At 65.8% G+C, this 56,139-nt stretch carries 56 protein-coding genes (2 of these 56 running past the window's edge); 27 read left to right on the top strand and 29 right to left on the bottom strand.

What is annotated here, in order from left to right:
* On the top strand, positions 1–550 hold the end of the coding sequence (locus AB0J47_RS27220) for a carboxylesterase family protein (protein WP_364351791.1). Its footprint begins 1,034 nt before the window's first position; only the last 550 of its 1,584 coding nucleotides appear in the window; the start codon falls outside the window, past its left edge; it ends in the stop codon at positions 548–550.
* 26 nt (positions 551–576) lie between these two features.
* Here AB0J47_RS27220 and lexA read toward each other — a convergent pair whose 3' ends face one another.
* On the bottom strand, positions 577–1,230 hold the full coding sequence (gene lexA / locus AB0J47_RS27225; protein WP_364352059.1) for a transcriptional repressor LexA: 654 nt from the start codon (positions 1,228–1,230) through the stop codon (positions 577–579).
* 284 nt (positions 1,231–1,514) lie between these two features.
* Between lexA and AB0J47_RS27230 the strand changes: the two genes are divergently transcribed.
* The 3 genes from AB0J47_RS27230 (at position 1,515) to nrdR (ending at position 4,013) form a co-directional block, all read left to right on the top strand.
* Positions 1,515–1,955 (top strand): hypothetical protein, encoded by a 441-nt coding sequence (locus tag AB0J47_RS27230; protein WP_364351794.1) that lies wholly within the window; start codon positions 1,515–1,517, stop codon positions 1,953–1,955.
* Positions 1,956–2,107: 152 nt separating this feature from the next.
* A complete protein-coding gene (locus tag AB0J47_RS27235) occupies positions 2,108–3,361 on the top strand; it encodes a hypothetical protein (RefSeq protein ID WP_364351797.1) in 1,254 nt (417 codons plus the stop codon).
* A 175-nt stretch (positions 3,362–3,536) separates the two neighbouring features.
* Positions 3,537–4,013, top strand: a complete 477-nt coding sequence (nrdR, locus tag AB0J47_RS27240; protein WP_063038396.1) for a transcriptional regulator NrdR — start codon at positions 3,537–3,539, stop codon at positions 4,011–4,013.
* A gap of 8 nt (positions 4,014–4,021) precedes the next feature.
* Here nrdR and AB0J47_RS27245 read toward each other — a convergent pair whose 3' ends face one another.
* Positions 4,022–4,243, bottom strand: coding sequence for a hypothetical protein (locus tag AB0J47_RS27245; RefSeq protein WP_364351801.1), 222 nt, complete (start codon positions 4,241–4,243; stop codon positions 4,022–4,024).
* A 241-nt stretch (positions 4,244–4,484) separates the two neighbouring features.
* Positions 4,485–8,753: an ATP-dependent RNA helicase HrpA gene (hrpA, locus tag AB0J47_RS27250; RefSeq protein WP_364351804.1), complete on the bottom strand. Its 4,269-nt coding sequence runs from the start codon at positions 8,751–8,753 to the stop codon at positions 4,485–4,487.
* Between the two features lie 117 nt (positions 8,754–8,870).
* Between hrpA and AB0J47_RS27255 the strand changes: the two genes are divergently transcribed.
* Positions 8,871–9,221 carry a hypothetical protein gene (locus AB0J47_RS27255; protein WP_364351807.1) on the top strand — a complete coding sequence of 117 codons (351 nt, stop codon included), beginning with the start codon at positions 8,871–8,873 and terminating at the stop codon, positions 9,219–9,221.
* A 64-nt stretch (positions 9,222–9,285) separates the two neighbouring features.
* Here AB0J47_RS27255 and AB0J47_RS27260 read toward each other — a convergent pair whose 3' ends face one another.
* A complete protein-coding gene (locus tag AB0J47_RS27260; RefSeq protein WP_364351810.1) occupies positions 9,286–10,137 on the bottom strand; it encodes a patatin-like phospholipase family protein in 852 nt (283 codons plus the stop codon).
* A gap of 87 nt (positions 10,138–10,224) precedes the next feature.
* On the opposite strand from AB0J47_RS27260, the gene AB0J47_RS27265 reads away from it, so the two are divergent.
* Together AB0J47_RS27265 and AB0J47_RS27270 are read left to right on the top strand one after the other, a co-directional pair.
* Positions 10,225–10,881: a Pr6Pr family membrane protein gene (locus AB0J47_RS27265; protein ID WP_364351813.1), complete on the top strand. Its 657-nt coding sequence runs from the start codon at positions 10,225–10,227 to the stop codon at positions 10,879–10,881.
* Position 10,882: 1 nt separating this feature from the next.
* Positions 10,883–12,106: an aminotransferase class III-fold pyridoxal phosphate-dependent enzyme gene (locus tag AB0J47_RS27270; protein WP_364351816.1), complete on the top strand. Its 1,224-nt coding sequence runs from the start codon at positions 10,883–10,885 to the stop codon at positions 12,104–12,106.
* Between the two features lie 212 nt (positions 12,107–12,318).
* Here AB0J47_RS27270 and AB0J47_RS27275 read toward each other — a convergent pair whose 3' ends face one another.
* Together AB0J47_RS27275 and AB0J47_RS27280 are read right to left on the bottom strand one after the other, a co-directional pair.
* Entirely contained in the window at positions 12,319–12,930 is a 612-nt protein-coding gene (locus AB0J47_RS27275; protein ID WP_364351819.1) for a malonic semialdehyde reductase, read from the bottom strand.
* Between the two features lie 36 nt (positions 12,931–12,966).
* Positions 12,967–13,386, bottom strand: coding sequence for a nuclear transport factor 2 family protein (locus AB0J47_RS27280; protein WP_040692670.1), 420 nt, complete (start codon positions 13,384–13,386; stop codon positions 12,967–12,969).
* Between the two features lie 160 nt (positions 13,387–13,546).
* Between AB0J47_RS27280 and AB0J47_RS27285 the strand changes: the two genes are divergently transcribed.
* Positions 13,547–14,329, top strand: a complete 783-nt coding sequence (locus AB0J47_RS27285; protein WP_364351823.1) for an SDR family NAD(P)-dependent oxidoreductase — start codon at positions 13,547–13,549, stop codon at positions 14,327–14,329.
* A 12-nt stretch (positions 14,330–14,341) separates the two neighbouring features.
* Complete coding sequence (locus AB0J47_RS27290; protein ID WP_364351826.1) at positions 14,342–14,845, top strand: biotin/lipoyl-containing protein; 504 nt, start codon at positions 14,342–14,344, stop codon at positions 14,843–14,845.
* A 9-nt stretch (positions 14,846–14,854) separates the two neighbouring features.
* Here AB0J47_RS27290 and AB0J47_RS27295 read toward each other — a convergent pair whose 3' ends face one another.
* A complete protein-coding gene (locus AB0J47_RS27295; RefSeq protein ID WP_364351829.1) occupies positions 14,855–15,244 on the bottom strand; it encodes a lipocalin-like domain-containing protein in 390 nt (129 codons plus the stop codon).
* A gap of 29 nt (positions 15,245–15,273) precedes the next feature.
* Complete coding sequence (locus AB0J47_RS27300) at positions 15,274–15,768, bottom strand: luciferase family protein (protein ID WP_364351832.1); 495 nt, start codon at positions 15,766–15,768, stop codon at positions 15,274–15,276.
* A 192-nt stretch (positions 15,769–15,960) separates the two neighbouring features.
* Between AB0J47_RS27300 and AB0J47_RS27305 the strand changes: the two genes are divergently transcribed.
* Both AB0J47_RS27305 and AB0J47_RS27310 read left to right on the top strand, forming a co-directional pair.
* Positions 15,961–16,281, top strand: a complete 321-nt coding sequence (locus tag AB0J47_RS27305) for a helix-turn-helix domain-containing protein (RefSeq protein ID WP_327100202.1) — start codon at positions 15,961–15,963, stop codon at positions 16,279–16,281.
* A 111-nt stretch (positions 16,282–16,392) separates the two neighbouring features.
* Complete coding sequence (locus AB0J47_RS27310; RefSeq protein WP_364351836.1) at positions 16,393–16,869, top strand: hypothetical protein; 477 nt, start codon at positions 16,393–16,395, stop codon at positions 16,867–16,869.
* On the opposite strand, the gene AB0J47_RS27315 is transcribed toward AB0J47_RS27310, so the two are convergent.
* Genes AB0J47_RS27315 through AB0J47_RS27345 form a run of 7 tightly spaced genes read right to left on the bottom strand, consistent with a single transcriptional unit; the run spans position 16,866 to position 23,479 of the window.
* Positions 16,866–17,624 carry an alpha/beta fold hydrolase gene (locus AB0J47_RS27315; RefSeq protein WP_364351839.1) on the bottom strand — a complete coding sequence of 253 codons (759 nt, stop codon included), beginning with the start codon at positions 17,622–17,624 and terminating at the stop codon, positions 16,866–16,868. The genes AB0J47_RS27310 and AB0J47_RS27315 overlap by 4 nt on opposite strands.
* Positions 17,625–17,626: 2 nt before the next feature.
* The gene (locus AB0J47_RS27320; protein ID WP_364351842.1) at positions 17,627–18,886 is read right to left on the bottom strand and encodes an FAD-dependent oxidoreductase; all 1,260 of its coding nucleotides are present in this window, start codon (positions 18,884–18,886) and stop codon (positions 17,627–17,629) included.
* A complete protein-coding gene (locus AB0J47_RS27325; protein WP_364351845.1) occupies positions 18,874–19,809 on the bottom strand; it encodes an MBL fold metallo-hydrolase in 936 nt (311 codons plus the stop codon). The genes AB0J47_RS27320 and AB0J47_RS27325 overlap by 13 nt, the downstream gene beginning before the upstream one ends.
* Entirely contained in the window at positions 19,806–20,744 is a 939-nt protein-coding gene (locus AB0J47_RS27330) for an aromatase/cyclase (RefSeq protein WP_364351848.1), read from the bottom strand. Before AB0J47_RS27330 ends, AB0J47_RS27325 begins: the two co-directional genes overlap by 4 nt.
* The gene (locus tag AB0J47_RS27335; RefSeq protein WP_364351851.1) at positions 20,741–20,986 is read right to left on the bottom strand and encodes an acyl carrier protein; all 246 of its coding nucleotides are present in this window, start codon (positions 20,984–20,986) and stop codon (positions 20,741–20,743) included. Before AB0J47_RS27335 ends, AB0J47_RS27330 begins: the two co-directional genes overlap by 4 nt.
* Before the next feature lie 10 nt (positions 20,987–20,996).
* Positions 20,997–22,214, bottom strand: a complete 1,218-nt coding sequence (locus AB0J47_RS27340; RefSeq protein ID WP_364351854.1) for a ketosynthase chain-length factor — start codon at positions 22,212–22,214, stop codon at positions 20,997–20,999.
* Complete coding sequence (locus AB0J47_RS27345; protein WP_364351857.1) at positions 22,211–23,479, bottom strand: beta-ketoacyl-[acyl-carrier-protein] synthase family protein; 1,269 nt, start codon at positions 23,477–23,479, stop codon at positions 22,211–22,213. Before AB0J47_RS27345 ends, AB0J47_RS27340 begins: the two co-directional genes overlap by 4 nt.
* Positions 23,480–23,646: 167 nt before the next feature.
* On the opposite strand from AB0J47_RS27345, the gene accA reads away from it, so the two are divergent.
* A complete protein-coding gene (gene accA, locus AB0J47_RS27350; RefSeq protein WP_364351860.1) occupies positions 23,647–25,338 on the top strand; it encodes an acetyl-CoA carboxylase carboxyl transferase subunit alpha in 1,692 nt (563 codons plus the stop codon).
* 16 nt (positions 25,339–25,354) lie between these two features.
* Positions 25,355–26,704: an acetyl-CoA carboxylase biotin carboxylase subunit gene (gene accC, locus AB0J47_RS27355; protein WP_364351863.1), complete on the top strand. Its 1,350-nt coding sequence runs from the start codon at positions 25,355–25,357 to the stop codon at positions 26,702–26,704.
* On the opposite strand, the gene AB0J47_RS27360 is transcribed toward accC, so the two are convergent.
* Positions 26,701–27,570, bottom strand: a complete 870-nt coding sequence (locus AB0J47_RS27360; protein ID WP_364351866.1) for an AfsR/SARP family transcriptional regulator — start codon at positions 27,568–27,570, stop codon at positions 26,701–26,703. The genes accC and AB0J47_RS27360 overlap by 4 nt on opposite strands.
* A 359-nt stretch (positions 27,571–27,929) precedes the next feature.
* Between AB0J47_RS27360 and AB0J47_RS27365 the strand changes: the two genes are divergently transcribed.
* Positions 27,930–28,562 carry a helix-turn-helix domain-containing protein gene (locus AB0J47_RS27365; RefSeq protein ID WP_364351869.1) on the top strand — a complete coding sequence of 211 codons (633 nt, stop codon included), beginning with the start codon at positions 27,930–27,932 and terminating at the stop codon, positions 28,560–28,562.
* Positions 28,559–30,136, top strand: a complete 1,578-nt coding sequence (locus tag AB0J47_RS27370) for an MDR family MFS transporter (RefSeq protein ID WP_364351872.1) — start codon at positions 28,559–28,561, stop codon at positions 30,134–30,136. The genes AB0J47_RS27365 and AB0J47_RS27370 overlap by 4 nt, the downstream gene beginning before the upstream one ends.
* Before the next feature lie 87 nt (positions 30,137–30,223).
* Here the strand turns inward: AB0J47_RS27370 and AB0J47_RS27375 are convergent, their stop codons facing one another.
* Positions 30,224–30,715, bottom strand: coding sequence for a L,D-transpeptidase (locus tag AB0J47_RS27375; RefSeq protein WP_364351875.1), 492 nt, complete (start codon positions 30,713–30,715; stop codon positions 30,224–30,226).
* A 313-nt stretch (positions 30,716–31,028) separates the two neighbouring features.
* Between AB0J47_RS27375 and AB0J47_RS27380 the strand changes: the two genes are divergently transcribed.
* Genes AB0J47_RS27380 through AB0J47_RS27390 form a run of 3 tightly spaced genes read left to right on the top strand, consistent with a single transcriptional unit; the run spans position 31,029 to position 33,614 of the window.
* Entirely contained in the window at positions 31,029–31,352 is a 324-nt protein-coding gene (locus tag AB0J47_RS27380; RefSeq protein ID WP_364351878.1) for a hypothetical protein, read from the top strand.
* Positions 31,349–32,638 carry a hypothetical protein gene (locus AB0J47_RS27385; RefSeq protein WP_364351881.1) on the top strand — a complete coding sequence of 430 codons (1,290 nt, stop codon included), beginning with the start codon at positions 31,349–31,351 and terminating at the stop codon, positions 32,636–32,638. Before AB0J47_RS27380 ends, AB0J47_RS27385 begins: the two co-directional genes overlap by 4 nt.
* Positions 32,625–33,614 (top strand): hypothetical protein, encoded by a 990-nt coding sequence (locus AB0J47_RS27390; protein WP_364351884.1) that lies wholly within the window; start codon positions 32,625–32,627, stop codon positions 33,612–33,614. Before AB0J47_RS27385 ends, AB0J47_RS27390 begins: the two co-directional genes overlap by 14 nt.
* Before the next feature lie 141 nt (positions 33,615–33,755).
* Here AB0J47_RS27390 and AB0J47_RS27395 read toward each other — a convergent pair whose 3' ends face one another.
* Positions 33,756–34,265: a GNAT family N-acetyltransferase gene (locus tag AB0J47_RS27395; protein ID WP_364351887.1), complete on the bottom strand. Its 510-nt coding sequence runs from the start codon at positions 34,263–34,265 to the stop codon at positions 33,756–33,758.
* Between the two features lie 317 nt (positions 34,266–34,582).
* Between AB0J47_RS27395 and AB0J47_RS27400 the strand changes: the two genes are divergently transcribed.
* Positions 34,583–36,226: an acyl-CoA synthetase gene (locus tag AB0J47_RS27400; protein WP_364351890.1), complete on the top strand. Its 1,644-nt coding sequence runs from the start codon at positions 34,583–34,585 to the stop codon at positions 36,224–36,226.
* 334 nt (positions 36,227–36,560) lie between these two features.
* On the top strand, positions 36,561–37,250 hold the full coding sequence (locus AB0J47_RS27405; RefSeq protein ID WP_364351893.1) for a DUF5134 domain-containing protein: 690 nt from the start codon (positions 36,561–36,563) through the stop codon (positions 37,248–37,250).
* A 122-nt stretch (positions 37,251–37,372) separates the two neighbouring features.
* On the opposite strand, the gene AB0J47_RS27410 is transcribed toward AB0J47_RS27405, so the two are convergent.
* The 4 genes from AB0J47_RS27410 to AB0J47_RS27425 form a co-directional block, all read right to left on the bottom strand.
* Positions 37,373–38,047 carry a PhzF family phenazine biosynthesis protein gene (locus AB0J47_RS27410; RefSeq protein ID WP_364352062.1) on the bottom strand — a complete coding sequence of 225 codons (675 nt, stop codon included), beginning with the start codon at positions 38,045–38,047 and terminating at the stop codon, positions 37,373–37,375.
* 144 nt (positions 38,048–38,191) lie between these two features.
* Complete coding sequence (locus tag AB0J47_RS27415; RefSeq protein WP_364351896.1) at positions 38,192–41,473, bottom strand: DUF4132 domain-containing protein; 3,282 nt, start codon at positions 41,471–41,473, stop codon at positions 38,192–38,194.
* Positions 41,474–41,607: 134 nt separating this feature from the next.
* Entirely contained in the window at positions 41,608–42,147 is a 540-nt protein-coding gene (locus AB0J47_RS27420; RefSeq protein ID WP_364351898.1) for a carboxymuconolactone decarboxylase family protein, read from the bottom strand.
* A gap of 50 nt (positions 42,148–42,197) precedes the next feature.
* Complete coding sequence (locus AB0J47_RS27425; protein WP_364351900.1) at positions 42,198–42,785, bottom strand: peroxiredoxin; 588 nt, start codon at positions 42,783–42,785, stop codon at positions 42,198–42,200.
* Between the two features lie 113 nt (positions 42,786–42,898).
* On the opposite strand from AB0J47_RS27425, the gene AB0J47_RS27430 reads away from it, so the two are divergent.
* Entirely contained in the window at positions 42,899–43,813 is a 915-nt protein-coding gene (locus AB0J47_RS27430) for a hydrogen peroxide-inducible genes activator (RefSeq protein ID WP_364351902.1), read from the top strand.
* A gap of 10 nt (positions 43,814–43,823) precedes the next feature.
* On the opposite strand, the gene AB0J47_RS27435 is transcribed toward AB0J47_RS27430, so the two are convergent.
* Entirely contained in the window at positions 43,824–44,258 is a 435-nt protein-coding gene (locus tag AB0J47_RS27435; protein WP_364351905.1) for a MarR family transcriptional regulator, read from the bottom strand.
* Positions 44,259–44,344: 86 nt separating this feature from the next.
* Here AB0J47_RS27435 and AB0J47_RS27440 point away from each other — a divergent pair, with 86 nt between their 5' ends.
* A complete protein-coding gene (locus tag AB0J47_RS27440) occupies positions 44,345–45,190 on the top strand; it encodes an NAD(P)H-binding protein (RefSeq protein WP_364351908.1) in 846 nt (281 codons plus the stop codon).
* Positions 45,191–45,284: 94 nt separating this feature from the next.
* Here the strand turns inward: AB0J47_RS27440 and AB0J47_RS27445 are convergent, their stop codons facing one another.
* Positions 45,285–46,208: a hypothetical protein gene (locus AB0J47_RS27445; RefSeq protein ID WP_364351911.1), complete on the bottom strand. Its 924-nt coding sequence runs from the start codon at positions 46,206–46,208 to the stop codon at positions 45,285–45,287.
* Between the two features lie 149 nt (positions 46,209–46,357).
* Between AB0J47_RS27445 and AB0J47_RS27450 the strand changes: the two genes are divergently transcribed.
* From AB0J47_RS27450 to AB0J47_RS27465, 4 genes are all read left to right on the top strand, one after another.
* Positions 46,358–46,822 carry a gamma-glutamylcyclotransferase family protein gene (locus AB0J47_RS27450; protein ID WP_364351914.1) on the top strand — a complete coding sequence of 155 codons (465 nt, stop codon included), beginning with the start codon at positions 46,358–46,360 and terminating at the stop codon, positions 46,820–46,822.
* A 49-nt stretch (positions 46,823–46,871) separates the two neighbouring features.
* Positions 46,872–47,462 carry a TetR family transcriptional regulator C-terminal domain-containing protein gene (locus AB0J47_RS27455; RefSeq protein ID WP_364351917.1) on the top strand — a complete coding sequence of 197 codons (591 nt, stop codon included), beginning with the start codon at positions 46,872–46,874 and terminating at the stop codon, positions 47,460–47,462.
* A gap of 88 nt (positions 47,463–47,550) precedes the next feature.
* Positions 47,551–48,285, top strand: a complete 735-nt coding sequence (locus tag AB0J47_RS27460) for an SDR family NAD(P)-dependent oxidoreductase (RefSeq protein ID WP_364351920.1) — start codon at positions 47,551–47,553, stop codon at positions 48,283–48,285.
* A 271-nt stretch (positions 48,286–48,556) separates the two neighbouring features.
* Entirely contained in the window at positions 48,557–48,727 is a 171-nt protein-coding gene (locus AB0J47_RS27465) for a hypothetical protein (RefSeq protein WP_364351923.1), read from the top strand.
* A gap of 143 nt (positions 48,728–48,870) precedes the next feature.
* Here AB0J47_RS27465 and speD read toward each other — a convergent pair whose 3' ends face one another.
* The 4 genes from speD to AB0J47_RS27485 all read right to left on the bottom strand — a co-directional run bounded on the left by speD (position 48,871) and on the right by AB0J47_RS27485 (position 54,810).
* Positions 48,871–50,073, bottom strand: coding sequence for an adenosylmethionine decarboxylase (gene speD / locus AB0J47_RS27470; RefSeq protein WP_364351926.1), 1,203 nt, complete (start codon positions 50,071–50,073; stop codon positions 48,871–48,873).
* Between the two features lie 8 nt (positions 50,074–50,081).
* Complete coding sequence (locus tag AB0J47_RS27475; protein ID WP_364352065.1) at positions 50,082–51,182, bottom strand: type III PLP-dependent enzyme; 1,101 nt, start codon at positions 51,180–51,182, stop codon at positions 50,082–50,084.
* Positions 51,183–51,308: 126 nt separating this feature from the next.
* Complete coding sequence (locus AB0J47_RS27480; protein WP_364351929.1) at positions 51,309–53,807, bottom strand: DUF3516 domain-containing protein; 2,499 nt, start codon at positions 53,805–53,807, stop codon at positions 51,309–51,311.
* A 49-nt stretch (positions 53,808–53,856) separates the two neighbouring features.
* Positions 53,857–54,810 (bottom strand): PAC2 family protein, encoded by a 954-nt coding sequence (locus AB0J47_RS27485; protein WP_364351932.1) that lies wholly within the window; start codon positions 54,808–54,810, stop codon positions 53,857–53,859.
* A gap of 234 nt (positions 54,811–55,044) precedes the next feature.
* On the opposite strand from AB0J47_RS27485, the gene AB0J47_RS27490 reads away from it, so the two are divergent.
* Positions 55,045–55,767, top strand: a complete 723-nt coding sequence (locus AB0J47_RS27490; protein WP_364351935.1) for a DUF5642 family protein — start codon at positions 55,045–55,047, stop codon at positions 55,765–55,767.
* A 332-nt stretch (positions 55,768–56,099) separates the two neighbouring features.
* Here the strand turns inward: AB0J47_RS27490 and AB0J47_RS27495 are convergent, their stop codons facing one another.
* Positions 56,100–56,139 carry the final stretch of a hypothetical protein gene (locus tag AB0J47_RS27495; RefSeq protein ID WP_364351938.1) on the bottom strand. 131 nt of this gene lie beyond the right edge of the window, so only the last 40 of its 171 coding nucleotides appear in the window; the start codon falls outside the window, past its right edge; the stop codon is at positions 56,100–56,102.

The following is a 56,139-nucleotide window of genomic DNA, read 5'->3' on the forward strand; positions in this document are numbered from 1 at the left end:
GCCGCTGACCGCCGCCGGATACCGCGACGCACTGGCCGCCGCCATGCCCGACCTCACGCAGGAGCAACTCGACCGCGTCGAACAGACCTATCCGGCCGCCGACTACCCGGAGCCCGCACTCGCACTGTCACGTGCCTGGACTGATCGCATCCTCACCATGCTGGTTGTCGAATACGAAGGGCTCGGCCCGCGAACCCCCACCTATACCTATTCCTTCGACGACCCGGCGCCGCTCGGCCCACCGAATATCTTCCCGCTGGGCGCGTACCATGCCAGCGAACTGGCATCGCTGTGGAGCCTGCGCGACCTCGGCTGGCTATACGGCGCCGTCCAGACACCGGACCAGCAGCGCCTCGCCGCCGAAATGCGAAGGTACTGGACCCGATTCGCCATTGATGCCCGCCCGGATCCGGCCGGTCTCGAACCGATGCCGGCCTACGACCCGGCTGCGCCGCTCGTCATGTCCTTCCGGCCCAGCGGAAATCGGCTCATCGACTCCTACGCCGCCGACCATCGGGCCGATTTCTGGACGCCCATGCTGCCGCACTGAACTGGGTCGGATCGTGCTGAACCGGGTCAGATCTTGCGGATGACCGTGACGACCTTGCCGAGGATCTGCGCGTCATTACCCGGAATCGGTTCGAACAGCGGATTGTGGGGCATGAGCCAGACATCCTTACCGGTGCGCTTGAACGTCTTCACCGTCGCCTCGCCCTCGATCATCGCGGCCACGATATCGCCGTTGTCGGCGACATTCTGCTGGCGCACGACCACCCAGTCGCCATCGCAGATCGCGGCGTCGACCATCGATTCACCGACGACCTTGAGCAGGAACAGCGAGCCGTCACCGACCAGTTCCCGCGGCAGCGGGAAGACATCCTCCACCGCCTGCTCGGCCAGGATCGGGCCACCGGCGGCGATTCGACCCAGCACGGGCACGAAGGTCGGGACGGGCCGCCCGGTCTCGACATCCTCGTTGGTCGACAGGCTGGTCACCGCGCGCACCGCCTCGTCGAGACCGCGAACGTCAACGGCGCGTGGGCGATTCGGGTCGCGGCGCAGATAGCCCTTGCGTTCGAGGGTCCGCAGCTGATGGGCGACCGACGAGGTGGAGGTGAGTCCGACCGCATCGCCGATCTCGCGGATGCTCGGCGGGTAGCCGCGCTCGCTCACCGAGGTGCGGATGACCTCCAGGACTCTGCGCTGACGCACGGTGAGATCCGCCCCGATACCGGACGGGTCGTTGCCGACCCCGCTCTCGTCGCCCGTGTCGTCTGTGTGGCTCACCGCAACCGCCCTTCTGTGTCCATTGATTTCGTTTAACGAATCTAGTCCGGTCGCGCCGATGTATCAAACATCTGTTCGAGGCATGTCGGCGTTTTCTGCTGACTTTGTCGGCGCAGCGTGGTAGAAATCGAACACAAGTTCTTCGAACATTTGATCGAACAGCTACTCCCATCGTCTCGCGACATACCTGAGCACTCCACTAACACCCCTTCACGGAGGTTTGTCCGATGAGCACAGCGATCAGCGCCCTGAGCACCGACCTCGAGGACGAGGCCGACGTCGATCTCGGCTTCGAATCCGTTCCGCGCGTACAGCGCCCGCATCGCGGTGGCGTTCGCGCCCTCGAGGCCGCGCGCGCCGCGACGGATCGGCGGCCGCGCGACAGTCGGCCCGGCGGTGCTGTGGTGCGCTACGGCCGCGGTCCCATTCGAACGCCCGCGCTACGTCAGGCGCAGGCGCCGCATCCGATGGCGCTGGTCGAACAGGCGCAGGTCGGCTTCGCGGTGCTCGCTGTGGCCGCGCTGTTGAGCGCGTTGGTGGTGACGGCTTTGATCGGCATGGCGCATTGGCGCGCAGGAACTTTCGGCGGCGAGACCCCGACAACGGTGCCCGCCGTGGTCGAGCAGCAGTCGGTTCCGGATGGTGTAGGAGTGGGTTTGCCGCGGTAGCTCGTCAAAAGCCGGTGTGGCGGATCGCGACCGGCCGAGCCGCCGCGAAGCGTGGCCGAAATTGTCGATTACAAAGTAGAACATGTTGCTACTGTGCCTGAAAACGTGACCTAGGCAACTCTTGCCGACGAACGATTTCGGGACACCACGCAATGACGCATCGCTCCACCGCTGCCCACGCCGTCCGTCTACTCGCCCGGATCGCCGGGCTGCTGGCCTGTCTTATCTTCGGGCTCACCATGATTCCGGCCGCACAGGCGGCATCCGCATACGAGGCGTACCTGGACCTACCCGCGCTCAACGGGGACGGTGCCGGTGGAGGTGGACTGAATCCCGCACTGCCTCTGGACGAATCGACCTTGCGTGCGGCGCTCGACGAGGCCAGGACCGACGGGGTCGCTCCGAGCCGCTATGCCACACTGCTGCAGCAGTATTGGCTGGTGGTCTCTACCCACAATGCCGATATCGACCTCGCGGCCTGGGATCCGGCGCTCGGTGTGCGTGCCAACCAGCGCACCTTCAGCCAGGTGTACGTCAACTACTTCCGACTGGCGAGTCAGCATCAGGAGTACTGGTGGGCGGGTCTGGCCGGAATCGCGGGCGGCTCCTTCGCCTCGGGCTTCTTCGATCTCAGCGATGTCGGCCTGGTGCTCGACGTGCCCGGTGTCCATCAGCTCGGCAGTGCGGTCGCCGACCTGTTGCGGAACACCCCACCGGAATTGGTAGCCAAGGTGCCCGCCGATATCCGGCTGCTCGCCACCGAGGGTTCGCGGCTGAGCGCCGAGGATGTCGCCTGGTACCAGACCCGGCTGATGATCATGCAGAAGCACATCTTCACCGATCTGGTCCCGATGCACGAGGCCTACGCCGCGCAGGGGATGGCCGGAATCGACGAAATGTACGCGGCCGGGGTGATCGATGCCGATATCCGCACCGCCTGGCGATCGATCGATTCGCATACCCGCGACGGATATGTGGACGCACTCATCCGCATGACCGATCGTGAGCAGAACCGCGTCATCGCCGACCAGTGGGACCTCACCTCGGCGGGCCGCGGCTCGATGGGGCGGGTAATGACCTACGTGAGTACGGTGGCCGGTAAGCCCGCCGTCCCCGGCGTTCGCGCACCCGGTGTTTTCGCACCCGCCACAGTCAGTGCGGATATTGCGGGCCGCACCGTCTCGCTGCGCACCCCACTGCCGGACTTCAACTGGGCCGACCGCGATACCCGCTGGACCTACATCACCGGCGATCTGGTGCCGCGGCATATCGATATGGAGAGCAATCGGCCGTTCGCCGAGGTGGTGCTCGGTGAATCCTTCTGGAACAAGCTCGCGCACGGCCGGATGATCGCGCGCATTCCGGATCTGATCGCCGATCTGGCGACGCAATGGCAACTCGACTGAGCGTCGGTCGACGGGGTAGTTGGGACGTATGAGACGGTTGGTGACCCCTCCCGGGTATCCTGGACCCGATATGGACGTATCGGTCTAGACCCCTGTACACGTGCTCGCCGGATCGGGACTGGCGAACCGGAGCCGATTCGGACGCGGGCGCGCGCATCGACGAAGGATCTCTCGGATGCATTGCCCCTACTGCCGACACCCCGACTCACGGGTCGTCGACTCGCGTGAGGCCGAGGAAGGCGCGGCCATCCGCCGCCGGCGTTCCTGCCCGCAGTGTGGGAGACGATTCACCACCGTAGAGACCGCGATCCTATCCGTGGTCAAGCGCAGCGGCGTCACCGAACCATTCAGTCGGGAAAAGGTGATCCGCGGTGTGCGCCGCGCCTGCCAGGGCCGCGAGGTGGCCGAGGACGCGCTGAACCTGCTGGCTCAGCAGGTGGAGGACGCGGTGCGTGCCAAGGGTTCCCCCGAGGTGCCCAGCCATGAGGTCGGTCTGGCCATCCTCGGCCCGCTGCGCGATCTGGACGAGGTGGCCTACCTACGTTTCGCCTCGGTCTACCGCTCTTTCACCTCCGCCGACGATTTCGAACGCGAAATCGCCGACCTGCGCAAGCACCGCGAGGAAGCGACCGTCGCCGCCTCCGCCGACTGATCCGGCGGTCAGAGGCAAATCCCCGGCGGGCATGAGCAGCCGAAGCTGCCCATCGCCTGCCCGGGACAGATGCTGACCGAACCGGTATCGAGCAGCCGAACCAGCTGTCGCAACACATCGGTATCGGCGCGCACCGGCGCGGGCTGTATCGGTGTGTCTGCCGAAGCGGTCGCCATCGGGGCGAGTGCGACGGCACAAGCGGTGAGGATCGGCGCGAGGAATTTCCGCATGGGTGAACACCTCTTTCGAGAATTCGCGTCGGACTGCCGAACCGACGCGCGGTACGGGACTGCCAGCGGCCGCAATACGCTCGCGTGCCACCATGTCTGGCGACTGTATCGCCGCACCTGAGGCCGGTCGCGCCCCCAGAACTACCGTTGCGAGCTCGGCCAGCACCTCCAACTGCCCGCCCCTTACTCGGGCGCGAGGGGGCTCGGATCGGGCACGGTGGCAGCCGCCGCGGTGGCAGTGTCAGCGGCGGATGGCGGCGATGGCCTTTTCGATGCGCTTGGTGGAGACCGGGTAGGGGGTACCCAGTTTCTGGGCGAAGAGGCTGACACGGAATTCCTCGATCATCCACCAGATTTCGGTGACATCGTGGCCGTGCTTGCGGGCTTCGGGCAGGGCATTGACAAGGCGGTCGTAGGCGGCGAGGGCGCGGTCGATTTCGACCATGCCCTGTCGGTCGCGGACCGCGGAGCCGGGTAGCGACTCCAGGCGGATGCACGCGGCTTCCAGGTAGCGGGGGAGTTCGAGCAGGCGAGCGCTGCCCCACTCCGAGATGAAACCGGCGAAGATCAGGTCGTCGAGTTGGTGGCGGACATCATCGGCGATATCGCGTTCGGAAGTATCGGCGAGTGCGGACGAAACCTGGTGCGCCCCAGCCAATACCGGCACCACCAGGCGCACGATGCGGGCCACGGCGGAGACGAACTCGGGACGGATCTTCGCGACCAAGGCGTCGAACTGCTTCGGACTGCGCACCGGCCCACCGGCGGCGGCGATCAGTTCGTCCGCGGCGGCGGCACGGCAGTCCTCGATGAGCGCGTCGAGCGAACCGTACGGATTCTGGCTCAGCGCAAGCCGATCCCGCGGTGGCAGGCTCGCGGTGACGGTGCGGACCGAGGTGGGAATTGCGCTCAGCACCAGTGCGCGCGTGCCCGCCCGCATGGCGGCGGCCTGCTCGGCGGGGGAGCTCAGCACGCGCACCGCGACACCCTCGCCCTCGGGGACCAGCGCCGGGTAACCGGTGACCGTCTGTCCGGCCACCTCGCTGCGCACAGTCGGCTCGACCGTTCCCAGCGATTCCGAGGTCCACACGGTGGCGGGCGCACGTTCCGCACCTGCGGTCGCACGGGCCACCGAGGCCGAAACCTGCTCGGACAGTCGCGTTTTCAACTGCGCGAGGTTCTTCCCGCGCGCCAGCACCTGGCCGCGGGCATCGATTGCGGCGAAGGTCATGCGCAGATGGTCCGGTAGCGCGGCGGGGTCGAGGTCGCTCGGTGCGATGGCGACTGACCCGAGCCGCGACAGTTCCCTGGCCAGGCCGATGCGCAGGGGTTCGGCGCGCGCAGTGAGCGCGGTGAGTGCGGCGGCGGCGAAGTCCGGTGCGGGAACGACGGTGCGGCGCAGGGCCTTCGGCAGCGTCTTGATCAGCGTGGTGACCAACTCTACGCGCATACCGGGCACCAGCCAGTCGAAACCGACGGCGCGCACATGCGCCAACTGCTCGACCGGGATCCGCACGGTGACGCCGTCATCGTCATTGCCCGGCTCGAATTGGTAGGTGAGTGGGAAGCTCAACTCGCCCTGACGCCAGGCGTCCGGGAAATCGGTCGGGTCGAGCGTCGCCGCAGCTTCATTGACCACGGTATCGGTCGAGAAGTCCAGCAGCGCGGGATCTTTGCGCTTCGCGGTGCGCCACCAACTGTCGAAGTGGCGCACCGAAACGATATCGGCCGGGATGCGCTTGTCGTAGAACTCGAACAGCACCTCATCGTCGACGAGAATGTCGCGGCGACGGGCGCGATGCTCCAAATCGGCGACATCGTCGAGCAGTTCGCGATTGCGGTGGAAGAACTCGTGGCGGGTCTGCCACTCACCCTGTACGAGGGCATGCCGGATGAACAGCTCACGCGACAGTTCCGGATCGATTCGGCCGTAATCGACCGCGCGGCTGACCACCAGCGGTACGCCGTACAGCGTGACCCGCTCGTACGCGCGCGCCGCGCCGCGCTTGGAGGACCAATGCGGTTCGGAGTAGGTGCGTTTCACCAGATCTCCGGCCAGGCGCTCGGCCCATTCCGGCTCCACCCGGGCAGCCATCCGGCCCCAGAGTCGGGAGGTTTCGACCAGTTCGGCCGCCATCACCCAGCGGGGCGGCTTCTTCGCCAGCGATGATCCGGGGAAGATCATGAATTTGGCATTGCGCGCACCGAGGAATTCGCGGCTCTCGGCTTCGCGGACGCCGATGTGGGAGAGCATCCCCGCAAGAAGTGCCTGGTGGATGGCGGTCGAATCCCATGGGGTGCCATCGGTTTCGGGCGTGGTTGCCGGTGATGCGGCAGCATGTCCGCGTCGCGTCGCGCGCGCGTTATCGCCCGCGCGGCCGCCACCGCGACGCCTCCCTCCAGCTGATTCAGTGCCTGATGAGTCCATGTCGCGTGTCGCGCGCTGTCCACCGCTCGAATCTGCGCCGTTCGACCGAGCCGGGGCCGAACTATCTCGTCCGCCGGAAGGTCCACGGCGCGAGCTGGTTTCGTCCCGATCCGAGCCATCGCCGTGTGCTGACCAGCCGAGCCCGCGCGTGATTGTCCGCAACTGCCCGTGCAGATCCTGCCACTCCCGGATCCGCAGATAGTGCAGGAACTCGTCACGGCACATGCGCCGGAACTGATTGGACGACAGCGACTTGCGCTGTTCGGTCAGATACTCCCACAACCGCAGGTAGGCCAGGAAATCCGAGCCCTCGACCACGAATCGGGCATGTTTGGTGTCCGCGGCCTGCTGATGATCCGCGGGACGCTCGCGCACATCCTGGATGGACAGTGCCGCGACGATGATCAGCACATCCGCGAGCACGCCGTTGCGGTGCGCCTGCACCAGCATGCGCGCCATCCGCGGATCCACCGGTATCTGCGCCATTTCGCGCCCCGTGGGGGTGAGCGTCAGCGTCGCATCGGACACCGTTTCCGCTTGGATCGGTTCGGCCGCGGTGCCTTCGGTGGCCTGGTCCGAGGATGTAGTCGAATCAGCCGCCCGCCGAGCGGGTTTCGCGGTCACGCGCGGTGCGAGCGCCCCCAATTCCTCCAGCAGCGCGATACCGTCGCGAATGGCCCTGCGGTCGGGCGCCTCCACGAAGGGGAACTTCTCGATTTCGCCGAGTCCGAGCGCGGTCATCTGCAGGATGACGGCGGCCAGATTGGTCCGCAGGATCTCCGGTTCGGTGAAGGCGGGCCGGGATTCGAAGTCTTGCTCGGAGTACAGGCGGATGCAGATGCCATCGGCGACGCGGCCGCAGCGTCCCGCGCGCTGACGGGCCGAGGCCTGCGAGACCTCTTCGATGGGCAGGCGCTGCACCTTGGTGCGCATCGAATAGCGGGAGATACGGGCGGTGCCGGGATCAATGACGTAACGGATGCCGGGGACGGTCAGCGAGGTCTCGGCGACATTGGTGGCCAGCACGACTCGTCGCCCCGGATGCGGGGCGAAGACGCGATGCTGTTCGGCCGTGGACAGGCGCGCGTAGAGCGGCAGGATCTCGGTGCGCGGAATCTGTAAGTCGCGCAGCGCATCCGCGGCATCGCGGATCTCGCGTTCGCCGGATAGGAAGACCAGCACGTCACCGTCGCCCTCGGCGAAGAGCTCGCGCACCGCCTCACCGATGGCGTCCACCGGGTCGCGGTCCACGATCCGGGTGTCCTCGTCGTCGTCATCGGTGGCGACGGGTAGCTCCAGCGATAGCGGCCGGTACCGGATTTCGACCGGATAGGAACGGCCGGACACTTCGACAATCGGTGCGGGAGTGCCTGATTCGTCGGCGAAGTGGCTGGCGAACAATTCCGGATCGATGGTCGCGGAGGTGATGATCACCTTGAGATCCGGTCGACGCGGCAGCAATTGCTTCAGGTAGCCGAGCAGGAAGTCGATATTGAGGCTGCGTTCGTGCGCCTCGTCGATGATGATGGTGTCGTAGCGGCGCAGCAGCCGGTCGCGCTGGATTTCGGCGAGCAGAATGCCGTCGGTCATCAACTTGACCAGGGTGCGATCCGAGGCCTGATCGGTGAAACGCACGGTGTAGCCGACTACATCGCCCAGTTCGGTGCCCAACTCCTCGGCGATGCGCTCGGCGACGGTGCGCGCGGCCAGCCGGCGCGGCTGGGTGTGCCCGATGGTGCCGCGGATGCCACGGCCGAGTTCCAGGCAGATCTTCGGAATCTGGGTGGTCTTACCCGAACCGGTCTCACCGGCGACGATGACGACCTGGTTGTCCAGGATCGCCTTGGCGATATCGTCGCGGCGGGCGGAGACGGGTAGCTGCTCCGGATAGCGGATTTCGGGTACCGCGGCGCGGCGGGCCTCGACGCGCTGCTCGGCCGCCGCGATCTCGGCCGTGATGCCGGTGAGATCGCCGCCGCGAGCCCGGTCCAGGTTGCGGCGCAACCGGTGTTCATCGCGGAGGGTTACGGCGGCCAGGCGGGTCCGAAGCTCGCGGAGATTCACGTCGGCTGTCCTGGTCATTGCGTTCACCAGGGTAGCGAAACCGGCGCGTCGAATCCGACTCGGGCGTGGACATCCGGTGAGCACACCGGTGGTGCGGCCGCCGACAGTGTGCTGACGTGCGGCCATCGAAGCGATGTGCTCAGCGTCATAGTGCTACTGATCGGGACGGTCCGCGACCCGCGTGACCGGTGCTGGCGGGTGATCCGCGGCGCCGCCGCGCGCTACCTGCTGATCACCGGCGTCGTCTACGCCGTCCTGCTCGCCGAGGCCGACGTCGTGCTCACAGACCGCTTGATCAACGCCGTCGCGCTCCGCATCCTGCCGATTGTCATGGTCCTGGATCGGAGCCTGATTCCGGTGCCCCTCGGCATCACCCGCACATTGATCGTCGGATGGCTCATCCGGCGTCTTCGCCCTGTTAACCGCGGCCCGCGCCGCTCTCGGCGCACTGGTCGACCGGCGATGCGAGCCAACCCCGCCGCCTGAACGCCAGCGGAGTTGTGGAGTCGAGTAGATCGGCCGTTGACCTCCGAAGTCGGCTGCAATCAGATCAGTGGACTGCGCGACCGGCTGGAGTAGACCAGATCCCCTGCAGTCGTGCGGCTTCCACGTCCGCTTGCGCGAATCCGGCTCGGAAGGACGGTATCCAGTGTTCGCGGTCGTGTAGGTCGGCCCCGAAGGCGTTGATCGTTCGCTTGTCAGGGCTGATCAGCAACGACGTCGCCGGTCGCAGTTCAGCGTCGAGGTCGGCTGTCGGAAACAGGTGTGCCAGTGGATGAATGGTGAGGACAACCTCCGCTCCGCGCGCTAGATCCGCGTTCACCGCGGAGTACATGCCACCGTCCATGAAGCGCCGGTCGCCGATGGTCATCGGCGAGTAGACGCCGGGCATGGCGCGGCTCGCGACGACGGCATCGGGCAGCGGCGCGCGGCCGTGCTTGTCGAAGATCGTGCGCTCGCCGGAGGCCGCATCGACAGTGACCACCAGCAGCCGGTCGGGCCAGTCCGATGTGCCGATCAGCCTCCGCATCCGATCGACGTGCACCGATTCGTGCTCGGCGCGCATTGCGAGGGCAATCTGCCCGACGCGTCGACGGCGCTCGCTCGGCTCGAGGTTTTCATCGCCGAGTACGGCGAAGACTTCGCCGATCAGGCGTGGGTCGGGTTGCGGCAGTTGGATGTCGGTAGCGGTGGGGCGGGTGGGTTCGGCGAGTCCGGCCGGATTCCGGCCGGAGGCGAGCACCGCGCCGACAATCGCGCCCGCGGATGTTCCGATGATCAGGTCGGCGGCAGCGAGATCGATACCGTACTCACGCAATCCGGCGGCCAGACCGGCCATCCATGCGGTGCCGACCACGCCTCCCGCCCCCAGTACCAACGCGCGGCTCGGAAACTGTTCCACCGCATCGACATTACTGCCACAGCGATGGTGCGGATGGTCTGCGGCAGAGACCGGTCCCGCAACGTAAGCGTGTGCGACAATCGCAGCGTGCGCGCCGTCGCGGTTTCTCCTTGGTGGATACGGTGGCTTCGGCTCGCGTTCGCGGTGCTCGGTCTGGTGGCACTGATCGTCGGACAGTTGCGATCAGCCTCGATCGAGGCCGGTGATCTGATCTTGTTCACCCACCAGGCGAATGTCCTCGGTGTACTCGTGCTGCTGGTCGGGGCGCTGTTCGATCCGCGTGATAGACGCTGGCAGTTGGTACGCGGTGCGGTGACGCTGTATCTGCTCGTCACCGGCATCGTGTACGCGGTGCTGCTGGCGCACATCTCCGTGCGAGATGAACCGGGGTGGGCGGATGACGTGCTGCAGCGCATCATGCCTATCGTGATGATTGTGGACTGGGTGCTGGCGCCGGTCGCGCTGGGGATTTCCGGGCGGCTGATCGCGGGCTGGCTGGTCTACCCGCTCGGCTACGGCGCGTACACCCTCATCCGTGGGCCGATCGTCGACTGGTATCCGTACCCGTTTCTCGATCCACGGCATCAGGGCTATGTGTCGATGACGATGGACCTGGTGGTCCTGGTCATCGGATTCGCGCTGCTCGCCGTCGCGGTGGCCGCGCTCGGTGCGCCTTGCGGCCGTCGGCGCGGTGCGGACCAGCCGGGGAGCGAAGTGACGTGGTTGTCGAGTAGAGGTGGTTGATATGGGTGCGCTATGGCACGGGTTCGCCGATATGGGTGCCGTGGAACGCGACGGCGCGTTCGTCGTGGCGCGCGGTGAGGGTGCCTACATCTACGACCAGGCGGGTACCAGGTATCTGGACGCGACGGCCGGGCTGTGGTTCACCAATGTCGGGCACGGACGCGCCGAGATCGCCGATGCGGTCGCGGCACAGCTGCGCACAGTCGCGCACTATTCGAACTTCGGTGATTTCGCCGAGCCCGCCACCCAGGAGTTGGCGGAGAAGTTGGCGAGCATCGCACCGGTGCCGGGCAGCAAGATCTTCTTCACCTCCGGCGGCTCGGATTCGGTGGATACCGCGGCCAAGCTCGCCCGCCGCTACTGGCACGAGCTCGGGCAGCCGGATAAGACCATCGTGGTCGGAAGGCAGCGCGCGTATCACGGAATGCATGTCGCGGGAACGGCTTTGGCGGGGATTCCGGTCAACCGCGAGGGCTATGGCGAGCTGATGGCCGATGCCCGCACCGTCGGATGGGACGATGCGAAGGCGCTGCTCGCGCTCATCGAGGAGATCGGCGCGGAGCGTGTCGCCGCCTTCTTCTGCGAACCCATAATCGGCGCGGGCGGAATCTACTTGCCGCCGGACGGTTACCTCACCGAGGTGCGCCGCATCTGCCGCGACCACGACATCCTCTTCGTCGTCGACGAGGTCGTCACCGGTTTCGGGCGCATCGGCGGATCCTGGTTCGCCGCAAGCCGTTTCGAGCTCGAACCCGACCTCATGACCACCGCCAAGGGACTCACCTCCGGCTATATCCCCATGGGTGCGGTCTTCATCGCCCCGCATATCGCCGACCCCTTCTTCCGCGGCGGCGTCTGGTGGCGCCACGGCTACACCTACGGCGGCCACGCCGGCGCCGCCGCCGCAGCGCTCGCCAACCTCGCCATCATCGAACGTGAAAACCTCCTCACCGAAGCGAAGCGCCTGGAATCCACCCTCCACGAAAAGCTCGCGCCCCTCGCGGATCACCCCCGCGTCGCCGAGGTCCGCAGCGGCCTCGGCGCTGTGGCCGCGATCCAACTGGCCGATCCCGCCGAAGGTCTCCCGCTGGTCAAAACGCTACGAGCCCACGGTATTTCGGGACGTGCAGCAGGTCAGGGCGCGATGCAGATCTCCCCGTCCTTCGTCATGACCGACGCCCAAGTCGACGAACTCGTCGAGGGCTTCACCCGTGCCCTGGGATGAGCCGGTACGCGCCCGGGCTGCCGATCTGCCGAGCGCATACCTGTACCAATTCGGACAGGTCGTCACCATACTGGTGTTATCAGTCTCTCGGCCTATGCCGCGAACAACGCATGGCGATCGCCTGACCAGCTAGGCGATCGCACTGGTGGGGTACGTTCCCGACCTGGTGTCGCCGACGAGTGGCACACCGGCCACTCGTCGGCGGGGATCGTCTAGACGGTGGTCACGACCTCGTCGTAGGTGAGGCGGGGGGAGCGGGGGAACCAGGCGTCGGTGCCCGGGATGCCGACGTTGACGACGACCAGCGCGCTGTGGGTGCCGTCGGGGAAGAAGTCGTTGTCGAGACCCTCGGCATCGAAACCGTTCATGGGACCTGCGGCGAGACCGGCCGCGCGGATGCCGAGGATGAAGTAACCGGTTTGGATGAGGGCGTTGAAGCGGGCCGATTCGGCGCGGTAGCCGGGGTCGGCGAAGTAGTCCTTGGCTTCGGGGGCGTGCGGGAAGACCTTCGGCAGGTTTTCGTGGAAGTTCAAGTCGGCGGCCAGGATTGCGGTCAGGGGTGCGGCCGCGGTCTTGGGCTTGTTGTTGTCGATCATGTGGGTGACCAGGCGGGCCCGTGCCTCCGGGCTGCGAACCAGGACGATGCGCAGCGGCTGCTGATTCATCGATGTCGGGGCGTATTTGATCAGTTCGTAGATATCGCGGATCTGGTCGTCGGTGACCGGTGCGTCGGTGAAGGTGTTCGCGGTGCGCGCCTCCCGGAACAACAGGTCCTGGGCTTCGGCGGCAAGGGGCAATAGGGTTTCTGGCTGCACGGTGTTCACGTGGTACTCCTCGAAATATGGTCGGGGACAGCGGAATCAGTCATGGGCGACGCGCCGGGACCGGGTCAGCAGATTGCCCTCCACCCGGACGAGCACGTCGTGTACGACGCAGCTCGGCGCGATTTCGGGTTTGCTGTTCGGCCGGATCTTGACCACGAGGCAGTAGGCGGTGGAGACGATGGTTCCGTCGTCCTGTGGCTGCAGGTTGATCATGTTGAACCAGTGCCTGCGCTGCATCGGATCGGCCTCGAAACGCTTGTGGAATTCGACCAGGTCCGAGACGATGCCCGCCCTGGTCCGGGCCGGTGGCCGACCCGGTGTGTGTTCGAATTCCGCGTCCTCGGTGAAGGTTTCGGCGTAACCCGGGATGTCGCGGTTGTCCAGCCGCTGCATCTGGTCGGCATAGAACTGCTGGACCTCGGCGTACAACTCGGTGCGGCTGGCGACGGTGGTCATGGTGGCTCCTTGGTTGCGGCGGGGCGCGGCTGCACGCAACGGTCGCCGATGCCGCTAGAGACTGGCTCGAGCCGCGCGCGGGTTGACCGGGGCTATAGGACCCGCGACGAGTCTGGAGGTCGAAAAGCCCGGCGAGTACGGAAAGACCGATGGAGGAGTCATGGCGGAAAGTCAGCGCGTCGCGCTGGTCACCGGAGCGACCAGCGGTATGGGCCTGGAGATCACCAAAAGCCTGGCGGCCCAGGGAATCGCGGTGTTCATCTGCGCTCGCGATCAGCAGAAGTTGACCGATGCGGTCAAGAGCCTGCAGGACGACGGTCACGAGGTCGACGGCACGGTCTGCGATGTCGTCGATGCCGTGCAGATCCGTGAATACGTCGACGCGGGGGTGCGGCGCTACGGCCCGATCGACATCCTGGTCAACAATGCGGGCCGTAGCGGCGGCGGCGTCACCGCGGAAGTCACCGACGAGCTGTGGTTCGACGTGATCAATACCAACCTCAACAGCGTCTTCCTGATGACCAAGGCAGCGCTGACCGCGGGCGGCATGCTCGAGCGCGGCAGCGGCCGCATCGTGAATATCGCCTCCACCGGCGGCAAACAGGGTGTCGTACACGGTGCGCCGTATTCGGCCTCCAAACACGGCGTGGTCGGCTTCACCAAGGCGCTCGGACTGGAACTGGCCAAGACCGGGATCACGGTGAATGCGGTCTGCCCGGGTTTCGTGGAGACCCCGATGGCCGAACGGGTTCGGGAGGTCTACTCCGGTCTGTGGGGTGTGGATACCGACGAGGTGCACGCCCGGGTGAGCGCACGTGTGCCGATCGGACGCTACGTGCAGCCGTTCGAGGTGGCGGCGATGGTCGACTATCTGATCGGCCCCGGCGCGGGCGCGGTCACCGCGCAGGCGCTGAATGTCTGTGGTGGACTTGGCAATTACTGAGAGGCCTGAGCAATGACCGCAGTGGAGGAGAACACATCGGGTGCGCTCGACGGCGCAACCGGGCACGACGAGTATCTGCGGATCCTCGAGGCGATCCAGACGGGTGCGCTGCAACTGCTCGCGGGTTTCCCGCAGCAGCCGAGCGCGCTGCGTGTCCAGGTGGGTGAGGTGACGATCGAGGCCGAATGGCAGGTCTCGGCGGCGCAGCTCGTCGTGGCCCCCGAAGTGGCAGGGGGAGCGGTGGAAACTCCGGCCGCACCCGATAAGCCGGCACTCGGTGCGGTCTTCCGCGCACCGAGTGTCGGGGTGTTCTATCGCAGCCAGGAACCGGGCGCGGACCCCTTCGTGGAGGTGGGCGACCGGGTGACGGCCGGACAGCAGATCGCCATCGTGGAGGCGATGAAGTTGATGATCCCGGTCACCGCTCAGGCCGGCGGTGTGATCACCGAGATACTCAAGGAAGACAACGAACCGGTCCAATTCGATGAGCCCTTATTCTCGTATTCGACTGAATAACAGGCGATTTCAGGACGGCGGGCAGGAGCGGCGCCAGGTCAGCACCCGGCGCTGCATCCGCCCGTCGACCCGTGCGGCTCCGATGAGCGTGAGGATGTCGCCGTTCAGCGACATCTGGCGCACCTGTTCGGTGTCGGCCCAGGCGGGGTTTGAGCACACGGTGATCGCGTGCACTATCTCCGTGTCGCGCCTGCGCCAGGTTCCCGCATAACCCATGAAGGGCGGTGTGTCCGTCGCTGCGTCGGTGCGCATCATGCTCACCGACATATAGCCGTGCGCGCCGTAGATCAGCAGGCCGCGCGGTGCCTCACCCAGTGGCCCGGTGCTGGTCGCATCGTGTTCGTCGATATCGAAGTAGGACAGCAATTCCCAGGTTCCGACGAGATCGGTGGCGTTCATGACTCCCACGATGGCGGCTGCCGCTCTAATCACGCTGTAGCCGCCCCACGCGCGAAACCGTGGCTGATCCGCACCAGCCGCCAGACCACCTCGAGTTCGTCGAGATCGCGTGGCCCGTAGACCATTACCAGCGTCTGCGGCAGAAAATGCTGCCGCGCCATGGGATGCAATTCCGCCCACCCCTGCGTGATCGCCTCGGCCGCAATATCTTTCGGCAGGCACATGTGCAGGCTGCCGTCGTCGTATCCGTGCAGATGGGCGAATTCGGTGCCGACCAGATACGCCTCGCCCGGTCCCTTGGCGATCGTCGGGCGCAGATGCAGCGCCCGGGTGTCGGGCAGCGAGACGCCGCTGCGGCCGAGCAGCACGCCGTTCAGTGTGGTCATCCGCGACCACAGGGTTTCCTGCAGATCCGGTGGCGCCAGCTGGTTGAGCTGCTGATGTGGATTGTGTGCCCGGGTGCGCGGCCGGTCGCCGGAGCGGCGCGGCAGATCGATGCGTCCGTCCACGGATGTCGTTGTCATGACTGTGTTCCCTTCGGTTTTCGTTCGCGGTGGTACTCGCTCACGACCCCTGGCTTCACAGTACTTTCCAAAGTATAGTACTTACCAAGTGGAAAGTGAGGGCCAATGAGGCAGGCAACGCGTAGCGATTCGATGAGGGGTGGTCGGGCGGGGGGTGGGCCGGCCACCGTCGATCCGTGTCCGATCACCCCGGTGATCGACCTGGTTTTCGGCCGTTGGTCCACCCAGGTGCTCTGGGTGCTGACCCATGACGGCCGCCTGCGCTTCACCGAACTCGAGCAGCGCATCCCTGGCCTCACCCCCAAGGTGCTGACCCAGCGCCTGCGCCAGCTGGAACGCGACGGACTGGTGTCCCGTACCTACCACGCCGAGGTGCCACCCCGCGTCGAGTACGAAGCAACCCCGCTCGCGGTCACCCTGACCCCGGTCTTCGCGAGCATCGTCGACTGGTCGAGCGCACATCTCAGCGAAGTACTCGCCGCCCGCGCCGCGTACGACGCGGCCGAATCCTGACCCGATCCGGCTGGGCGGCAAACTGATTCGTCATCGAGATGCAATGGCTATCGCGCGGATTCACCGCTAACGTCATGGGGTTCCGTCGGATGACGACCAAGGAGGCGCATCGTGTTCGATCGCTCGCAGCTGTTCGCTCTGTCGACCCTCGTGCCACTCGCCATTGCCGCCGTGGCGACCGCCGCCGGCCCGGCAGCCGCCGACCCCAATGGGCTCGATCAGCTGACACCGGTGGACGAGACCGGATATCTGGTCGACGACCCGCACTACAGGGGCGCCGTCTTCTTCCGGTCGCCCGACGGCCGCAACTGCGGATTCTTCCTGGACGGCCCGGCCGGATGCGATGCGGTGCCGATCGATGCACCGCCGGGCACGAACCAGGTGCGTTCGTCGACTGTGGAAGCGGCCCACTTCCTGACGGCCGACCAACCCACCTTCACCTACCCGGGTGGCGCGCAGGTGCTGCCGGAGGGGCAGAAGGTCGCCGTCGGTGGCACCACCTGCGGCATCGGCTACCAGGGCACGGTGACCTGCGAGACCGGAGCGCACGGGTTCACCATTGCGGCGACCTACGGTGTCCTGCATTAGGCAAGCGTTGTCCGCGGTGCCAATGCCAGGAGGTGCCCGGCCAATTCGCGCGGCATGGTGATCATGCAGTCGTGCCCGGTCGGCAGCACGTGCAGACGGCCGGGCGGCAGGTCGGCGGGCGGCAGGGTGCGCGGCATGGCGGCGCGCATGGCCTTGTAGGCTTCGCCGCCCTCGCTGCAATACACGTGTGTCACCGGAATATCCGCCAGCGCAACGGGATTCGTGAGGACCATGCGCTGTTGGAAAGTCTCCAGCGACTGGGCGGTCATCATCGAGGCGGCCCAGCCCACATCGGGTTCCTCGGTGATGCCGTACAGGCCGCCGTCGCCCATCGGCTCGGTCTGCGGCGGTACGCGCCAGCCATCGCCGTATTCGGTGGCCGCGGCGGCGAAGGCATCGACCATACCGGGCATGATGTCGGCGACCGCCTCACCGTCGCGCGGGACGAAGGTGTCGATATAGACGAGTTCAGCGATGCGGTCGGAGACGGCGTCGGCGACCGCGGTCACCACGATGCTCGCGTAGCTGTGCCCGACCAGGACGACGTCGGTGAGATCCGCGGAGGTGAGCAGGCCGACCAGATCCTCGACGTGGGTATCCAGGCCGACATCCGGGGTCAAGAGATCGGCGCGGTCGCCGAGGCCGACAAGCGACGGGGCCAGCACACGATGTCCGGCGTCCTCGAGCAGCGGCAGCACCCGCTGCCAGGCCCAGCCGCCGTGAAATGCGCCATGGACGAGCAGATATGTCGACACGATCAGTTCTCCCTGAATTTCGTTAGGGCAGTGACGGTTCCGGCGATATCGGCCACCGGTGGCACGTGTTCGGGCTGGATGCCGAGCCCGATCACCCGGGCCACCAAACGGGGTAGACAGGGAAAGCGCCGCAGCAGACGTACCAGCAGTGGCCTGTCGGTGCCTGGTCGTCCGGCATTCGGATAGAGATCCGATAGCAGCCGCAGTTGCGCGAATTGGACTACGCGCATGGGGAATTCACGCCTGCTCTGCACGGCGCGCAATTGTGCGACGCTCGGTCGAGCACCCGTGCCGAGGATGGGCGCGAGCAGCCGGGCGGTCGCGATCGCGTCCTGTACCGCGAGATTGATGCCGACTCCGCCCGCGGGCGACATGGCATGGGCCGCATCGCCGATCGCGAGCAGGCCCGGCCGGTACCAGCGCCGTAGCCGATCCACCCGCACATCAAGGGGTTTCACGTCATCCCAGGTGCGGATCTCGGCCGCCAGATGCTCGGTGAGGCTCGGATAGATCGCGGCGAGGTCGGCACGGAAGTCGGCGAGTCCGGCGGCCTTGACGGTCGCGAATCCGCCCTTCGGGATCATGTAGGCGACCTGCAGGTAGTCGCCGCGGTCGATGCAGACGATAAAGAAGCCATTGCCGCTGCGCACGGTCGGCAGCCGCTCGCCGTCGGGTTTGCTGACCCGGAACCACAGTACGTCCATCGGCGCCGCACTGGCCGCGACCTCCAGCAGGCCGCCGCGCACAATCGAATTGCGTCCATCCGCGGCGATCACCAACTGGGACCGGACCTCGAGAGGTCCCTCGGGTGTGCGTACCCGAGCGCCGACCACGGTGTCGTGCTCGTGGATGAGTTCGGTGACCTCGGCCCGCCGGATCAAGCGGAAGCCCGGATACCGCCCACCGGCCTCGGCCAGGAAGTTCAGCACATCCCACTGCGGCATGAATGCCACGAACGGGAAACCGCCTGGGAGCGAGCGGAAGTCGGCGAAGATCACCGGCCCACTCGCGGTGGCCATCGGCAGCTGTGGCAGTTCGACGTGCGGTAGCGCGAGGAATTCGGTGGCCAGCCCGAGTTCGTCGATCGCCCGGAGAGTGGATGGGTGCACGGTGTCACCGCGGAAGTCGCGCAGGAAGTCCGGATGCTTTTCCAACACAAGCACTTCCACGCCCGATCGGGCGAGCAGTAGACCGGTCATCAGCCCGGCCGGTCCGCCACCGACCACGCAGACCCGCACCGATTCGGTTGTCACGCCAGACATGTCGGCACCTGCCCGTGGTTGTACACGATCATCTCGCCGAAAATCGACAGCACATCCAGCGGCTCGCCGATCGGACCGCCCGCCCACTCCGCATCGGCGCGGTACAGATTGCCGACTATGCGCTCTTCGTCGACCAGATCGGCGAATTCACCGTGATCGGCCTCGAGCGCGATGGCCAGCGGGGTGAGTCCGAGGGAGCGGCCCTCGGCGGCCAGCTCCTGCACCCACCGCAGATATCGCAATGTCTGCTCGAAGATCTCGGGTCCGGTCACCGGACCGTGCCCGGACACCACAGTTTCCGCGCCCAGTTCGGCGAGCCTGCTGATCGCGTTTATCGTCCCGCTGACCGATCCCATCAGGCAGAACGGCGCGGCCCCCGACATCACCAGATCTCCGGCGAAGAGCACCTTCTCCTCGGGCAGCCACGCCACCACATCATTGGTGGTGTGCGCGGCCGGTCCGAGGTGGAATAGTTCGACGCGCCGTTCGCCGATATGCAGGGTCACGCGGCTGCTGAAGGTGATGCTGGGCAGGGTTACTCGCACATCGCCCCACTGCACCTGCGGCCACAGTTCGGTCAGCGCGAGTCCGGTCTCGATCATCTCCGGCCGGATCCGATCGTGGCCGATGACGACCGCGGTGGGCCCGAAGATGTGATTGCCGAAATTGTGGTCGCCGTGATGGTGGGTGTTGACAATCGTTCTGGCCGGACCGATATCGAGGCCGTCGACGAATTCGACCAGCGCGCGGGTGCGTCCCTCGGTCGCCAGCGTATCGATCACCACCGCCCCGTCCGGCCCCGCCAGCACGCCCGCATTGCTGACACACCAGCCGCCTCGACTGTGCGTGTACGCGTAGACCCCGTCGGCGATTTCGCGCACGACCGGCCCCCCGGCGACACTCGGTAGTTCGGTGGCGGTCATGTCGGTGACTTCATGGACTCGGCATACCGCACCGCGCACAGCAGGGTATTGCGGCTGTTGGTCGACAGCGCTTCGGTGAGATATGCGCGCGCATCGGCGAGATCGGTATCGGCCCCGAGGATTTCGCGGGCGGCGACCGGATTGATCGCAACTGTGTGCCGTGCCGTGACCACCGCACCGTCCGGACCGTCCGCGAATTCCCATGCGCCGCTGTGCCCGAAGAGCATGGCAGGCGGCAGCAGTTGCTTGTAATCGATGCGCTCGTCGGTGACGCAGACGCGCACCGATTTGGTGGTGTGCGGAATACCGCCCACGGTGACGGTATCCATCTCCATCAGCTGCACACCGTCGGCGTCCTCGTCGAGTTCGATCCTGCCGACGTGCGGGACGTGTTCGGGCCAGCGCTCGCTGTGGTAGATGAAGTCGTACGCCTCGGCCGCCGCGATATCGAGCGGGACGGCGTCTTCGAAGGTGTGCACCACCTCGTCGACCGGATGTCCCAGCTCTGCGATACGAGCCAACGCGGCCAACTCTGTCTCGCTATTGCGATCCACCGCGCCCGCCACCAGATCCGGATCGGCGCCGTCCACCACGGTGAAGCGGTGGTCGAGGGTGACCTTCGTTGTGCCGGGATCGATTTCGCGGAACGACCAGCCGCCGCCCATGGACGCGATCGGTGCCTGACTGCGCTCCTGTTCGAAGACGATGCGCCGTTGCGCCGCGTCGAGCACCCGCCGGGAGGTCCAATTCTTCACCTCACCATTGACGGTGGCCCACAGCCGGAACCGCTCCTCATCGGGTCCGCGGTGCAGATGACGCACCAGCACGCTCGGTGCGAAGATCACCGGCCATTTGGTCACATCCGCGACCAGGGCGTAGACGACCTCTGGCGGCGCCTGCACCACCTTGGTGTGGCTCATCACCTGTGTATTCATGCCGCACCGCGCAATTGGCTGTTGACGATATCGACCAGCTCCTGCGGCGTCTTGACATCGATGAGCTGTTCCTCCGGGATCAGCACGCCGAAATCGCGTTGGATCCGCGAGGCCGTTTCGATGAGCGCCAAGGAGTCGTAGCCGAGCTGGTCGAAGTCGAGTCCGGCGATATCTTCGGCGATATCGTCGCCGCCCGCGCATTCCACGAGGATCCGGCGTAATTCGGTCATGGTCATGGTCATGATCGGCTCCCTAGGTTTGGTCGACAGCGCGCACGACGACCGCGGAGTTGAAACCCCAACGGCCACGGGCCAGGACGAGGGCGCCGCCGACGGTGGCGGGCCGCGGTGCGCCGAGTACCAGATCGATCCGGTAGTCCTCGGCGAGGGTGGTGGTGTAGGCGGTCGGCGGAATCACCGAATCGCGAATGGACAGCAGTGCGGTCACGATGTCGAGCGGGCCCGCGCCCGAGAACAGCCGTCCGGTCAGCGGTTTCGACGCCGTGACCGGGACGCCGCCGGCACCGAAGATGGCCTCGATGGCCGCCGCCTCGTCCCGATCGCGGTCCGGCACGCCCGCCGCATCGGCGAAGACGATATCGATATCGCCCGGTCCCATACCGGCGTCGGCGAGTGCGAGTTCCGCGGCGCGGCGCAGACCCGAGGGTCTTCCCGAATCCGGTGCCGGATCGAATGTCGAAGCGTACCCGGCGATTTCGCCATGCACCTTCGGAACGCCGCGGGCACGGGCCGCCGTGGCATCCTCGACCACCAGCATCGCACCGCCTTCACCCGGCACATATCCGGCGGCGGCGGTGTCGAAGGGCAGATAGGCACGCTCCGGCGCGTCCGACGTGCTGACCTCGCCGCTGGCCAGATGTGAGGCCCAGCCCCAGGGATCGAGGGCGGAATCCACCCCGCCGGTGACCACCAGCGGGGTGCCGCGGTTGACCGTCCGCCGGGCGTGCCCGACCGCGTCCAAACCGCCCGCCTGTTCGGCGACCAGCGCACTGCTCGGCCCGCGCATGCCGTGCCGGATCGAGATCTGCCCGGTATTCACCGCGTAGAACCAGGCGAACGACTCGTAGACGCTCACATGCTCGGAACCGCGCGACCACAGCTTATTGAACTCGCGATGGGTGAATTCGAAACCGCCGGAGGCATTTCCGGTGACCACGCCCATGTCGTAGTCGGTCAGTGCCGCCGTATCGACCTTGGCGTCGTCCAGGGCCCACTGCGCGGCCACCAATGCCATCCGTGTCGAAATATCGGTCTGCGGCAGCAATCGGCTCGGCAGATGTTCGGCCGCATCGAAATCGGCGACCTGTCCGGCCAATCGCGCGGTGTTGCGGCTGGTGTCGAACCGGGTCAGCGGTGCGATACCACTGCGGCCATCCAACACCGCATCCCAGAAGCGCTCGACGCCGAGGCCGTTCGGCGCGAGCACGCCCATACCGGTAACCAGGATCATGCCGCCACCGCCTCGGGTTTACGCAACACCATCGCGCTCTGGAAGCCACCGAATCCGCTACCGACGGTGAGCACGGTGTCCATCCGGTGCTGGCGCGCGGTGAGCGGCACGTAGTCCAGATCGCACTCCGGGTCGGCTTCGTGCAGATTCGCAGTCGGCGGCACCACCTGGTATTCCAGCGCAAGCAGGGAGGCGGCGATCTCGACCGAACCGATGGCGCCCAGCGAGTGGCCGACCATCGATTTTATGGAGCTCATCGGCGTCGCGTAGGCGTGCTGGCCGAGACTGCGCTTTACGGCGGCGGTCTCGTGCCGATCGTTCTGCCGGGTGCCCGAACCGTGCGCGTTGATGTAATCCACGCCGGTGGGGTCGATGCGCGACTCGTCCAGTGCGACCCGTATCGCCTCGGCCATCTCCCGGCCGTCGGCCTTGAGGCCGGTCATGTGGTAGGCGTTGCAGCGTGTGGCGTAGCCGCTGATCTCGGCATAGATACGCGCGCCCCGCTTGCGCGCGCTCTCGTATTCCTCCAGTACGAACATCGCCGCCCCCTCCGCGAGCACGAAGCCGTTGCGCGAGTTGTCGAACGGTCGGGAGGCGTGTTCGGCATCGTCATTGCGGGAGGTGGTGGCCTTGATCGCATCGAAGCAGGCCACCACGATCGGCGTGATCGGGGTATCCGCCGCGCCGGCCAGCATCACATCGGCCGAACCCTCGCGGATCAACTGCACGGCGTGGCCGACCGAATCCAACCCGGAGGTGCAGCCGTTGGAGACCATGGCGACCGGCCCTTCCGCGCCTACACTCCAGGCCACTTCGGCGGGCATTACGCTCGGCACCATGTAGTCGAACATGTGCGGGGACAGGTAGGTCTGGTCGACCAGCCAGTTCTTACCGGAATCCGACAGCACGAGATATTCCTGCTCCAGGCTGGTCGCCGCGGCGACCGCGCTGCCGAGGCTGACGCCGAGCCGGTGCGGATCCAGCGATCCGATATCGATGCCGCTATCGACCACCGCCTCCCGTCCGCACACCACGGCGAACTGCACCGCGCGGTCCATACGGCGAATTTCCCTGGGCGACAACCCTTCCTGAATCGGGTCGAAATCGGCCTCGCCCGCCACCTGGGACCGGTAGGGCGTGGGGTCGAAGAATGAAATCCGGCGCGTCGCGGTACGGCCCTCGGACAGCAGTTTCCAGAACTCGTCCTTACCCGAACCGCCGGGCGCGCGGACACCTAGTCCGGTGACGACAACGCGGCGGCTCATACCGCACCACCGGATGCGTTGGGGTTCATGGCGTTATCTCCCTTCGATCGTGGGGTCCAGCATCGAAGGCGGTCCTCGAACCTGACTCGAGCGCCGGAGTCGAGCTGTTCTCTAGCGGGTGCGCGCAGGCTGGGTCGCACCTTCCCCGAGCACAGGAGACACGCGTGATGAAGTCAGCACACGGCCTGGACGGTGCCGCGGACTGGGTGCTCTGCCCGGCCTGTCTGATTCCGCTGTACGGCAAGCGATTCGCCCGCGACCTCGGTGTCTGCGGCGAGTGCGGCAGACATACCCCGATCACGGCCGAGCAGCGCATCGCCCAGCTCGCCGACGAGGGCCGCTTCGAACCGCTCGCCGTCATCCCCACCGACGACGATCCGCTGACCTTCACCGATACCAAGCCCTATCCGGACCGGCTCGCCGCCGCACGGGCACGTACCGGCATGCACGATGCCGTGCTGTGCGCGGTTGCGACAATCGACGGCAATCCGGTGATCATCGCCGCCATGGATTTCCGGTTCCTCGGTGGCAGTCTGGGCACCGCGGTCGGCGAGATGATCACCGCGGCCGCGGAAACCGCGCTCGCCGAGCGGATTCCGCTGCTAGTCGTCACCGCCTCGGGTGGCGCGCGGATGCAGGAGGGACCGTTGTCGCTGATGCAGATGGCGAAAACCAGTGCGGCGCTGGAGCAGTTGGACCGCGCGGGCATTCTCACCATCACACTGATCACCGATCCGACCTACGGTGGGGTCGCGGCGTCGTTCGCCACGCTGTCGGATGTGCTGATCGCCGAACCGGGGGCGCGGCTGGGCTTCGCTGGTCGCCGGGTGATCGAACAGACGATCCGTCAGGAGCTGCCGCCGAAGTTCCAGACCGCCGAATTCCTGTTGGAGCGTGGGCTGATCGATATGATCGTGCCGCGCGCCGGATTGCGCCAGGCACTCGGGTCCCTGCTGCGAGTGGCCGGTCCGGTCGATCCGACCGGCGATGCGGTGACCGAATTGGACGCGGGAACCGTCACCGACCCGGCTCGCGTTCCCGACAGCGATCCCTGGGCGCAGGTTCGGCGGGCGCGTACGCCGAGTAGACCGACCGCGCTCGATTACTTCGCCCTGGCCTTCGACGGCTTCCAGGAGTTGCGCGGGGACCGTATCTCGGGGGACTGCCCGGCCATCGTCGGCGGTACCGCCTGGCTCGGTGACCGGCCGGTCGTGGTGATCGGACATCAGAAGGGGCATGAGCCGAAGGAGTTGATGGCGCGCAACTTCGGTATGCCGACCCCGGCGGGATACCGAAAGTCCGCACGGCTCATGCGTTTCGCCGAAAAGCTCGGGCTGCCGGTGATCACGTTGATCGACACTCCCGGCGCCTATCCCGGCGCGACCGCCGAGGAGCAGGGGCAGGCGGTGGTGATCGCGGAGAATATCCGGCTGATGTCCGCGCTGCGGGTGCCGGTGATCAGCGTGGTGATCGGGGAGGGCGGCAGCGGTGGCGCATTGGCGCTTGGCGTCGCCAATCGGGTGCTGATGTTCGCCAACGGTACATATTCGGTGATCAGTCCGGAAGGATGCGCGGCCATCATATGGAACGATCCGGCCGCGGCACCGAAAGCCGCTGCCGCGCTGTCACTTACGGCCGGTGACCTACTGCGGCTCGGCATCGTGGATGCGGTGCTGCCCGAACCCGGCGACGATGTGGGTGCGGCGCCGCTGGCGGCGGCGAACCAACTGCACCGTGCGCTGGCGGCGAGTCTGCGCGAGTTGACCGGTCGCGGCGGCGAAGACCTCGCCGCCGACCGGCGCGCCCGGTTCCGCCGATTCGGTGCGCGGCGGCAGGTTCCGGTTCGGTCGGTGGCGTAGGAGAGTGCGGGACACCATGTTCGAGAAGATTCTTATCGCCAATCGCGGCGAGATCGCGCTGCGAGTCGCGCGCACCTGCCGGGAGCTCGGAGTGCGCACCGTAGCGGTACATTCGGTCGCCGACGCGGAGTCGGCCGTCGTGCAGTTTGCCGACGAATCGGTGCAGATCGGGCCGGCCGCGGCCAAACGCAGCTATCTCAATGCGGCCGCCGTACTCGCCGCGGCCGAGACAACCGGCGCCGATGCGATCCACCCCGGCTACGGATTCCTTTCGGAGTCACCGGATTTCGCGGATGCCTGCCGCGCGGCGGGTGTCATCCTGATCGGTCCGCCCGCCGATGTGATGGCCCAACTCGGCGACAAGCAGTCGGCACGCACCCTGATGGCCAAGGCGGGGCTACCGCTGCTGCCAGGCAGTCTGGATCCGCTCGAACCCGAGGATGCGCACGCGCTGGCCGACTCGATCGGGTACCCGGTGATCATCAAGGCCGCCGCGGGTGGCGGCGGGCGCGGGATGCAGGTGGTACGCGACAGTGCGGCGTTCCCGCGTGCCTATCAGGAGACGCGGGCGACCGCGCGAATGTTGTTCGGGGACAGTCGAGTCTATCTGGAGAAGTACCTCGAGGGCGCCCGGCACGTCGAGATCCAGGTGTTGTGCGATGGCTACGGCAACGGTGTGCACCTCGGTGAGCGCGACTGCTCGGTGCAGCGCAGGCACCAGAAGCTCATCGAGGAGTCGCCCGCGCCGCGGCTGCCGGAGGGGCTCGCGGCGCGGATGGGCAAATCCGCGGTGGACGGGGTGCTGGAAGCCGGGTACGTCGGCGCCGGAACCGTGGAATTTCTGGTGGATCGGCAGGGGAATTATTATTTTATGGAGGTGAACTGCCGAATCCAGGTCGAACATCCGGTGACCGAAATGGTTACCGGTATCGATTTGGTCGCCGAGCAGATCCATATCGCGGCAGGGCAATCGCTCAGCATCGCGCAGCGCGATATTTTCCTGCGCGGTGCTGCAATTGAATGCCGCATCAATGCCGAGGACCCGGCTGCCGAATTCGCACCGGCACCCGGAGTTGTGGCCGAATTCACACCGCCTGGTGGTCCGTTTGTCCGTGTCGATACGCATGTGCACGCCGGATATTCGATCCCACCGCACTATGATTCGCTACTTGCCAAACTGATCGTATGGGCGCCGGACCGGGACCAGGCGCTCGCGCGCATGCGGCGAGCCCTGGCCGAATTCCGGATTTCGGGTGCGCGCGTCGAGACGACCCGGGATTTTCTGCGGGAAGTACTCGACAACCCGGCCATGCGGTCGGCGACGCATTCGACCGCGCTGGTGGACGAGTTATTGCGGGCGGATTAGGCGGGTTCTGCTCGAGCCGCGCGGAATTCGGGGGAGTACCAGCCGATAAGGTATCCCGCGTGACGGCTGTTGAGCATGGCACTGACCGATACATCGGAGGCGGCGAGGATATCCTGATGCAATTTCTGCAGCTTTTGGCAGGGGTCGAGGCCGAGTTCGTGCTGCATCGACCTGCTGAACTGCTGGTAGGACTCCAGCGCGCGGACGCGCTGGCCCGCACGACTCAGTGCGAACATGTAATACGCCTGCAGCCGCTCGTGCAGTGGGTGCTGCATGGTGAGTCGGGCCAGGTCAGGGCAGACTTCGCGATATCGACCGAGCCGCAGCTCGGCCTCGACGCGCAGCTCGATATTGGTCAGCCGGAGGTGATCCAGATGCGAGATCTCCGCGGCGAGCGGGATACCGCCCTCCACATCGACCAGCGCCGGACCACTCCACAGCGCCTCCGCGGCGGTGAACAGATCTACCGCGCGATAGTCGTCGCCTGCCTTGGCGGCGCAGCGCGCGGCCTCGGACATGCTCTGATAGTCGCGCAAATCGAAGACGCAGTCCTTGACGTCGAACGAATACCCCTTACTGCGTGTCCGGAGAAATCGTTCGGCCACTTCGGCTTGCCCGATGCCGAGCTGCTCGGCCATCTTCTTTCGAATTCCCAGTACATAGGTCTGCACGACGGTGACGGCGCTGCGTGGTGGATCGTCGTTCCACAACTCTTCGACCAGCGTTGTTACCGGAACTACGGTGTCGTGTCTGACGAGTAGTAAGGCGAGCAGTTGGCGTTGTTTCTGTGCTGTCGGCGTTGCGTTGTGATTATTGAGAGCAAGCGTCAATGGACCTAACACGCGAGCGCACACTGAATACTTCACCTGGAGTTCTCCTACGAGCGTTGCCCCCCGACCGATGTGAGTTCTCGAAATCCCACCTCGCTGTAGGCAGTATCAACACTATCCAAAATTCAGTATCAAGTCGATTAATCTTGAGTTATATCGGAGTTAACTCGGCTCGTAGTGTGCGCTAATTGTCCTTCCTGCCAAGGAGATTCGCACATCGGGCTAATTCGCGGGACGAGGCTCGCTCGGGTTGCGCGAAGCCGGCGATTCGCTTCCGAATGGACAGCGGATTGTTCGCGCTCGGAGCTGTCCGGGCCGGGGTCTCTCGGCTGCTAGTCGTATGCGCTCAAACTTGCAGTTTCTGAAAAATTGCAGTTTGTGCTACTTTGTCGGACATGTCCAAGGACGAGCGCCGGATCGGGTTGCGGGAGCAGAAGAAACGCCAGACCGAGCTCGATCTCTGTCTTGCCGCGCGACGGCTTGCGGTCGAGCGCGGACTGGACGCGACGACCGTCGAGGACATCGCCAGAGCGGTCGGGGTCTCGCCCCGCACGTTCTTCAACTACTACGAGACGAAAATGGATGCGGTAGTCGGGCCGGTCGGCGAGATCGGTACGCCGGAGTTGCGCGAGCAGTTCATCGCGGGTGGCCCGAGCGGTGTGCTGATGGACGACCTCACTTGGTTGTTCATGCACGGCTTCGAATCCGAAAGCGAGATGCGCGAGGGCATCACGCTGGTTACCGAGATCGTCAAGACCGAGCCGCGGGTGCTCGCGGCCTTCGTCGCCTCGGGCGCTCGCTTGCAGAGCGTGTTCGTAGATCTGCTGTCGGCTCGGCTCCGCAGTGCGGTCTCGCCCGAATTCGCCGGTCTGGCAGCGGGATTCGTGACGAACATCACCACGCGGGCTGCGATGACGACGGTCGGAGATCCGAACGTGTCGCTGGCGGCGGCAGTAAGCGAACACTGTGCGATGGCCGCGCAGCTGTTCGAACAGCATGACGGCAAGAAAGAGAGACGCAAGAGATGACCATCACTGCCGAATCGCCACCGGCGCCGATTGTCCTGACACAGAAGCGGATCTGGCTCATCTTCGGCGCGCTGATCGCGGGGATGTTCCTGGCCAGCCTGGACCAGACCATCGTCGGCACCGCGATGCCGACCATCGTCGGCGATCTGGGCGGCATCTCCCATATGGCTTGGACCGCAACGTCATATCTGCTCGCGACCACCATCATGATGCCGATCTACGGCAAATTCGGCGATCTGTTCGGGCGGCGCTGGCCGTTCCTGTTCGCCATCACGATCTTCACAGTGGCCTCCATCGGCGCCGCCGCGTCGACGAGTTTCTGGGAGTTCATCACCTTCCGCGGCCTGCAGGGCGTCGGCGGTGGTGGTCTGATGATTCTGGCGCAGGCCATCATCGCCGATGTGGTGCCCGCCAAGGATCGCGGCAAATATATGGCCCCGATGGGCGCGGTCTTCGGCATCACCTCGGTCGCGGGGCCGCTGCTCGGCGGCTTCTTCGCCGACCATCTCGGCTGGCGCTGGTGCTTCTGGATCAATGTGCCGATCGGAATTGCCGCACTGTTCATCGCCTTCCGCTACTTGAGCATCCCCAGCCACCGGCCCAAGACCCGGCCCGACTATCTCGGTGTGGTGTTGATGTCGGCCGCTACCACGCTGCTTATCCTGATCACCGATTGGGGCGGCAAGCAATATGCTTGGGGCTCAACGGTTATGGTCACCATGATCGCGGCGTTCGTCGTGGTGGTCGCTGCCTTCGTGCTGGTGGAGGCGCGCGCTGAGGAGCCGATGCTGCCGCTGTGGTTGTTCCGCAACCGCACCTTCGTGCTGACCTCCGCGATCGGCTTCGTGGTCGGTCTGGTGATGTTCGCTGCCCTCGCCTTCATCCCGACCTATCTCCAAATGGCAACGGGCGCTTCGGCTTCGGTCTCGGGTCTGCTGCTGATTCCGATGATGGTCGGTCTGATGATCGCGTTGATCGCATCGATGACGATGATCACCAAAACCGGCCGCTACAAACTCTATCCGCCCCTCGGCGCGGTCCTGATGTTCGCGGACATGCTCTGGTTGACCCGCCTGGACGCGGACACTCCGATGTGGGTCGTCTCCGCCATGCTGTTCGTCATGGGTGCGGGCCTCGGTCTGATCATGCAGATCATCGTGCTAGTCGTCCAGAATGCCGTGGCCCCCGACCAAATCGGCACCGCCACCAGCGCCAACAACTACTTCCGTGAAATGGGCGGCGCACTGGGCGTGGCGATTTTCGGCTCCATCTTCACCAACCGTTTGACCGAGGGCCTCACCGATGTCTTCGTCTCGCACGGCCCCGAAGCCGCTGCCGCGAAGCTGGATCCGGGCGCCCTGGTGCCCTCGGTGGTCAAGCATCTACCGGACGGGCTACACGACGCCATCGTCGGCGCCTACGTGGACGCGTTGGTACCCGGCTTCTGGTACCTGATCCCGGGCGCGGTAATCGCCTTCGTGCTCGCCCTGTTCATTCCCCATATGAAACTCGCGGATGAGGCTGGCATGGTCGCTCGCGGCGAGGCGGTCATGGCCGAAGACGGGGACCGGTAGCTCGTCGGCGAACACTGAGGCAGGCGGGGATATGCGAAGGGTCCGGGCGGAATCCGCCCGGACGCTTTCGCATACGCAAATCCGGTATCAGCGAACGACTTCGACCACGTCACCGGGGTTGAGATAGCGGTAGGTCGCTTCGGCGCCCTCTGGGGTCATGCGGATGCAGCCGTGCGACTGTTCCTCGATGGGCCCGATATGGGTGGCGATATCGCCGTTGAAGAAGACCGCCCACTTCATCGGAGCGTTGTGCATGGTGCTCCAGAAGTCTTCCCGCTTGAAGGCGACCTTGAAGACGCCGGGCGGCGTCTCATATCCGGGCCGACCGTGCGAGATCGGAGTCGGACCGTAGGTGACCTTGCCGTTGTCCATCAGCCAGGCCTCGTTCGTCGACAGCCGCATGCACATACGCGCGGTCTCGCCACACGGTGCGTGAACGGGAGCCGGCGGGATCGGTGGGATGATCGCCGGTGTACCGATATCCGGACCACCGGGCCACAACGGTTCGGCCTGGGCCGTTCCGGCTAGCAGCAGCCCTGCGGAAACGGCACCGATGAGCGCCGCGGATCTGACCGACAACTTTCGAAAACGTCTGCTGTTCTTCACGCTTCTGACCCCTCCAACCGTGCCGGCACCCTGGGCGTGGATCGCCAGGGTGGTGATGGGACCAACTTCGTCGCGACAAGCATAGAACCGGCACGAGGTGAAAGTGATCATTTTCGTTTTCGACCTCGGTGTCTGTGGAACCGGAGCGGCGTCGCATAAGCGATGGATCCGGCGGCATAGACTCCAGCGGAACGAAAGGATCCGCGCGCGCTTTGCCTGGGTCCCAAGTACGCTCGGAGTGTCGAAATGTGACGCGACAGATTGGTTTCCGTATTAAGGGGGAACAGTGGACGCGCTGAAGCTCGACCCGGCGGCGATGGCCGCCTACACCACGATCGCGAATACGGTGTCGCAACAGCTGGCCTCGGCGTCGGCGGTCGCGGGTGGCGCGGTGAATCCCGATCGGCTCGTCGCCGACCTCGGTGAGGTCGGCGCTGGATTCGTCGCCCGGTTCACCGAGAAGGTGAACGAACACGTGCAGGCGCTCTCGACCGCAGGGCAATTGGTCGCCGCCTACGGGCAGGTGCTGCATGATTACAGCGCGGACATGCAGGGTATCGATGTCGATTCCGCGGGCGCTCTCGCCCGGCAAGGAGAGGCGCTGCCATGAGAAGACTGCTTCGACGGCGGCCCGTGAACAACGCCTCCGATACCCCCGCAAGCACACCTGTCGATCCGAATGTGGATCCGCCGATCGTGGCGGCGCTGGTCGAGCCGATGCTGCAATTGCGCGCCTCGCTCGGCAGCGGCGTCGCGACTCCGGACCCGTCCGTGGTCAACGCGCTGTCCGCCGCGTCCACGCAGGCCGCCGACACCGAGGGCCCGCACCGTGCGGGCCTGCACGCCCTCGAATCGACCTGGACCTCCCGCGCCGCCGACGATGCCGTTCCGGCATTGCGCACTACCCAAACGCAGATCGGTGACATCACCGACCGCGGACCCGAGTATCTGTCGGTGCTCGGCGACGCCCATGCCACCAGCGCCCGGGCCGCACAGAAGGTCGACCAGATCATCGCGGCCTTCCGCCGCGACGCCAAGCAGATCTTGAGTACCGCGAGCGCGTCCTCGGATACCGACGCGGTGATCGCGCGGGCGACCCAGGCGTTGCGCGATGCGGTCACCGCGGTGAGCACGGCGCAGTCGGAAATGGACGGCCACACCGCGCGGCTGGATGCGATGGGACCGCTCACGGTCACCACACCGCAGGGTGTCGGCACTACCCAGCAGACGGTCGTGCCGGGTACCACGAACGGCACGACCACCGCGGGCGTGACGACAACGACGCCACTGGATCCGGTGCAGGCGGCCCAACTCCAGTTGCAGCAGTATCTGATCAATGCGGGCGTTTCGGTCGGCACCGCCGCCATCGACGCCGGGGTCAATATCGGCACCCACCTCATCGACAAGATCGCCGAGGTCGGCACGCACGCCATGGATACCGTGGCCGCGTCCGCTGACAAGGCCATCGATAAGGCGATTCCCGAACTAATCCATCCTGGCAGCACCACGAATTCGCCCACTGGCGGTGACAGCGCGAGCAAGCCAACCAATGTCATCGACTTCGGTGGTGGATCGGGGCAGTCGTCCAAGCCCGCGCCGAATATCGGAACCAACTCGGTGATCCCGCCGAGCCTGGACGGCCCGACCGCGACCAAGCCCGCGCCCGCTCCCGCGCCGCAGGCACCGGCCGCGACCGCGGACACCCCGCCGTCGCGCCCGTCCGGGCCGGAACCGACGAATCAGCCCGGCACCACCGGTGGTCTGGCGATGCCGCCGTCGTCGCAGTCCGATGAGGACCGCCGACCGCGCGACGGTCAACTCGGCGTCACCGTGCCGACCGTCTTGGCGACCGTCCCGCCTGCGGTGATCGGCGAATTCGACGATGACGAGCTCTGATTCCGGCTCTTCGAGCCAGAACCAGGGCAATCCGTTCGACATCGGGCTGCCCATGGTCCGGCCCGCCGCTGCGACCCCGAAGCGGCGCCGCCGCCCGAACGCACGCCGCGGTTCGGGCCAGCGCCGGACACCGCTGGCCGATGCGCTCGATCCGCCCGAGCGGCCGCGCCGCCCCCGCCCGGCCGGGGATTGGCAGGAGTGGCTCGAACCTCGACACCCAGCGGCGGCGCCACCGGAGGCGGATCGCAGTCGGCCTCGGACGCGTGCGGTAGAAGCCGAGGCCGAGCTACCGGCCGAGACCAGTTCCGTTGTGCCCACGATCATCGATCGGTCCGGTGGCAATCCCGGTCCGGCACTGCGGCATCCGCCGCGCCGTCGCGATACCCAGCCGACCGGTGGCGGGAACCGAGTCGTCGCGGTGCTGATCGTGCTCGGTGTGGTTTTGGCGGTCGTCTCGGTGCTGATGTTCGTCTTCGGCGGTTCGGGCGAACACAAGCGACCGGCCGCAGCGACGACCCAGGTGGCCGCCCAGGGCGGCACGGCTGGGCGTGCCCAGGCAACTACGGCACCGAGCGACCAACCGTCGGCGATCGCCACCCCGGGCTGCGAACAACGGCGCACCGGTGATGTCATCTCCGGCACCGATCCCGGCGGCACCAGCGATGGGCCATCGGCGATCCTCGCATTCGAACGTGCCTACTATGTGCAGCGTTCCGGATTCGCCGCGCGCGGCGTAGTCGCCAACGACGCGAATGTGCCTGCCGCCGACCAGATCCAGCGCGGGATCAACCAGATACCGAGCGGCACCCTCTACTGCGTGCAGATCACTCGCGCGGGCAGCGATGCGGGGGAGGCGCATTGGGAGGTCCAGCTGACCCAGCAGCGGCCGGGTGAGCAGCCGCAGACCTTCACGCAGATCATCACGACGCGAACGGCGGGCAATCGCACGCTGATCACCGCGATCGACGCGGCGTGACCGATCCTCCAGGCGTCACCTATCCGCATGACCGCGCGCTGAAGGCCATCGATGTCCGTTGATGCGCGGCATCAGAGGATGCGCGTCATCAATTGACCAACCATGCGCCGAAGGCCGATAACACTCGCCGGGGGTGCGGCGTCAGAGGATGCGCGTCATGAAGACGCTGTGCGGATCCTCGACGTAGTCGGCAAAGGGGGCGCAGATCTCGAAGCCGTGGCGGGCGTAGAGCCGCTGCGCGGGGGCAAAGTAGTCGCAGGCTCCGGTCTCCAGGCTGAGGCGCTGGTAGTCGCGTGCGCGGGCCTCGGCGATCAGGTGGTTGAGCAGGGCCGAGGCGATGCCGCGGCCGGTGCGATCGGTGGCGGTGCGCATCGACTTGATCTCGCCATGGGTAACGTCGAGTTGTTTGAGTGCGCCGCAACCAGCTAGTTCGTCGTCCTCCCAGGCGCTCCAGAAGGTGACGTTCGGTCCACGGAGCGCGTCCAGATCCAGGGCGTGCACGCTGTCTTCGGGCGAGTTGTCGTACATCTCGGCCAGATGCTGGGTGAGCAGGGCAGCGACCTCGGGACCGGACAGATCATCGAGGACGATCCGCAGCGCGGTGGCTGGTGCGGTCGGGCTCGGAAGATGTTCGCCGATATCGCTGGACATTCGTCCATCATGGATCGTGGCTGCTGGGCACTGCTGTCTGGGTCGGTACTCGACGAACCCGCCGATGACGCTTTACTGTGAGGGCACTCGCCCTCACCTAGGTGGACAACGATGCCGTTATTCGAGAAGTTCGCACCGCGCACGGATAGTGCGCTGATCGAGCCGTCTGCCGCAACCGCCGGTCGAGCAGAGCGCGCCGTCCTGACCGTCAGCGCGTCCAGCCCAATGGGCTGTACCGCCGCAGTGACCGAATCGGCTGCGGCCGAAGGGATTCGGGTCGACGAGCGATTATGCGAGATTGGCGTCAGGATCGAATCATGAAGTTTGCGAACAAGGTCGGGGCGCTGGCCACGGCTGCGGCGCGTCGGGCCGCCGATGAGACCTATTACGCCGCCCTGACCGTGCGTGCCGGACTCGCGACCCCTGAACGCCCGGATCGACTCGCCCTCATGGGTGCCGCGGTGCTGCGCTCCGGACTGCTCGGCGGGCTGACAACCGTTGCCGCCCTGCGCTATCGCGACCGCACCGCCATCCTCGATGAACTCGGCCGCGTCAGCTTCCGGGAACTCGATGAGCGCAGCACCGCGCTCGCGAATGCCTGGCGGGCGCGCGGACTGCGCGACGGCGAGGGTGTGGCGATCCTGGCGCGCAACCACCGCGGCTTCCATTACGCGGTCTTCGCCGCCGCGAAATGCGGTGCGCGAATCATCCTGCTCAATACCGATTTCGCGGCACCGCAACTGCGCGAGGTGGTGACCCGCGAGGGCGCCGATCTGCTGATCTTCGACGACGAATACGCAAGTATGCTCGGTGACTTCACACCGCGCCGTGGCCGCTACCGTGCCTGGGCCGATAAACCGGGCGTCGACACCATCGACAATCTCATCGCGGGCGCGGCGCGCACACCACCGCGCAAGCCGCGTACCCCCGCCCGCATCATCCTGCTTACCAGCGGGACCACCGGCACCCCGAAAGGTGCGCCACGCGGCAGCGAGCCGACCTCACTCGCACCGCTGGGCGCCATTCTCGGCAAGGTGCCCTTCCGCGCCCGTGAAATCACCGAATGCCCTGCGCCGCTGTTCCATACGCTCGGCTTCGCGCACGCCGTCCTCGCCATCGGCTTCGGATCCACGCTGGTGATCCGGCGGCGCTTCGATGCCCAGGCGGTGCTGGACAGTCTGGACCGGCACGGGGCGACGGCCATGATCGCGGTGCCGGCAATGCTGCGACGTCTCGTCGATGCCGGACCGAAAGCCTTTGCCGGACGTGATCTTTCGCGGTTGCGGATTATCTTCGTCGCGGGCTCGCAGCTCGGTGCGGACCTGTGCATCCGAGTGACCGAGGCATTCGGGCCGGTGGTGTACAACGTGTACGGGTCCACCGAGGTGGCCTACGCGACCATTGCCACGCCAGCTGATCTGGCGGTCGAGCCGGGCTGTGTCGGCTCTCCGGTGCCCAGCACCACGGTGAAGATCTTCGACGACAACGACCGGGAGGTAACCCCCGGCACTACCGGACGCATCTTCGTCGGCAACAACTACCAATTCGAGGGCTACACCGGCGGTGGTGACAAGGCGCGCATCGGACGGTTGATGTCCACCGGCGATGTCGGCCATTTCGACAGTGCCGGCAGACTTTTCATCGACGGACGCGATGACGACATGATCGTCTCCGGCGGTGAGAATGTCTTTCCGGGCGAGGTGGAGGAATTGCTCGCCGCGCATCCGGCAGTGGCGGAGGTCAGCGCATTCGGGGTGCAGGACGATCGTTACGGTCAGCGCCTGCGTGTGGTAGTGGTTGTCCGCGAAGGGCATTCGCTCACTGCAGATGAGGTGCGCGAGCACGTGAAGACGCATCTCGCCCGCTTCAAGGTCCCGCGCGATGTGCTGTTCGTCGACGAACTCCCGCGCAACCCCACCGGAAAGGTGCTCAAACGGGTCCTGCGAGAGCTCCCGGCCTGACGATTCACGTGCTGCCGAGCATCCGCCGCTTCGCCCGCGCCGCCACCGATCGCCTCCGTCCCACAGTCGCCTGCTGACCCCGGATTCGATGGCCGCTAAGCCATTTCAGCGTGGGCGATCGAGATCAGGTGGAGCTGGTGGTGAGGGCTTCTCGTGTTCGCCGCCATGGATTCCAGGTGATCACCGCCTCCATCGAGTGCCTTTTGGATTACCGACTGTTGGTCGGGCTCGTCCCGTTGTGGGAGTGTGCGCCTGAGAAAGGGTGCGGCTGTGGGGTGTTGGTGGGGAAAGGGCGGCGGATGGGACGTCAGGGTGCGAGCATGGAGGGGAGAAATTGGGTCGGGAGGTGGATGTGGTGGAGTTCGCGCAGGAGTATGCCGCCTTGCGGTGGTCGGTGGTGGTGGCGTTTCTTTTCGCGGCCACGGTGGTGCTCGGGCGGCTGACGGCACGGGATGGCGTCGGTAGGGCCGAACCTGTTCGCCTCGAAGCAGATTTGCCCGGCGCGGCGGCATGTCACGAGTCCGATGCAGCCCATCTGATCATGTGCATGGTCATGCTTGCGATGCTGGTCTTTCCGATGACAGCGGATCCGGTCGTGCTGCGCGGTGTGCTGATCGCGCTCATCATCGTATTCGCGGCCTTGTTGGTAGATCGAATTGTGCAGTGGCGCAATATGACTCGCGCGCTGCCCGATGATCGAATCATCGCCATCGGATATCACATCGCCGTCGCGGCCGCTATGCTGTACTCGATCGCGGGACACGATGGGGGCATGCACGTCAACGGGCCATCCCCTGGACCAGCGCTGACACTGGCCGCGCTGTTCACCGCCGATGCGCTCGCCCTGATCGTCGCGGCGACTACCGGTCGTTGCCAGCGCTGGCTCGGCCACCCGATCGGCATCCGAACCGACTCGCAGCAGTCGGCTTCTTTCATCGGCCGTGCACTGACAACGGCACTTGTACCCCACATCGTCATGGACCTGGGAACGGCCTACATGCTCGTCGCCGCGGTCTCCGGATAAACCCCGGCGTCTTTGTCCGATCAGGCCGGGATAGATCGCCCCACCCGCAGTCCGAAGAGCTCGCGCGGTGTCCCAGTCGATGCCCGGTCGGCAGCCCGAATCTATCGTCGGATACTCGCGGTCTAGAGGTGGACGACCGAGTCGGCGACGACGCGGCCGCCGAGTCGGACCCAACCGTCGGAGTCCCATTCGGTGAAGATCTGTGAGCCCTTGCCCTGGGTGATGATCAGGCTGCGGCGCAGCAGGGCGGTGAGGGCGACGGCGGCGGCTCCGGTGGCTTCGTCCTCGGGGACGCCCATGGCCGGGGCGAACATGCGGGAGCGCAGGGCGCCGCGGTGCTCGTCGGTCCAGGTCCAGAGGTAATGCGAGCCGGTGGTGAAATCGTCGGGGCGCAGATTCGCCAGCGCGTCGAGATCATCGAGCTGGTGGAAGGCGAATTCCGGAGCCCATTCGCCGCGTGCCTTGATCCAGACGAGGCCGTCGGTGAGTTCGACCGCGACCGGACCCGCCGCCACCTGCAGAATCCGCACCGGCTGGCCCCGCTCGGCGAACCACCACGCGGTACCCACCGACGGATGCCCGGCGAAGGGTAGCTCCACCGCGGGGGTGTAGATCCGCACCTTGGCGATCTCGTCCACGGGGTCCTCGACAAAAACGGTCTCGCTGTATCCCGCCTTGGCCGCCAGCGCCTGGTGGTCGACCTCGGCGACATCGGCGGCGCGAGCGATGCCGAGTTCGTTGCCGCCCCGTCCGGTCGGGTCCGTGAAAACGCGCACGACCTCGACCCGCGTACCGATGGCCTCTGGTTCACCCTGTGTGCCCATGTTCGCGAGCCTACCGGCCGTCGAAGATGGTTTATGCGCTGGCGCGGAATTTTCCGCCTGGCACGAACCCACATCCGACATGCCGATTTGCCCGTTATGTCTGTCTCGGAACTGCTGTCAATGCGGGCCGCGGAGCCACGCGAGATCACGCAGGATCTCCGAAATGGTGACAGGGCTGAGGTCGGCGAAGGTGGAGCCATTGTTGCCCGCAAGCGCGGCATATCTGAGCTCGTGCACGGGAGCGACCGATTCGAACGGCTCCATGCCCGGATCGATCCCGATGCTGAAAACCCGGTCGTCCGGAAGCCGTTTGTCGAAGGTATCGATGCGACCGTCATCGCCGCGTTCGGGTGGATTCCAGCCGCGGTCGGTCAGGCCGTGGATACGGCCGACGGGCACAGTGGCGTTTGCCGGAATCGGCACGGAGGAACCGGCGAGCAGCTCCGGATCCGGATGGTGCACCTCCCGGCCGAGCTGTGAAAATGGTTGCAGGAGTTCGTAGTCGGCGAGCACATCGGCCCAAGCAGTGGTCAGTTCGGTGCCGAGGTGGAGGGGATGGGCAATACCGACAACGGCGTCCTCGGCGACTTCGAGGGTGGCGTTGCCGGCGTCGGTGAAGGAGTTGTCCTCGGCGATGCGGAACGAGGCGAGCACCTGGTCGTCGCGATAGGTCGCCCAGATCAGTCGGCGAGTCACGTTGATGCGCACCGGATGTGCGATGAACAGGGTGCGTAGTTCGTCGAGGGTGAAGCGGCGTTCGGTGACCATGGCGCGCTCGAGTCGTCGGATCTGGTCGGCGGCGAACTTCTTGACGGACTTGAGGATCGAGCGATACGTCGCGGTCGCATCGGCGGCGCAGTATGCGTCGTCGTGAACTCCAGCCTTGGGCAGCGCCTTGTAGCGGGTGCCGTCGGTACCGGTAATGGTGGGGCGCAACTGTTCATCGAAGCCAAGCATGAACTGGCGCGGCCCGAAGTCGAGCAGTGCCGTGCCGTCGGGGCGCAGTCCGAGATCCGGAACCAGGCGGTCGGCGAGTTGATCCTCGCTCAAACCCAATTCGTCCGCGACATCGGTGACCCGGGTCTGCGCCGCATCCCGGACCGCCGCGTTTCGGCCCTTCTCGCTCAACGTGATCAATGCCGACAAGGCGTGCTCGGTACCGATTGCGGCGAGAGTGTCGAGCGCATTGTCCTTGGCCCCGCTCCAGAGGATATTCGGCAGCAGCTCCTCGACCGTCTCATCATTTCCGAAGGCGGCCAACACTTCCCAGACCCAGGTGTCCTTCGACGGCGCGCCCGCCCTGTTCCACTGGCTGTGGATCGCACCGGCCGCGGCGGCTGAACTCGCCGCGTCGCAGTCTTCGCGAACTCGTGCCAGCGCCGCATGCGGCGCACCGGGTTCGGACAACATCATGAACGTAACGAGATTGGCGACCGCATCGGGCGGAAGCACATGGCCGCCGGTCAACCCGATCGCGGGCAGCTCGGAAATCGACAACCATTGTGGCAGAACGGGCATCCGCGCGGGCACGATCTCGGCGGGATCGGTATCGAGCAACTCGCGCACCGCCGCGGTGGCGTCGTATGCGGCCGCGGCGGCAATGATGGCATCGGTGTGGCCGAGTGTGACCAGGGTACGCAGCGCCGCGGCATGCGTGCGTCTTGCCTTGCGCGCCTTGCCGATCGCGCCCGGAATGAACGCGGTCGCGGCGTAGGCGGGATGGCGGCGCAACCAGTCCAGTGCGATGCGGCGGCGTGAGCGCAGGCGCAGCCAGTCCACGACCAGTTCGGCGACGGCCGGACTTTCGAAGGGGGCGATCGCCGCAGCGTGGTCGCGTGGTCGCCGTACGACAGTGTCGATGATCAGATCGTGCGTCGCGGCACCGTGTGCGGCGGTGAGTGCGAGCAGTGGAGTGGCCGACCAGAGACCCCAGCCCACGGTGCTGGTGCGCAGATACGGTTCCGCGATCGCGAAGTCGACCTGGGTTAGTGCCTGCAATGTCCAGTCATTGAGAAAGTCATTGCCCGGCGGAATGCGCTCCAGCCGCTCGTGTATCTCGTCCTCGGACAGCGTGCCGACGGTGTCGAGCCATTTCTCCCGTTCGCCAGCGCGCCACGAAACAGCAACGCCCGCAGGAACTTCGAGCGCCATAGCGGCAACCGGCTTACGGCGCGGTCGTTGCCATGGCGGTGTGCTCAGGATCGCGGGAACCAGTCGGGCGGGAGCCTCTTCGACCGTCTGCTCTGCGGGCCGATTCTCGGTGATCAACTGCTGTGCGGCTTCGGGTAGTTCGTATCGCATGGCGACGGCGAGTTCGGGATGGCGGCGGACATGCTGGCAGAAGTCGACGACGCTCTCCTGCCGGGCGGTCCGTGCGCCGAGCACACGCATGGCACGTGCCGGAAACCGTTCGGTCGAGGCGAGCAGCGCCGCAGCGGTCACGTTGCGCCACGAGTGCCCGGCCAGGAAGTCCATCGCTTCGTCAGCGGGGAGGTGGGCGAGGATGCGCGACAGGGTTTCCGGTCCCGGTGCGGAGCTATTGCCCTGACCCGCCTCCCATAGTCGAGTGAGGACCGAGGCGGCGTCGGCGCCGAGATGTGCCGCGACACTGTAGATCAGCGATTTGTTGTCGCGCAGCAGGTGCCAGTGCCAGCCGAGCAGATCGAGGATGCGGTGCGCGTGTGCCGAATCGGTCACCGAAGCGAGCAGGAAGATCGATCCGAATCCGTCGGTGAGTTTCGGATCGGCGAGATCGTGTGTGACCCAGTCCTGTTCGGTGGGGAACAGGTACGAGGTGAGCAACCGGATCGAGAGCGGTTCGCGGCGCAGCTGCCGTGCCTGGTCCAAGGCGTCGGCGTAATCCATCTCCCTTGCGGCGGCCAGCAAAGTGCGCAATCGGCGGACCAGGGTGGCGGGCGGATCGCAGGGACGTGAAACCACCAAGCGATTCGATTGCCCGCCCCAGGTATCCGAAGCTTCCGCGCAGATGCCGCTGAGTGCGGCCACGGTCGCCACGGCACAGCCGAGACCATGGGTGGCGACCAGATAATCGGCCAGATCCGCGTGGTCGTCGTAGTAGCGGCCGAGGGCCCTGTCATCCCACAGCTTCGTGTCCATGCCGATCGCGGCGCATACGGCCGCGCCGAGTGGGTCGGCCTGCCGATCAGTCAGATACCGCGCACCCCGTTCGGCGAGCACCTTGTGCGAGCCGGAATGGCTCAGGATAGCGCGGATCCGATCCGTGGACTGCGCCAACTTGTCGGAGACCGTCTGTGCCGCAGCCACATTCACCGAAACCCTGCGCGCGGGCCACCGGCCGCGGAACGGATCGGTTTTCGACCACCAGGCGGCGGGTACCACCCAGATGTCCTCATCGGTCGGCGGCGTGCGGATAGCCATCGGCCTGCTCCCTTGTTCGCGAGGTGCGTATCGCGGACAGGCTAGCGAGGCGCTCCGACACGTGCCGGTCGGCGCGGAAACGACAACGGCCCCGTCCTATTCGGACGGGGCCGTTGCGCGTTTCCGGCGAAATATCAGACCGCGGCGGTGGCCAGCGTCTCCGTGGATTGCACGGCCTGGCCGACACCGGCGACGATCGCGGCCGCACGCAGCGATTCGAAGATCACCTCACGCGAGACGCCCGCCTCGCGCAGTGTCTTCTCATGCGCCTCCAGGCAGTGCGCGCAGCCGTTGATCGAGGAGACAGCGAACGACCACAGCTCGAAATCGGCCTTGTCGACACCCGGGTTGCCGATGATATTCATCCGCAGACCGGCACGCAGATCGTCGTAGCGTCCTTCCAGAAACGCTTTGCCCCGGTAGAACACATTGTTCATGCCCATGATCGAGGCGGCGCCGAGTGCGGCGTTGTAGGCCTCCGCGGACAGATTGTCCGCGGCTTCCTCGGCGATTTCGCGCAGCGTCGTCGCAGACCGGGTCGCGGCCGCCGACGCGAGCAGCGTGCCCCACAGTTGCTGTTCGTTCAGCACGGTGGTGCGTGTGATGGACGACAGATTGAGCTTGAGGTCCTTTGCGTACTCGGGAAGGGAGTTCTTCAGGGTCTCAATGCTCATTCGGCGAATCCTCTTCTCGTTCGGGGGTTTTCAGGTGGTGCGGATAGTGCTCAGACGCTCGCGGCGAGCAGTTCGCCCGCGTTGATGGTCGGGTCGCCCTTCTTCCAGTTGCAGGCGCACAGCTCGTCGGATTGCAGCGCGTCCAGCACGCGCAGCACTTCGTCGACATTGCGGCCGACCGAACCGGCGGTCACCGAGACGAACTGGATCTCGTTGTTCGGGTCGATGATGAAGGTGGCGCGGTCGGCGACGCCGTCGACATTGAGAACGCCGGCGGCGGTGGCCAATTCACGCTTGAGGTCGCTCAGCATCGGGAACGGGAGGGTCTTGAGATCCTCGTGCTGGGCGCGCCACTGGAAATGCACGAACTCGTTGTCGACCGAGGCGCCGAGCACCTGCGCGTCGCGATCGGCGAACTCCTCGTTGAGCTTGCCGAAGGCGGCGATCTCGGTCGGGCACACGAAGGTGAAGTCCTTGGGCCAGAAGAAGACGATGCGCCACTTGCCGGCGTGATCGTCGGAGGTGATGCGGGTGAAGTAGTCGTCAGGCTGCTGAGCGTCGACCTTCGACAGGTCACCGCCGATCACCGCGGTGAGGTTGTATGCCGGGAACTGGTCGCCGATGGTCAGCAAAGCCATGCTTGTCTCCTCGTCAGTCGGTTTGCTAGAGCGAGTGGATCGAAAAGCTCACAACGATCTTGCCCAAAGGCCGGTGAAAGGTAAACGTGATCAGTCGCACTACACTGATAGGCGTGACTGATCAGACTTATCAGCCGACCCTGTCGCAGCTGCGTGCGTTCGTGGCCGTCGCGGAGTACCGCCACTTCGGCACCGCAGCCGCGCGGCTCAGTGTGAGCCAGCCCACGTTATCGCAGGCTCTTGCCGCATTGGAACACGGGCTCGGCCTGCAGCTGATCGAGCGCAGCACCCGACGGGTGCTCGTCACCGCCGCGGGTATGCGGCTGCTTCCGCAGGCTACGGCGACACTCGAGGCGGCCGATCGATTCGTCGCCTCGGCGACCGGTGACAGCCTGGGCGGCACCCTGCGGATCGGCATCATTCCGACGGTTGCCCCGTATGTGCTGCCGGATCTGCTGCCCGAATTGCGCAAGGTATTGCCCGCCTTGAATCCTCAGGTGATCGAGGATCAGACCGCCCGGCTGCTGGAGGGATTGCGCACCGGCGTCCTTGATGTCGCGCTGCTCGCACTGCCCACCGAGGCGCCGGGGCTGGTCGAGATCCCGTTGTACACCGAAGAATTCGTGCTGGTGACCCCGCGCGGTCACGAACTGGCTGGTCGCACCGATATCGCACCCGACACCCTGGACGCGCTGCCGCTGCTGCTGCTCGATGAGGGCCATTGCCTGCGTGATCAGACCCTGGAGTTCTGCCGCTCCGCCGATGCTCATCCGGGGGCGGTCGGCGATACCCGTGCCGCGTCGCTGGCGACCGTGGTCCAGTGCGTGGCGGGTGGCCTGGGGGTGACATTGATTCCGGAGATGGCGGTGGCCGCCGAAACCGCGCGCGGCACACTGGAAATCGCGCATTTCGCCGCACCCGCGCCGGGGCGCACGCTCGGTCTGGCGTTTCGCGCGTCGACGGCGCGCGCGGACGATTACGAACGGTTGGCGCAGATCATTCGGTCCCAGCGGCCAGGAGTGAACTGAGTCCGCGCGATCAGGGTGCGGCCTCGCCGAGGAGTTCGGTCGCGGTGTCGTGGATTTTGCGCAGGGCGCTCATGAGGTGACGGCGTTCAGTGGGGGTGAGGTCGGCGGTCACCTTGTCCTCCAACGCTTGTCGCTGTGCCTCGATCGGCTGTTGGAGCGCGCGGCCCTTATCGGTGAGCCAGAGGCGGACGAGGCGGTTGTCGTGGTCGTCGCGACGGCGCTCCAGCAGGTCCGTAGCGGTCATACGGGTGGCCATCTTGACGACGGTCGGTGTGGTGACGTTCAGCGCGGCAGCGACCTCGCCCGGGGTGCGACCATCCTGCTCCCACAGCAGTGCCAGTACGTGATTCTGGCCCAGATGTAGTCCATGCGTGCGCATTTCGCGGTCCGCTAGTGCGCGCAGCATCTTCGAGCTGCGGCCGTGTAGGTCGAGGAACTCGGGCACTTGTCGGATCTCCTCGGCTGTTGACGAATGGATCGTTAGCCGTCTAACGTTCGACTTCATTAGACGGCTAACGATGTGGAGATCTGATGATAGTGGTCACCGGTGGCACCGGAAATATCGGTCGTGAACTCGTCGGCGAACTCGCTGCCAGAGATGCGGAATTCCGTGTCCTCGTGCGCGATCCGGCTCGCGTCTCGGATCCGGACCGGGGTGAGTTGATCGTCGGCGATTTAGACGATCCGACGACACTCGCGCCCGCATTCGACGGTGCCGACGCGCTGTTCCTGCTGGTGCCCGGCATCGGCCTGGAGCACACCGTCGATGCGGTGAACGCGGCGCGAGCGGCCGGAGTGCGGCATATCGTGCAGTTGTCGTCGTTCAACGCGATGGGCGATCCGGTACCGGCCATGGGGCGTTGGCATCGCGAGCGCGAGCAGGTCGCCGCCGAATCCGGCATACCGGTGACCGTGCTGCGGCCCGGTGGGTTCATGACGAATGCGCTGGCGTGGGCGCCGGCGATCGGCTCCGGCGGCGCGGTCCTCGACCCGACCGGACCCGGCCGCTACGCCCCGATCGACCCTGCCGATATCGCCGCGGTGGCAGCCGAGGTCCTCACCGGTGACGGTCACCACGGCATGACCTATACCCTCACGGGTTCGCAAACCTACACTGTCGCAGAACAAGTCGCGACCATCGCCCGCACGATCGGCCGCGCCATCGAGGTGCACGAGGCGGCCACACCGCAGGAGGCGTTGGAATCCCGCTACCCGGGCGGCGCGCCACCAGCGCTGGCGGCGGCGATCATCGAGGGGTTCGAGTTGATGCGCGCCGATACGGTGGGGTTTCGCACCGACACAGTGCCTGAGCTGCTCGGCAGGAGTCCGCGTACGTTCGCCGATTGGTGTGCGCGCAATGTCGACGCGTTCTTGTAGGCACACCGTGCCAGGTGACCCCGCCCACCATCGACGACAAGGCGCCCACCCAAGCCTGGTTCAACTACTGCGCAAAAGGTGCCACATGAAGACGCTAATTGCAGGTTTCGAATTCGGTGCGGAGTCGACGCTGCAGGGCTATGGCCTCGGGGGTGAGGTAGTGCTCGGGGTGGGCGTCGGCGGCGGTGGTCTGATCGGAGCATCCGGCGACCTGGACGCTTCCGGTGAATTGTTTGTCGGGCGAGTAGCTACCCCAGTTCCAACGTAGGTCCATCGGATGGTCTGGTGTCGGCCGGGTTTCGGCGATGACCGCGGTCAGGTCCTGATAAGCGGTATCCGGGCTGTGGACTCCGACAGAGAGATTCGCGATATGCCCGTTGATGATGCGGACGAAAGTGACGGGTATGGGGAGCCCGGTCAGCAGGGCCTGGATGTCCTGTTCCTGCTGGGTGCCGAATGGTAAGTCGACGGTCCAGACCGGCTGCCGGTCGGCGGGCCGGATGGTGACCTGCGTCGGATCGTTGCCGAGGACGGTGCGCACGGCTGCCAGGGAATCCGTTGTGGGCGGAGACTTTTCGATCTCGAAACCGGAGGTGGTCCAGGTGATGGCGGCACCGGGGAGGCTTGTGTCGAGTTGGCGGAGCTCGTGGGTGCGGGCAGCGATTCGATGCGGGTCCAACTCGGCGTCCAGCTTCAACTCGAGTCGATCGCCGACGATGATCTCGGTCGACTGCTGGTAGGAGTCGAAGTCGCGCTGCTTGATGGTATTGATCCGGTCGACAACCTCCGCGACCTGGGCTTCGGAAGCCGCACGCATCGATAGGTCCAAGTCCAGGTAGGTGCCCCGGGTGAAGTCGTTGGAGTAGTCGACGGAAATGTTTTCCACGCCCGGCATGGCGCCGAGCTCATCCCGCAGCCGATCTGCCTGCGGCCGACCGTCGGGTGCGGTCGTGCACCCGGCAAGGGCAACCGAAACGATGGCGACGGTAATACCCGCCGCGAGCGTGCGCCGGATCATGGGTGCCTTCCTGTAGCGGCGTGCGGGCGGTCGCGGCCCCGCGGGCGTATCGGCTCCAGTGGCACGGTACGCGTTCGCACGCCGAATTCCCGGTAGCAGGCGTCGGTGTCGGGCCGATTGCGCGAGCTCGTCGGGCGTAATCTCCGCTGGTGGGCAGTTCGAAAGGGTTCGTGGTGGATAACTCGGGTGGCACCGAGCGGCTGGGTCGCGCTATCGCGAACGGTGATCAGCTGTTCGTCTACGGGACATTGCAGTTTCCGGAAGTATTGGGCGAGTTGATCGGGCGGTGTCCGGAATTGGTGGCGGCGGAGCTGACCGGGTGGCGGGTGGCGGCACTGCCGGGGCGGGTGTATCCCGGGTTGGTGCCCGCCGCGGGTGGGGTTGCGCGAGGTGTCGTGCTGTCGGGGCTCGACGCGGGGGAGTGGGCGGTGCTGGATGCGTTCGAGGATGACGAGTACGAGTTGCGACGGGTTCAGCCGGGTCCGGCCACGTCGGCGTGGACGTATGTGTGGACTTCCGTTGTCGCGCAGGATAATTGGTATGCCGAGCGCTTTGCCGCCGAGCATTTGGGCGCGTTCGTGGCTCGGTGCGCCGAGTGGCGCAGACTGCTCTGAAGCAAGGCAAGATTTGCCATTCCAAGACGACCGGTCATATATTAATGCAATGGCGCGACCCCGACGCAGCGATGACACTCGGCAGCTTCTGGTGGAGCACGGTGCTGCCGGCTTCCTGACGAACGGCTATCACGGGACAGGTATCAAGCAGATCCTGGATGCGGTCGGAGTGCCGAAGGGGTCGTTCTACAACTACTTCGATAGCAAAGAGAGTTTCGGGCAGGCCATAATCGACCACCATTCGCTGTGTGTGCAGCGGAATCTGGCCGAGGCGCTCGGGAGTTCGCCGGATCCGGTCGCCGGATTGCGAGCGTTCTTCGGACGGCTCATGGATGACTTCGTGCGGGCGGAGTTCACCGGTGGATGCCTGATCGCGAACCTCGGCGGGGAACTCGAGGGCAGCGCGGTCCTGCGCGAATCCTTGGCGGTGGCCTGGCATTCCTGGCGGGACGGGGTGGCGGCGGCGCTACGGCGGGCGCAGGAGCTCGGGATGATTCGCGACGATATCGACGCCACAGGACTGGCCGATCTGCTACTGGAGTCCTGGGAGGGTGCGGTGCTCAGGATGAAGATCGAGCGCTCGCTCGAACCGTTGCACAAGTGTTTGCGTCGACTGCTGGATGACTACTTTCGGGTCTGACCCGTAGGTATTGCCGTCCTGCGTGGCCGTGTATCTATTCCAAGACGACCGGTCGTATCGGTGAGTATCACGAGGAAGAGAGAAGAATATGGTCAAGACGGTCATCATCACCGGATCCTCCAGTGGGATCGGGCGCGATATAGCTCGGGCCTTCGTGGAGCGTGGCGACAATGTCGTGCTCAACGGACGGGATGCGGACAAGCTCGCGACGGTGGCGGATTCGTTGGGCGCGCCCTCACAGTTGGCGGCATTCGCTGGTGATATCGCTAGGCCTACAACGGGTTCCGAGCTGGTTCGCCTTGCGGTGGAGCGGTTCGGTCGAGTGGATGTGTTGGTGAACAACGCCGGGATCTTCGGCGCGAAGCCGTTCGTCGACGTCACCGAGGCGGATCTGGACGGCTACCTGAACGGGAACCTCAAGGGGACCTACTTCACCACACAGGCCGTCGTGCGTCAGCTGCGAGCGCAGAAAAGTGCTGGCAGCATTGTGAATATCGGGACAGTGCTGATCAACCACGCGCTCGCGGGGCTGCCCGCATCGGCGGCGCTGGTCAGCAAGGGTGGCGTTCACGCACTGACGACGAGCTTGGCTGCGGAACTCGCCGCCGACGGCATCCGAGTCAATGCCGTCGCACCCGGCATCATCCGCACTCCGCTGTTCGGTGACGGCGACGAAAGTGCCTCGGGCCGACTGGCTTTGCTCAATCGAATCGGTGAGGTGAGCGAAACAACCGCAGCGGTGCTGTATCTCGCGGACGCAGCCTTCACCACCGGCCACATCCTCCCCGTCGACGGCGGGTTCATCTCGGGAAGGTCCGCGTAATGCCTCACGGTCGCAACCGTTAAGGATTCCGCAAGCCATATTGCGCAGGCTGTGCTCATGAAAGCTCTTGTTGCGCTGGGGATTCTCGGATTCGGATTGATTGCCGGCGCTGGTCCCGCCACAGCGGGGGCCGGTGCGCACGCCGGTTCCTGTGCGGGCACGGTGAACGGGTGGGGGTCGTTCACCGCGATCACGAATCAGGTCGCGCGTGCAAGACGGCAGGATCTCGAGCGAGAATCACACGCACTCCTTCAGCGGTTTCCTCGCCGGTATGGAGGATGCGCAGATCGTCTCGGCCGATGACCGTCATGTGATCTACCGGCGCGCGAAGATTGATCTCGCTATTCCGTATGTGAAGGGCGCCGGGCTGTACTTCCGCAATAATGCTGCTGTCGGCACGCCCACCCGTTCGGGCAACTGGTATCAGCTCTGCACTTATTGACCACCCGGCACGCTGACAATCGCTCAGCTTGCGGCCGCGGCGATCAGGCCCCGGCAGTGTGCCGGAGAGCGGGGGGAGTATTCGGTCGAATCGCACCGGCTCACGGGAAATCCTTTGGGAGCCGGTGCGATTCGAGGTTACCGCTAAACCCGCAGCGCGTGCGGTTCGATCGCGCCACGCACCAGCGCCCGCGCATCGATCGTTTCGGCGCGGTAGGGCAGCGTGCCCAGCCGATCGGTCATCGCCTGCACCGGGTCATCGATCCGGTCATTCAACCCGAACAGGAATGTCCACTCGTGCTCATCGCTGCCGTACTGCACCACGGTATCGAACTGCTCGTGGAAGCGCTTCCAGGACCGCTTCAGCGTCTCGTTGCGCCACATCGTCGCGCATCCGGCCTGTGCGCTGAGTACGCCGCCGGGCGCGAGCAGTGCCTGACATCGCGACAGGAACTCCGACTCGTAGAGCCGGTTGTGCTGCGCGTCCTCGACCCGCTCATCGGGCAGATCGATGACGATCACGTCGTAGCAGGTACCCGCCTTGGTCGCGTTGGCCAGGAAGTCCCAGCCGTCGGCGTAGTGCACCTTGACCGGGCCCGCACCCTTCACCGCGGCGGCCAGTTCATCGCTGGTGTAGCCGTAGGGCAGGTGCTCGGCGCACAATTCGACCTCGCGCTGGTCGATATCGACGTGATCCACCAGCGTCGCACCCGCGGCGACCGACATCTGGCTGGCCACACCCTCACCCGAACCGATGATCAGCACCTTGTCCAGCTTCGCGGCCAGCGCGAAGGCTGGGACCATCATCGCCTCGTGGTAGGTCAGCTGGGAGAACTCCGTGGACTGGCGATCGTCGTCGGAGAACAGGCTGATGCCCTGTTCGGTGCGTGCGATCACCATGTGCTGGAACGGAGTGTGGGTATCGACGATGACCTCGTGCAGATCCCAGATGCGGGTCAGGCCATTGCCCACCGGTTCCTCGATCCGCGTCGAGCCGTGCCCGCGCTGGATGACCTGCATGCGAACATTCTTGGGAGACAACTTATCTCGCAGTAGTTCGACAGCCTTCGACGCGCCGGCGCCGATACTTCCGCAGGTGAATACGTCGACAAAGATGTCGCCGGACTCCGGATAAGTGTGAATCGAGGCGTGAGACTCCGACAACAGCGCGAGGACAGTCACCCCCTGCGGATCGAACTTCTTGTGTACGACATCGCAGATGGTGACGCCCGCGGCGATCAGAGACTCGCGCAACGCCGATTCGAGTCGTTCGAGGTCGTCGCAGAGGGTCGCGTCGACACCACCGAACTCGGCCAGCACATGCCAGCCGGTGAATTCCGCCGTCATGGGCAAACTCACTCTCGCTCAGCGCCCGAGACATGAACGGTCAAGGGCGGAAAACCATTGAAGGACACCGACGAATAACTCGCGGTATAGGCGCCGGTATCGAGGATCTGGATGCGATCACCGGCTCGCAACGAGGTCGGAAGAAGGACCTTCGTGCGTTGATACAGTACATCGTCGCCATCGCAGGTCGGTCCGGCCACCACCGCCTCGTCCACGGGATCTCCGTCACGTTCGGTGACGAAGCGGTATGCGATGTACTCGTTCTCGGTCTCGGCCATGCCGTTGTAGCGGCCGATGTCGAGATACACCCAGCGCCGTCCGTCCGGCGCTATGCGCACGCTGATGACCTCGGCGTGAATGGTGCCAGCCGAACCGACGAGCGCGCGGCCGGGCTCGATGACGAGTCCGGCGGTCTCGGGTAGGAATTCGGCGGTGGCGGCCGCGATGACGGCGCCGATATCGTCGAGTGCGGGCGCCGCCTCGACGTACGAAATGGGCAGGCCGCCACCGATATTCACCGACCGCACCGGAATATCCTTGTCCGCCAACGCTGCCACGATGCGGCCCGCCTGTTCGATACCGACGCGCCAGGCCCTCGGGTCGGTCTGCTGGGAGCCGACATGGAAGTAGGGACCGCCGACGATCAATCCGAGATCGCGTGCGCGCACCAGTAGGCGCAGCGCCTCGGTGGGAGAGCAGCCGAATTTGGTACCGAAGGGCGTCGTCGACTGCGGCGCCGAGGACAGGAACCGGCACTCGACCTCCGAGCCCGGCGCGTGCTCGACGATGCGCAGCAGATCATCCTCGGTGTCGAAGGCGTAGCGGCGCACGCCCGCGGCGTAGGCGGCGGCGATATGGGCGGCTTTCTTGATCGGGTTCCCGTAGCACATACGGGCCGGGTCGACGCTCTCGCGCAGGCACAGTTCGATCTCACCGACGCTGGCGACGTCGAACTCCGCGCCGTGACGGTCGAGCAGACCGATGAGTTCCGGGACCGGACTCGCCTTGACCGCGAAGCGAATTCGGGCTCCGGGTACCGCGGCCTGGAGCGCGCGGTAGTTCTCGCGCACCCGCTCTGGGTGGATGGCCAGATAGGGCGATTCGGGCAGGTTTGAACCGGTCAATCTAAGGGAACTCTCCGTCGTTTGGGGGTTGGCCGTCGTTCGGGCACCGCGCGAGAGAGTATCAGCGCGATGCCCCTGGTAACCAACTCGTTGACGACACCTTGATCATGATCACCCCGCGACTACCGTGACCTCGTCGAATACGACCTCGCCCGCGGCATCGGACTCGGCCAGATCGACCACCGCCGCGAGTGCCCAGCCGTGGTCCCCGGCGGGATCGTCGAGCACCTGGCGCACCTGCCAGAAACCGGTGCGTTGTTCCACCTGGAACAGTTGCGGACCGCGAGCGTCCGGGCCTGTGCCGATGCGCTCGTACTCGTCGAAGTAGGGCGTCAATTCGGCCGCCCAGTCCGGGCCTGTGCCCAACTCGGCGAGGGCCTCCCAGCGGCGCAGCGCGGCGAGTTCGACGCGACGGAACATGGCATTGCGGATCATCACCTTGAACGCACGTTCATTGGCCGAGATCGGCCGCACCGATTCCGCGCCGAAGGCGAGCTGATCCGCATCGGTCTCCGCGCCTGGATTGGTGAGCTGCTCCCATTCGTCGAGCAGACTCGAATCCACTTGGCGCACAAGCTCGCCCAGCCATTCGGTCATATCGTCGAGATCCTCGGTGCGCGCCGATTCCGGGACGGTACGCCGCAGCGCGCGGTAGGCGTCGGCGAGATAGCGCAGCACCACCCCCTCGGAGCGGGCCAGTTCGTAATGCGAGATCAGCTCGGCGAAGGTCATCGAGCGTTCGATCATGTCGCGGACAACCGATTTGGGGGACGGGGCGAATTCCGACATCCAGGGATGCCCGGCTCGGTAGGTCTCGAAAGCGGGCTCGATCAGCTCGGCCAGCGGTTTGGGCCAGGTGACCTCTTCCAGCAGCTCCATGCGTTCGTCGTATTCGATGCCGTCGGCCTTCATCTCGTTGATCGCCTGACCGCGGGCCTTGTGCTGCTGGGCCATGAGCAGCTGGCGCGGATCCTCGAGTGTCGATTCGATGAGGGAGATGACGTCGAGGGTGTAGCCGGAGGCGTCCTTGTCGAGCAGCTCGAGTGCGGCGAGAGCGAAGGGAGACAGGGGTTGGTCGAGGGCGAAATCGCGCTGCAGGTCGACGGTGAGTCTGGCGCGGCGGCCCTGTGCGTCGGGCTCGGGAAGCTGTTGCACCACACCCGCGTCGCGCAGCGCGCGGTACAGCCGGATGGCGCGCAGGATATGGCGACGTTGTGCGGGGCGCGGCTCGTGATTGTCCTCGAGCAGATGGCGCATGGCGTCGAAGCAATTGCCCGGGCGGGCGATCACATTGAGCAGCATGGAGTTCGTCACGTTGAAGCGCGACACCATCGGTTCGGGGCTGGCGGCGACGAGTCGGTCGAAGGTCTCCTCGCTCCAGGAGACGAAGCCCTCCGGCGGCTTGCGGCGCACCACCTTGCGCTGCTTCTTCGGATCGTCGCCCGCCTTGGCCAGCAGTCGGGTGTTCTCCACCTCGTGGTCGGGCGCCTGCACGACGACGGTGCCCATGGTGTCGTAGCCGGCCCGGCCCGCGCGGCCCGCGATCTGATGGAATTCGCGGGCCTTGAGCCTGCGGGTGCGCACACCGTCGAATTTGGTGAGGCCGGTGAGCAATACCGTGCGGATCGGCACGTTGATGCCGACACCGAGGGTGTCGGTGCCGCACACCACCTTCAGCAGACCGTCCTGGGCCAGGCGTTCCACCAGTCGGCGGTACTTGGGCAGCATGCCCGCGTGATGTACGCCGATACCGTGGCGGATCAGCCGGGACAGGGTCTTGCCGAAGCCGGAGGAGAAGCGGAAATCGCCCAGCGCCGTTGCGATGGCGTCCTTTTCGGCGCGGGTGGCGAAGTTGACGCTGGTCAGCGCCTGGGCGCGTTCCAATGCGGCGGCCTGGGTGAAATGCACGACGTACACCGGTGACTGGTTGGTCGTGACGAGATCTTCCAGGGTTTCGGTGATCGGGGTGCGCGCGTAGGAAAAGCTCAACGGGACAGGACGTTCGGTGCCCGCGACAATGGCGGTCGAATTGCCGGTGCGACGTTCCAAATCGGCGGCGAAGAAATCGACCTCGCCGAGAGTGGCCGACATCAGCAGGAATTGGGCGCCCGGAAGTTCCAGCAGCGGTACCTGCCAGGCCCAGCCGCGGTCCGGATCGGCGTAGAAATGGAATTCGTCCATCACGACCTGGCCGACATCGGCGGCAGCGCCCTCGCGCAGCGCCATATTCGCCAGGATCTCGGCGGTGGCGCAGATGATCGGCGCCTCCGGATTCACTGCCGCGTCACCGGTCACCATGCCGACCCGGTCCGCGCCGAAAACGTCGCACAGGGCGAAGAATTTCTCGCTGACCAGGGCTTTGATGGGCGCGGTGTAGTACGTGCGCAGGCCGCGCGTCAGCGCGAACAGATGCGCGCCGACCGCGACAAGAGATTTACCGGACCCGGTGGGGGTGGCCAAGATGACATTGGATCCGGACGCCAATTCCAGCAGCGCCTCGTCCTGTGCCGGATAAAGCGGGGTGCCCTGCTCGGCCGCCCACGCCCCGAAGGATTCGTAGAGTGCGTCGGCGTCGGTTCCCGGTATATCGAGCAGTTCGGTCAGATCCACTCCGACCACCCTACGGGCAGCCGTCTACGGCTCCGTCAGGGTGATCGGGTCAGTTGGACTGTTCGCCCTCGTCGCCCTTGTCACCCTCGTAGCCGCCCTGCTCGGCCAGGAAGCGCTCGAATTCGGCGCCCAATTCGTCGCCGCTGGGCAGTTCACCGTCGCCGACCAGCAGGCTCGACTGACGTTCCTGAGCGGTGACGAAGCTGTCGTACTGGCGCTCGAGCGCGTGCACCACGGTCTCGACCTCGGAGTTGCCGGCGATGTGCTCGTTGACCTGTTCGCGCACCCGCGCGGCGGCCTCACCCAGCGCGGCCAGCGGGAATTCCAGTCCCGCGTTGTCGGCGACATGCTCGAGCAGAGTCTGCGCGGCCTCCGGGTAGGCGGTCTGCGCGAGGTAGTGCGGCACGTGCACCGAGAAACCGACGGATTCGTGGCCGTGCTGGGCCATGCGGTACTCCAGCAGAGAGGAAGCGCTGCCTGGCACCTGTAGTTCGCCCGGCCAGCGCTGATGGTCGGCGATGAGATCGCGGTCGGAGGAGTGCGCGGTGATGCCGAGCGGGCGGGTATGCGGGATCGCCATCGGGATGGCGCTCAGACCGATGCTGCGCCGCACACCGAGCTGTTCGGCGAGCAGCCGCACCGCGGTAGTGAATTTCTCCCAGCGCAGATCCGGTTCCAGGCCGGACAGCAGCAGGAACGGGGTGCCCGCGGTATCGCGCAGCGCCCACAGATTCAGCTCGGGTTCTGCGTACTCCGAGAAGTGGTCTGTCTTGAACGTCATCAGCGGACGACGCGAGCGGTAGTCCAGCAGCTCGTCCACATCGAACGAGGCGACCAGCTCGCTCTCGAGGCTCTCGCGCAGGTGCGTCGTGGCCAGCCGCACCGCATGTCCGGCATCGGTGAAGCCCTCCAGTCCGTGTACCAGGACCGGACCCAAGCCATCGTCGTTCGACAGCTGCGGAGCGGGGAACTCCAACTCGTACATTCGCGACTCGTGCTCCATCGCATCTCCTTCCTGCGCGGTTCACCGATGCGAGCTTCCAGGTTCACAGGCCTGTTGGGCAATTCGCGGCGGTCAACCACTGTCCATTGTCCCCCATGGCTCCGACACACGTTGCCACGGGCGACACCGACCCATAAGACAGGGCAACATCGGCGGTACCCCGCACATTCCCGGTCACTCCGAGAATCGGCGTGGCATCGCGGGCGGGTGCGGGGAGTTTGGCACAGTGAAGCGGTGACTGTGCCGAATTCGACGCGCAGGGGACCACGCGGATTCGGGGTATCGGGTTGGGTGCCCCTGGCCGCGGCTATGGTGCTGCTCGCCGGCTGCGCGTCGACGGTGACCGGACATCCGGTTGGGTCCGAGCCGAATACCGTGACCCAGCATGTGGCGGCACAGCTTTCGACGCTGCTGCCTGATCCCGGGCAGTTCCCGGTCGACTACGATGCCGTGGTGCTTCCGGCGGAGGCGGCCGCGCAGGCGGCGGGGGATCTGACCGGGGTCGGGCGCGGTTCGACGGTGCAACCCGATGGGTGTGTTCCGCCCGCTCAGCTATTCGGTCCGAATCAGACTGCCATCGTGGTGGGTACCGACAACCAGACGCGCGCCACGATGACCGTGGAATTGACCAGAACCGGACAGCCGTTGTCGGTGTTGCGTGAGCAGTTGAAGCGGTGTCAGCAGGTGCACGTGAGCCGGGCGGGTGCGATAACGACAGTGACCACCGAATTGCAGCAGCCGCCCCCGATCGATGCTGACGACACGCTCGCGTTGCGTCGCACAGTGGCGCCACAGGTGAGTGCGGCGCGGGTGACGCAGTCGATGCGGACGCTGACCGGGCAGGTCGCCGATGTGCGAATCACGGTGACGTACATGACATTCGGCGATGCGAAGCCCGATACCGCGGCGTTGGACGAGCTGTTCACGACGGCGGTGCGGAAGGTCAAGCGGGGGTGAATGCCGTGGGTTCTACCGAATGGCAGCTGGAGCTCGCAGCCGGACGGTAGCAGATGGCACCGACATGGTCCCCGCCGTTCTGGTCCCCGATTCCCGATTCGTCCACAATCCAAGTGTTTTCCACAGAGTAATTCGGTCCCGCGATATCCCCAGGTCAGCGTCCCGGGCTTCGCGGTGGGTAAGCGCACCCTCGATGCATGACGACTTCTACGAACGCCGCTCCCGCCCTCGGAGATCCAGGTGATGGTGCATCGCAGCGCACCGGTTTTTGCCCGAGCCCCGCCGTTCACCTCCGCAAATCCGCGCACCCGCCGCGTTTCGGCGACTCGGGTCTACGCGACGTCGCGCATCCGCGTGACGATGCGGATACAG

Source organism: Nocardia sp. NPDC049737 (genome assembly GCF_040674755.1).
Classification (GTDB): Bacteria; Actinomycetota; Actinomycetes; order Mycobacteriales; family Mycobacteriaceae; genus Nocardia.

Excerpts from the sequence above, each read along its gene's own strand:
- AB0J47_RS27230 (WP_364351794.1), top strand. The coding sequence starts at position 1,515 with ATGAGCACAGCGATCAGCGCCCTGAGCACCGACCTCGAGGACGAGGCC.
- AB0J47_RS27235 (WP_364351797.1), top strand. The coding sequence starts at position 2,108 with ATGACGCATCGCTCCACCGCTGCCCACGCCGTCCGTCTACTCGCCCGG.
- nrdR (WP_063038396.1), top strand. The coding sequence starts at position 3,537 with ATGCATTGCCCCTACTGCCGACACCCCGACTCACGGGTCGTCGACTCG.
- AB0J47_RS27245 (WP_364351801.1), bottom strand. The coding sequence starts at position 4,243 with ATGCGGAAATTCCTCGCGCCGATCCTCACCGCTTGTGCCGTCGCACTC.
- hrpA (WP_364351804.1), bottom strand. The coding sequence starts at position 8,753 with ATGACCAGGACAGCCGACGTGAATCTCCGCGAGCTTCGGACCCGCCTG.
- AB0J47_RS27270 (WP_364351816.1), top strand. The coding sequence starts at position 10,883 with ATGGGTGCGCTATGGCACGGGTTCGCCGATATGGGTGCCGTGGAACGC.
- AB0J47_RS27280 (WP_040692670.1), bottom strand. The coding sequence starts at position 13,386 with ATGACCACCGTCGCCAGCCGCACCGAGTTGTACGCCGAGGTCCAGCAG.
- AB0J47_RS27285 (WP_364351823.1), top strand. The coding sequence starts at position 13,547 with ATGGCGGAAAGTCAGCGCGTCGCGCTGGTCACCGGAGCGACCAGCGGT.
- AB0J47_RS27290 (WP_364351826.1), top strand. The coding sequence starts at position 14,342 with ATGACCGCAGTGGAGGAGAACACATCGGGTGCGCTCGACGGCGCAACC.
- AB0J47_RS27295 (WP_364351829.1), bottom strand. The coding sequence starts at position 15,244 with ATGAACGCCACCGATCTCGTCGGAACCTGGGAATTGCTGTCCTACTTC.
- AB0J47_RS27300 (WP_364351832.1), bottom strand. The coding sequence starts at position 15,768 with ATGACAACGACATCCGTGGACGGACGCATCGATCTGCCGCGCCGCTCC.
- AB0J47_RS27320 (WP_364351842.1), bottom strand. The coding sequence starts at position 18,886 with ATGTCTGGCGTGACAACCGAATCGGTGCGGGTCTGCGTGGTCGGTGGC.
- AB0J47_RS27325 (WP_364351845.1), bottom strand. The coding sequence starts at position 19,809 with ATGACCGCCACCGAACTACCGAGTGTCGCCGGGGGGCCGGTCGTGCGC.
- AB0J47_RS27330 (WP_364351848.1), bottom strand. The coding sequence starts at position 20,744 with ATGAATACACAGGTGATGAGCCACACCAAGGTGGTGCAGGCGCCGCCA.
- AB0J47_RS27335 (WP_364351851.1), bottom strand. The coding sequence starts at position 20,986 with ATGACCATGACCATGACCGAATTACGCCGGATCCTCGTGGAATGCGCG.
- AB0J47_RS27340 (WP_364351854.1), bottom strand. The coding sequence starts at position 22,214 with ATGATCCTGGTTACCGGTATGGGCGTGCTCGCGCCGAACGGCCTCGGC.
- AB0J47_RS27345 (WP_364351857.1), bottom strand. The coding sequence starts at position 23,479 with ATGAGCCGCCGCGTTGTCGTCACCGGACTAGGTGTCCGCGCGCCCGGC.
- accA (WP_364351860.1), top strand. The coding sequence starts at position 23,647 with ATGAAGTCAGCACACGGCCTGGACGGTGCCGCGGACTGGGTGCTCTGC.
- accC (WP_364351863.1), top strand. The coding sequence starts at position 25,355 with ATGTTCGAGAAGATTCTTATCGCCAATCGCGGCGAGATCGCGCTGCGA.
- AB0J47_RS27365 (WP_364351869.1), top strand. The coding sequence starts at position 27,930 with ATGTCCAAGGACGAGCGCCGGATCGGGTTGCGGGAGCAGAAGAAACGC.
- AB0J47_RS27370 (WP_364351872.1), top strand. The coding sequence starts at position 28,559 with ATGACCATCACTGCCGAATCGCCACCGGCGCCGATTGTCCTGACACAG.
- AB0J47_RS27385 (WP_364351881.1), top strand. The coding sequence starts at position 31,349 with ATGAGAAGACTGCTTCGACGGCGGCCCGTGAACAACGCCTCCGATACC.
- AB0J47_RS27390 (WP_364351884.1), top strand. The coding sequence starts at position 32,625 with ATGACGAGCTCTGATTCCGGCTCTTCGAGCCAGAACCAGGGCAATCCG.
- AB0J47_RS27395 (WP_364351887.1), bottom strand. The coding sequence starts at position 34,265 with ATGTCCAGCGATATCGGCGAACATCTTCCGAGCCCGACCGCACCAGCC.
- AB0J47_RS27400 (WP_364351890.1), top strand. The coding sequence starts at position 34,583 with ATGAAGTTTGCGAACAAGGTCGGGGCGCTGGCCACGGCTGCGGCGCGT.
- AB0J47_RS27415 (WP_364351896.1), bottom strand. The coding sequence starts at position 41,473 with ATGGCTATCCGCACGCCGCCGACCGATGAGGACATCTGGGTGGTACCC.
- AB0J47_RS27420 (WP_364351898.1), bottom strand. The coding sequence starts at position 42,147 with ATGAGCATTGAGACCCTGAAGAACTCCCTTCCCGAGTACGCAAAGGAC.
- AB0J47_RS27425 (WP_364351900.1), bottom strand. The coding sequence starts at position 42,785 with ATGGCTTTGCTGACCATCGGCGACCAGTTCCCGGCATACAACCTCACC.
- AB0J47_RS27440 (WP_364351908.1), top strand. The coding sequence starts at position 44,345 with ATGATAGTGGTCACCGGTGGCACCGGAAATATCGGTCGTGAACTCGTC.
- AB0J47_RS27445 (WP_364351911.1), bottom strand. The coding sequence starts at position 46,208 with ATGATCCGGCGCACGCTCGCGGCGGGTATTACCGTCGCCATCGTTTCG.
- AB0J47_RS27455 (WP_364351917.1), top strand. The coding sequence starts at position 46,872 with ATGGCGCGACCCCGACGCAGCGATGACACTCGGCAGCTTCTGGTGGAG.
- AB0J47_RS27460 (WP_364351920.1), top strand. The coding sequence starts at position 47,551 with ATGGTCAAGACGGTCATCATCACCGGATCCTCCAGTGGGATCGGGCGC.
- AB0J47_RS27465 (WP_364351923.1), top strand. The coding sequence starts at position 48,557 with ATGGAGGATGCGCAGATCGTCTCGGCCGATGACCGTCATGTGATCTAC.
- speD (WP_364351926.1), bottom strand. The coding sequence starts at position 50,073 with ATGACGGCGGAATTCACCGGCTGGCATGTGCTGGCCGAGTTCGGTGGT.
- AB0J47_RS27485 (WP_364351932.1), bottom strand. The coding sequence starts at position 54,810 with ATGGAGCACGAGTCGCGAATGTACGAGTTGGAGTTCCCCGCTCCGCAG.